Source organism: Pseudomonas cyclaminis, assembly GCF_015163715.1.
GTDB classification, from domain to species: Bacteria; Pseudomonadota; Gammaproteobacteria; order Pseudomonadales; family Pseudomonadaceae; genus Aquipseudomonas; species Aquipseudomonas cyclaminis.
The window spans coordinates 57,672-98,342 of record NZ_JADDUM010000027.1 but is presented as its reverse complement, the minus strand read 5'-3'; the positions used below and the strand labels follow the sequence as shown (position 1 = coordinate 98,342).

Here is a 40,671-nt window from a genome sequence, read left to right as displayed (position 1 = left end):
TTTTGCTATCAGCTGATTAACGCATCAATCAGTGCTGATGACCGCCTTCACCGTGAACGTGGCCGTGAGCCACTTCTTCCTGGGAAGCATCGCGGATGGCAACGATCTTCACTTGGAAGTTCAGGCGCTGGCCGGCCAGAGGGTGGTTGCCGTCGACGGTTACGTCGTCGCCGTCCAGATCACGGATGGTCACGATCTGCATTTGGCCGTCCGGCGCGGAAGCGTGGAACTGCATGCCCACTTCCAGCTCGTCAACGCCTTCGAACATGCTGCGGCTCAGAGTGCTGACCAGCTCAGCCGAGTATTCGCCGTAGGCATCTTCAGGTTCTACGGCAACGGTCAGTTCATCACCAACTGCTTTGCCTTCCAGCGCCTTTTCCAGGCCTGGGATGATGTTACCTGCGCCTTGCAGGTAGACCAGCGGCGCGCCGCCGGCGGAGCTGTCGATGACCTCACCAGCGTCGTTGGTCAGGGTATAGTCGATGGAGACAGCCTTGTTAGCGGCGATCGTCATGGGGCGAGACCTTTTGCATAAGAATGAAGAACGGACAAGTCTAAACAAGGATTTGCCCGAAAGCGAACAGAACCCGGACAGACGGGACCGATCAAGGGTCACGGTCGTCGGTTTTCATCGGGACGAAGAACGGTATTGGGTGGCCGAGCTGTCCTGCGGCCACACCCAGCATCTGCGCCACCAGCCGCCGTGGCAATCCCGCGCCTGGGTACTCGACCCCGCACAGCGTCTGGAAAAAATAGGCCAGCCCTTTGCCTGCGGCTGGTGTGCGCAAGCGCCGAATAACGATAACCTTGACGCCTGATTCCCGGTAGGCACTCAGCCATAGAGCGCCACCGAAGCCATGCACCTCCAGAGAATTCGCATGCAGACTTTTTTTATCGCGCCCACCGATTTTGGTGTGGGTCTGACCTCCATCAGCCTTGGGCTGGTGCGCACCCTTGAGCGGGCCGGGCTGAAAGTCGGCTTCTTCAAGCCGATTGCCCAGCCGCACCCCGGCGACACTGGCCCCGAACGCTCCACCGAACTGGTGGCGCGCACCCACGGCCTCAAGCCACCACAGCCTTTGGGCCTGGCCCACGTTGAGCGGATGCTCGGCGACGGCCAACTTGACGAACTGCTCGAAGAGATCATCACCCTCTATCAGCAGGCCGCCGTGGGCAAGGACGTACTGATCGTCGAAGGCATGGTGCCGACCCGCAACGCCAGCTATGCGGCACGGGTCAACCTGCACCTGGCCAAGAGCCTGGACGCGGAAGTGATCCTGGTCTCCGCCCCGGAAAACGAAGTGCTCACCGAACTCTCCGGCCGCGTGGAATTGCAGGCCCAACTGTTCGGCGGCCCGAAAGACCCGAAAGTACTCGGCGTGATCCTCAACAAGGTGCGCACCGACGAAAGCATGGAGGCGTTTTCAGCGCGCCTTAAGGAGCATTCGCCGTTACTGCGCAGCGGTGACTTCCGCCTGCTCGGCTGCATTCCGTATCAACCGGAACTCAACGCGCCGCGCACCCGCGACGTGGCCGACCTGATGGGCGCGCAGATCCTCAACGCCGGCGACTACGAAACTCGGCGCATGACCAAGATCATCATCTGCGCCCGCACCATGCGTAATACCGTCGAACTGCTCAAACCCGGCGTGCTGGTGGTAACCCCCGGCGACCGCGACGACATCATCCTGGCCGTCAGCCTGGCCGCGATCAACGGCGTGCCGCTGGCCGGCCTGCTGCTGACCAGCGACACACTGCCCGATCCGCGCATCATGGATCTGTGTCGCGGGGCGTTTCAGGCCGGGCTGCCAGTGCTGTCGGTGAGCACCGGCTCCTACGACACCGCCAACCTGCTCAACAGCCTGAACAAGGAAATCCCCATCGATGACCGCGAGCGCGCCGAGATCATCACCGATTTCGTCGCCAGCCACCTTGATGCGCGCTGGCTGCATCAGCGTTGCGGTACACCACGGGAGATGCGCCTGTCGCCAGCGGTGTTCCGCTACCAGTTGATCCAACGCGCCCAGGCCGCCAACAAACGCATCGTGCTGCCCGAAGGCAGCGAGCCGCTTACCGTCCAGGCCGCCGCCATCTGCCAGGCCCGAGGCATTGCCCGTTGCGTGTTGCTGGCCAAACCAGCGGATGTGGAAGCCGTCGCCCGCGCCCAAGGCATCGAATTGCCTGAAGGCCTGGAAATTCTTGACCCGGACCTGATCCGCCAACGCTACGTCGAACCGATGGTCGCGCTGCGCAAAAGCAAAAGCCTCAACGCGCCGATGGCCGAGCAACAGTTGGAAGACACTGTGGTGATCGCCACCATGATGCTCGCGCTGGATGAAGTGGATGGACTGGTTTCTGGCGTTATCCACTCCACCGCCAACACCATCCGCCCTGCCCTGCAACTGATCAAAACGGCGCCGGGCTGCACGCTGGTCTCATCGGTGTTCTTCATGCTGTTCCCCGAAGAGGTGCTGGTGTACGGCGACTGCGTGATGAACCCACACCCCAGCGCTGCGGAACTCGCGGAAATCGCCCTGCAAAGCGCCGACTCGGCGGCGGCGTTCGGCATTACCCCGCGCGTGGCGATGATCAGCTATTCCAGCGGTGATTCGGCCAGCGGCGAGGAAGTGGAAAAAGTTCGCGAAGCCACCCTGCTCGCCCATGAACAGCAAAGCTCGCTGTTGATCGACGGCCCCCTGCAATACGACGCCGCCGCCAACGAGGACGTAGCCCGGCAACTGGCGCCCAACAGCCAGGTCGCCGGCAAGGCCACCGTGTTCGTCTTCCCCGACCTGAACACCGGCAACACCACCCACAAGGCCGTGCAACGCAGCGCCGATTGCGTAAGCCTGGGCCCGATGCTCCAGGGCCTGCGCAAACCGGTCAACGACCTGCCCCGCGGCGCCCAGGTCGACGACATCGTGTACACCATCGCCCTGACCGCGATCCAAGCCGCCAACCGACCAATGGATATCTAAATGCTGGATTTTCTACCTGCCGCCGTGCGCGGGGTGATCGCTTCGCTGTTACTGGCGCTGAACACGATCCTGCTGTGTTCGTTCCTGTTCATCGTTGCGCTGTTCAAGGCGCTGCCGTTTGCCAAACGCTTCAGCGAATGGCTGATGAACCACACCCACGAAGCCTGGGTCACCAACAACAAGGGCTGGATGAACCTGGTACAGCGCACGCGCTGGCACCTTAAAGGCCTTGAAGGGCTGGATTATCAACACTCATATCTGGTGACCAGCAACCACCAGAGCTGGGTCGACATCATGGTCTTGCAATACGTGCTCAATCGACGGATTCGCCCGCTGAAGTTCTTCCTCAAGCAGGAATTGATCTGGGTGCCGGTGATTGGCCTGGCGTGGTGGGCACTGGGCTTTCCGTTCATGAAGCGCTACACCAAGGCTTATCTGGAGAAGCACCCGGAGAAGAAAGGCAAAGACCTGGAAACCACCCGCAAGACCTGTGCGAAGTTTCGCGACAACCCGGTCGGGATTTTCAACTTTGCCGAAGGTACGCGGTTCACACCTGGCAAACATGCGCAGCAGAAGTCGCCGTTTCGCTATTTGCTCAAACCCAAGGCGGGTGGAATCGCATTTGTACTGGACGCAATGGGCGAGCAGCTGAAATCACTGGTGAACGTGACCATTCACTACCCTGGCGGGCGTCCTGGGTATTGGGATTTGCTATGCGGGAATGTGAAGGACGTGGTGGTGCAGTTTGAAGAGGTGCAGATTCCGACCGAGTTTATCGGTAAGAATTATGAACAGGATGGGGAGTATCGGTTGGCATTCCAGGGCTGGATTAACCAACTGTGGGAAGCCAAGGATGCGTTGCTGGACACGCTGCATAAAGACTTCCCAGACAAACGATGACCAAAATGTGGGAGGGGGCTTGCCCCCTCCCACATTTGACTGCAGCGAGGTTTAGATCGCGCCGCGCTGACGCAACAGTTCCAGCACTTGCTTGACGCTGTCTTCCAGCGACAGCGCCTGGGTGTCGAGCACCAGGTCGGCATTCAACGGCACGTCGTACGGGAAGGACTCGCCAGGGATGTTATCCCCGCCGGCCGCGTACAGGCCTTGCGGATCGCGCTCGGCGCATACCAGCGGCGACGCCTGCACGTACACGGTCAGCAGACGATCAGCGCCAATCAGCGCCTTGGCCTGTTCACGGCCTTCAGCATCCGGGGCAACGAACGCGGCCAACGTCAGCAGGCCGGCTTCGTTGAACTGGCGCGCCACGTGAGCGGCACGACGCCAGTTCTCGGTACGCCCGGCACGATCCTGTGGCAGACCTTTGTTCAGGTCGTGACGCAGGTTCTGGCCATCCAGCACAAATACCGCACGGCCCATGTCGAACAGCTTGCGCTCGACCGCATAGGCCAAGGTGCTCTTGCCAGCGCCGGACAGGCCGCTGAACAGCACGGTGGCCGGTTGCTGGCCAAAGCGCTGGGCACGCTCTTCGGTGGCCACATGTGCCAACTTGCCATGCTGCGCCGCGCTGCCGTGGGTAACCGGCGGTGCGATGATCATGCCTGCGGCGACGGTGCCGTTGGTCAAGCGGTCGATAACAATGAACGCACCCGTGGTGCGGTTGCTGTCGTAACCATCCAACGCGATGGCGGCGTCGAGGCTGACCTTGACCCGGCCAATCTCGTTCAACTGCAGCGAACTCGCCGGGCCTTCGGCCAGGGTGTTCACGTCCACGCGGTGCACGATGCTGGTGATGGAACCCGGCACGTAGCTGGTGGCGCGCTTGATGTCGTATTTCTTGCCCGGCAGCATCGGCTCTTCGGCCATCCACACCAGCATGGCGTCGAAGGCGTCAGTTACTTGCGGCACGTTGTCGGCATGCACCAGCAGGTCGCCACGGGAGATGTCGATCTCGTCTTCCATGGTCAGGGTCACGGCCTGGCCTGGGCCGGCGTGTTCCAGTTCACCGTCGAAGGTGACGATGGACTTGACGCGACTGCTCTTGCCCGACGGCAGAACAACGATTTCGTCGCCCTTATGCACGATGCCGCTGGCCAGGGTGCCGGCGAAACCACGGAAGTTCAGGTTCGGACGGTTGACGTACTGCACCGGGAAACGCAGGTCGGTGTAGTTGCGGTCGTTGGCGATCTCGACGGTTTCGAGGATTTCCATCAGCGACTGGCCGGTGTACCAAGGCGAACGCTCGCTCTTGTTCACCACGTTGTCACCCTTGAGCGCCGACATCGGCACAAAGGCCATGGTGCTCGGCTTGAAGGCGATACCGTCGGCGAACTTCAGGTAATCGGCCTTGATCTGCTCGAAAACGCTCTGGTCGAAGCCATTGATGTCCATCTTGTTGACGGCGATCACGATGTGCTTGATGCCCAGCAACGAGGCGATGAAGCTGTGGCGACGGGTCTGGGTCTGCACGCCGTAGCGGGCGTCGATCAGGATGATCGCCAGGTCACAGGTGGAGGCACCGGTGGCCATGTTGCGGGTGTACTGCTCATGGCCGGGGGTGTCGGCAATGATGAATTTGCGCTTGGCGGTGGAGAAGTAGCGGTAGGCAACATCGATGGTGATGCCCTGCTCACGCTCGGCCTGCAGGCCGTCGACCAGCAAGGCCAGGTCGATGTCGTCACCGGTGGTGCCGGACTTCTTCGAATCGCGGGTGATGGCTTCCAGGTGATCTTCGTAGATCATCTTGGAGTCGTGCAGCAGGCGCCCGATCAGGGTGCTCTTGCCGTCATCGACGTTGCCGCAGGTCAGGAAGCGCAACATCTCTTTGCGCTCGTGCTGGCCCAGGTAGGCGAGGATGTCCTCGCTGATCAAATCAGATTGATGGCTCATTGGGTTCAAGCTCCAAGCTGTAAGCTTCAAGCGGCAAGCTTGTCGGCGTACAGCTAGTCAGAAATTTTGTTGATCAGGCCGCAGAGCATTTTTGAAAGCTCGCGAGTTTCTGCAATCCAGTTATCAGCCAGCGGGTGGTCGATATAAGCAATGTCGCTGCCGATTAGAATCTGTGTCCGTAACTCTCCACAAGAAGCCTTAGCGATCCAGAGAAATCGTATCTTTTCTTTGGCGCTACGACGTTCCATTCCTTCAGCAATATTGGATGGCACCGAAAGCGCTGAGCGAGTGATCTGGTCCTTGAAACCAAGATCCCTGCATTGAGCAAACTCTCGATAGATTTCCACCGCCAAACACTTGCTTCGCTGCCAAACAACCAGCCTCTCGAAGTCCATTACGAGTCACTCGATCGCGGCTCGCAGCAACCGGCTGCGAGCACCAAACTGCAAAATTACGCATACCGCCCTTAACTTGCAGCTTGCCGCTTGTAACTCGAAGCTTAGAAGTACCCCTGCCGTTTTTTATCTTCCATTGAGCCGGCGCCATCATGGTCGATGACACGGCCCTGGCGCTCGGAAGTTCGCGTCAGGAGCATTTCCTGAATGATGTCCGTCAGCGTCTCGGCTTCGGACTCCACCGCGCCCGTCAACGGGTAGCAGCCAAGGGTACGGAAACGTACTTTCTTTTTGACGATACGGGCTTTGTCTTCGTCGGACAGGTGCTCGAGGATGCGGTCGTCGTCGATCATGATCAACGTGCCGTTCTTCTCGATCACGTCGCGTTCGGCGGCGAAGTACAGCGGCACGATCGGGATGCCTTCCAGGTAGATGTACTGCCAGATGTCCAGCTCGGTCCAGTTGGACAGCGGGAACACACGGATCGACTCACCCTTGTTGACGTTGCCGTTGTACACGTTCCACAGCTCGGGACGCTGGTTCTTCGGGTCCCAGCGGTGCTTGCTGTCGCGGAACGAGTACACGCGCTCTTTGGCGCGGGATTTCTCTTCATCACGACGGGCACCGCCGAAGGCTGCGTCGAAACCATGCTTGTCCAAGGCCTGCTTGAGGCCTTCGGTCTTCATGATGTCGGTGTGCTTGGCGCTGCCGTGGGTGAACGGGTTGATGCCCTGCGCAACGCCATCGGGGTTGACGTGGGTGATCAGGTCCAGGCCCAGTTCCTCGACCATCTTGTCGCGGAACGCGTACATCTCCTGGAATTTCCAGCGGGTGTCGACGTGCATCACCGGGAACGGCAGTTTGCCTGGGAAGAAGGCCTTGCGTGCCAGATGCAGCATCACGGCGGAGTCTTTACCGATCGAGTAGAGCATCACCGGGTTGTCGAACTCGGCGGCGACCTCGCGGATGATGTGGATGCTTTCCGCCTCCAGCTGTTTCAGATGCGTCAGTTTGTCGACCATGGTTACTCACGGAAAAACGATCTTATGGACGGCCTGCGGGCCGTGTTCGAGCGAGGCATGCTAGCACAGCACCTTCTTCTATTCAGGGAGCTGGCTAGATCGAAACGGTATATGAATATGCCCCCAGGTTTGGCCTGCGATACTGCCAAGCCCCCTCCCACATTTAGATTGGGTTGGGGCAGTCGATGAATAGATGTTCGAGAGCAAAACGCCGCGCCAGGTAATCACCCAATGCCTGTACGCCATAGCGCTCGGTGGCGTGATGGCCGGCGGCGATGAAGCTGATGTCGTTTTCCCGCGCGCTGTGGAAGGTTTGCTCGGAGGCTTCGCCGCTCAGGAAAAGGTCGACGCCGGCAGCAATCCCATGGTCGATGTAGCCTTGGCCACCGCCGGTGCACCAGCCGACGCGGCGGATCATCTCACTGCCTTCGATCAGCAGCGGTTCGCGACCCATGACGTCCTGCACACGGCGGGCAAAGTCGCGGGGCGACAGGGGTTCGGCGAGGGAGCCGACCAGACCGACGATCTTGGGGTTGCTCGGGTCGAGCGGGCCTTCGACGGTGATGTCCAACTGCCTGGCAAGCTGCACGTTGTTGCCGACGTCGGGGTGCAGGTCCAGCGGCAGGTGATAGGCCAGCAAACTGATGTCGTGCTTGAGCAGGGTTTTGAGGCGGCGCTGCTTCATGCCGGTGATGCAGGGGTTCTCGCCTTTCCAGAAATAGCCGTGGTGCACCAGGATCAAATCGGCCTGGGCTTCAACGGCCGCGTCCAGCAGGGCTTGGCTTGCGGTAACGCCGCTGACGATGCGCATCACCTGCGGGCGACCTTCAACTTGCAGGCCATTGGGGCAGTAGTCGGCGATTTTTGCACTGCCGAGGTAGCGGTCTGCTTCCTCGACGAGGGTGGTAAGGGGGACGGCCATAAAAGACTCCTAAATATCCCGTTCCGAGGCGCTCGCAGCCTCGTATAATGCGCGACATTATGGGCGCTCTCCCGCCCCCTGCAACCTGTCAGGACTTACTTGATGCTCAAGGCACTGCGTTTTTTTGGATGGCCATTGCTGGCTGGCGTGCTGATCGCGATGCTGATTATTCAGCGTTATCCCCAGTTGGTGGGCTTACCCAGCCTTGATGTCAACCTGCAACAGGCGCCGCAGACCAGCGCGGTGGTGCAAGGCCCGGTGACGTACGCCGACGCAGTGGTCATTGCCGCTCCGGCGGTGGTCAACCTGTACACCACCAAGGTCATCAACAAGCCGGCGCATCCATTGTTTGAGGACCCGCAGTTCCGCCGCTATTTCGGTGACAACGGGCCCAAGCAGCGGCGCATGGAATCCAGCCTGGGTTCCGGGGTGATCATGAGCCCCGAAGGCTACATCCTCACCAACAACCACGTGACCACTGGCGCCGACCAGATTGTGGTGGCGCTGCGTGATGGCCGCGAAACCCTGGCCCGTGTGGTGGGCAGCGACCCGGAAACGGACCTGGCGGTGTTGAAGATCGATTTGAAAAACCTGCCCTCCATCACCCTCGGCCGTTCCGACGGCCTGCGGGTGGGTGATGTGGCGCTGGCCATCGGCAACCCGTTCGGGGTGGGCCAGACGGTGACCATGGGCATCATCAGCGCCACCGGCCGTAACCAGTTGGGCCTCAACAGCTACGAAGACTTCATCCAGACCGACGCGGCGATCAACCCTGGCAACTCCGGCGGCGCGCTGGTGGATGCCAATGGCAACCTGACCGGTATCAACACCGCGATTTTCTCCAAGTCCGGCGGTTCCCAAGGCATCGGTTTTGCGATCCCGGTGAAGCTGGCGATGGAAGTGATGAAGTCGATCATCGAGCACGGCCAGGTTATTCGCGGCTGGCTGGGGATCGAAGTACAACCGCTGACCAAGGAACTGGCCGAGTCGTTTGGCCTGACCGGGCGCCCTGGCATCGTGGTCGCGGGGATCTTCCGCGACGGCCCGGCGCAGAAAGCCGGCCTGCAGTTGGGTGACGTGATCCTGAACATCAATGGCGAACCGGCAGGTGATGGCCGTAAGTCGATGAACCAGGTGGCGCGGATCAAGCCGACCGACAAGGTGGCGATCCTGGTGATGCGCAACGGTAAAGAGATCAAGTTGTCGGCGGAAATCGGCCTGCGCCCGCCGCCGGCTCCGGTAAAAGAAGAGGAATAAGCCGCCTCGTCCAGGTGCCCTTTCGCGGGCACCTGTAAGTTAATGTTTCACAGCAATTCACTCTCATTAGTCATGTTATATTGTTTCAATATCGCTATTGGAACGCTCTATCATGCCGTCTCGAAGAATTGCCCCCTTGGCTGGCCTGGCCTTGGGTTTGCTGCTCGACCCCGCCTTTGCCGAAGAAACCACCGTCGAACTCGATACCATCAGCGTCACTACCGACGCCTATGAATCCGCCACCGGCCCGGTGAAGGGCTACCGCGCCACTCGTTCGGCCAGCGCGACTAAAACCGACACGGCCCTGCGCGATATCCCACAATCCATCAGCGTGATTCCCGCCACGGTGCTCAAGGACCTGGGTAGCACCAATGTGGAACGCGCCCTGGAATTTGCGGGCGGCGTGTCCAAGCAAAACAACTTCGGCGGCCTGACCCTCTACGAATACAGCGTGCGCGGGTTCACCACCTCGGAGTTCTACCAGGACGGTTTCAGCGCCAACCGTGGTTACCCGAGCACACCGGATGCGGCCAATATCGAACGCATCGAAGTGCTCAAGGGCCCGGCAGCCAGTCTGTATGGGCGCGGCGATCCCGGTGGCACCGTGAACATCGTCACCAAGAAACCCCAGCCTGAGGCCTTCACCACCCTGCAAACCAGCGCAGGCAGCTGGGACCGTTACCGCACTGCCATCGACGTCAACACGCCGCTGGACGGCGAAGGCCACGTGCTGTCACGGGTCAACCTGGCGGTAGAAGACAACCACAGCTTCCGCGATCACGTGCAGAGCAAACGCGTATTCGTCGCACCCTCGTTCAGTTGGCAGTTGGACCCGGACACCAGCCTGCTGGTGGAAAGTGAATTCGTGCGCCACAGCTCCACGTTCGACCGTGGCATCGTCGACGCCCCCGGTCTGTCGCGCTCCACCTTCCTCGGCGAGCCCAACGACGGCGATATCGACAACCACAACAACCGCATCCAGGCGACCCTTGAACATCACCTCAACGACGCCTGGAAACTGCGCCTTGCCAGCCATTACAAACAAGGCAGCCTGTGGGGTGACGCCTCGGAAAACCGGCCACTCAGCGCCGACGGCCATACCCTCAACCGCCGCTACCGCGAACGCTCCATGGGCTGGCACGACAGCATCACCCAATTGGAACTGCGCGGTCTGTTCGACATCGGCAGCTGGCAGCATGAACTGCTGGTGGGCACCGAATACGAGGACTACCGCAAGAAGGAACGCGTGACCGCCATCGCCGGCAGCCCGGGTAGCTCATACGCTATCGACATCTACAACCCGGTCTACGGCCAAACCAAACCCAATGGCATACGCTCCGGCACTGACTTTTTCGAGCAGACCAAAAGCCACGCCCTGAACCTGCAAGACCAGATCGTCTTTACCGACCGCCTGCGCGGCATGCTCGGCGCACGCTTCGAGCATTTCGAGCAAACCGTCGATGACTTCACCCGCAACGCCCCGCCGAGCCGGCAAACCCACGACGCCCTCACTCAGCGTGCCGGCCTGCTTTATCAACTCACCCCTGAAGTCGGCGTATTCGCCAACGCTTCGACCTCGTTCAAGCCCAACAGCGGCCTGGACGCCGCGGGCAACACCTTCAAGCCCGAAGAAGGCGTGGGTTATGAAGTGGGGATCAAGAGCGAGCTGTTCGACGACCGCCTCAGCACCACCGTCGCCGCGTTCCATATCGAAAAGGAAAACGTACTGGCCCTGGACCCGGCCACCAACACCAACCGCGCCATGGGCAAGGCGCGCAGCCAGGGCGTTGACTTGCAACTGACCGGACAACTGACCGACGCGATACGGGTGATCGGCGCCTTCGCCTACATCGACGCCGAAGTGACCAAAGGTGACAAGGCCATTCCGGCAGGCAGCCGCATTCTCGGCGTGGCCAAGCGCAGTGGCAGTCTGTTGGGAGTGTATGAATTCCAGGATGGCGCGTTGCGCGGCTCGGACCTTGGCGCGGCATTCACCTATGTGGGCGACCGCTCGGGTGAAGCCGGCAGCCGTTTTGAACTGCCGGCCTACCACACCGTGGATCTGCTGGCGCATTACAAGGCGACCGAGAACGTGACGGTGGGCCTGAACCTGAACAACCTGTTTGACGAGAAGTACTACGAGCGGTCCTACAGCAACTACTGGGTCAACCCCGGCGAACCGCGCAACCTGACTGTCAGCCTGACCCTCAACCTGTAATACAAATCAAAAAATGTGGGAGAGCTTGCCCCTCCCACATTTGGACTACCGCATGACTTGACTACAGGGACAACGGCGCTCTTTCGCACAACGTATTGAGCGCCGCCGCCCACTGCGGATCATCATTCAAGCACGGTACCAATACCAATTCCTCGCCCCCCGCCTCGCGGAACTGCTCCAGGCCGCGATCGCCAATCTCTTCCAGGGTCTCGATGCAATCGGCGACAAACGCCGGGCACATCACCAGCAGCTTTTTCACGCCTTGTTGAGCCAGCGCCTCCAAACGCGCTTCGGTGTAGGGTTCGATCCACTTCGCACGGCCCAGGCGCGACTGGAACGCCACCGACCATTTGCCATCCGGCAAACCCAGGCGCTCGGCCACATCGCGGGCAACACTGAAACATTGTGCGCGATAGCAGGTGGCAAGCACTTGCGGCGAGGCGTTCTTGCAGCAGTCGGCATCCTTGAAGCAATGCTGGCCGGTCGGGTCGAGCTTTGTCAGATGGCGCTCGGGCAAACCATGAAAGCTCAGCAGCAAGTGGTCGTAATCCTGCTCGACATAACGCCGGGCGCTCGCCGCCAGGGCATCGAGGTATTCGGGCTGATCGTAGAACGGCTGCAGGATCGAGAACTGCACATTCAGTTTCTTGTCTCGCACCACGCGCCGGGCCTCTTCGATCACTGTGGTCACAGTGCTGTCGGCGAACTGCGGGTACAAAGGCGCCAGGGTGACCTTCTGAATGCCTTGGGCAGCCAGCCGGGTGAGGGTCGTTTCCAGGGACGGCTCGCCGTAACGCATGGCCAACTCTACGGGGCCTTGGGTCCACTGCGCGGTCATCTGCTGTTGCAGCCGGCGACTGAGCACCACCAGCGGCGAGCCGTCATCCCACCAGATCGACGCATAGGCATGGGCCGACTGCTCGGGGCGCTTGATCAGGATCAGCGACACCAGCAAGCGCCGCACCGGCCATGGCAGGTCGATCACATAAGGGTCCATCAAAAACTGGTTGAGGTAGCTGCGCACATCGGCCACCGAAGTGGACGCCGGTGAACCCAGGTTGACCAGTAACAACGCGTGATCCGTCATGCAACATCCTATCTCTAGAGGCGGCTGGACAAGTCATCCAGAGCCGCATGCAACTCAGTGAACTGGAAAATGAAACTGGCGGCCATCAAGCGTTCGGGTATCGCCTTCTGCCCGCCCAGCAACAGCCCCGACAACTCGCCCAAGCCGACTTTCAGCGCAAAGGCCGGCATCGGCATGAACGCCGGGCGGTGCAGCACCTGGCCCAGGGTCTTGGCGAACTCGCGGTTACGCACCGGGTGTGGCGCGCAGGCATTATACGGACCGCTGGCGTCATCCTTGTGCAGAAGAAAATCAATCAGGGCGATTTGATCCTTGATATGCACCCAGGGCATCCACTGCCGACCATTGCCGATCGGCCCGCCCAGCGCCAGTTTGAACGGCAGCAGCAGCCGCGACAAAAAGCCGCCCTCGGCCGCCAGCACCAATCCGGTCCTTACCAGCACCACACGGATGCCCAGGGCTTCGGCGCGCTGGGCGGTCTCTTCCCAGGCGATACACAACTGGCTGGGGAAGTCGTCCTGCACCGGGCCGCTGGCCTCGGTCAGTTCGCGCTCGCCGCCGTCGCCGTACCAGCCTACCGCCGAACCGGAAATCAACACCGCCGGCTTTTGCTCAAGGCCTTCGAGCCACGCCAGCAGGGTTTCGGTAAGGCCGATGCGGCTGCTCCACAACAGCGCCTTGCGTTTGTGGGTCCAGGGGCGGTCGGCGATGGCGGCGCCGGCGAGATTGACCACCGCGTCCACGGCGCCGATCACCTCTTCCAGGCGCGCAACGCCCAGCACCTGCGCGCCACACAGGGCGGCAACCTCTTCAGGATGGCGGCTCCACACGGTCAGGCGATGGCCTTGGGCGAGCCAGTGTTGGCAGAGCTGGCGGCCGATCAAGCCGGTACCGCCGGTCAGCAAAATATGCATGGGATCTTCCTCATGTAACGTTCGCCGCCGATCACTGGTCTATTTTATAAGCAGGGATCAATTTGTAATCGGGCGTGGCTGTTGTTTAAGCCTCAGCTTAACCATAGGTCACGCCAGACGTTCAGGTACGCCAAAACTTATACCAAAAAACAATATTGTACAGCTATTGGTGTCGGCGTAGTCTGTACCCAACGGTAAAACGAGGCCTCCCATGACTGTCCCCATCGCGATCATCGGTACCGGCATCGCCGGTCTCTCCGCCGCCCAAGCGTTACGAGACGCCGGGCACGCTGTAAAACTTTTCGATAAAAGCCGCGGCAGCGGTGGCCGCATGTCCAGCAAGCGCAGCGATGCCGGCGCGCTGGACATGGGCGCCCAGTACTTCACCGCCCGCGACCGACGCTTCGTCAACGAAGTGCAACGCTGGCAGAGCAACGGCTGGGCCGAGCAGTGGAAACCGCAGTTGTACAACTTCAAATCCGGCCAGCTCACGCCCTCCCCCGACGAGCAGATCCGCTGGGTCGGCTCACCGCGCATGAGCGCCATCACCCGCGCCCTGCTCGATGACTTGCCGGTGGAATTCGGTTGCCGCATTACCGAGGTGTTCCAAGGCACCCAGCACTGGAACCTGCTCGACGCAGACGGCGGCAGCCATGGCCCATTCAGTCATGTGATCATCGCCACGCCAGCGCCCCCAAGCCACTGCCCTGCTGGCCGCCGCGCCCAAGCTGGCCAGTGCCGCCGCCGGGGTGAAAATGGACCCCACCTGGGCCATCGCCCTGGCCTTCGACAAGCCCCTGGATACACCGATGGAAGGCTGTTTCGTACAAGACAGCCCCCTCGACTGGCTGGCGCGCAACCGCAGCAAACCCGGACGCGACACCACCCTCGATACCTGGGTGCTGCACGCCACCAGCGCGTGGAGCAAAGCCCATCTGGACTTGCCCAAGGAAGCCGTGATCGAACACCTGCACGGCGCCTTCGCCGAATTGCTGCACAGCGCCATGCCTGCGCCGTCCTTCAGCCTGGCGCACCGCTGGCTGTATGCGCGCCCGTCCAGCAGTCACGAATTCGGTGTGCTGGCAGATGCCGACCTGGGTCTGTACGTGTGTGGCGACTGGTGCCTGTCCGGTCGCGTCGAAGGCGCCTGGCTCAGTGGTCAGGAAGCTGCACGACGCCTGATCGAGCACCTGCAATGAACCGCCTCAACCCCGCCAAGTTGCTGCTGTCGAAGTGGACAGCAGCCCACCCCCGCAACAAGGAAAAACACTTTCTGGTCACCGAATTGTTCCGGGACGAAGAAGGTACCGTGCTGGAAATCGAGCTGCAGGCGATCATGACCAAACGGGCCGAACGCCTGCCGTGGCAGACTTTGCAGAATGCCGAGGCCTGGAAAATCGGCTGGAAATAATCCCCACGAAAAAACCTGTACAAATAATTTGACTTGCACAGCATCAAACCTATGATGAGATTTAGTTGTACAACGCCTAAAGCTTGTACAGGAATTTATCAGGGGTTTGCCGATGTCCAGCAGCGCAAAACCAAAGATCGCTATCAGCGCCTGCCTGTTGGGCGAGAACGTGCGCTTCAACGGCGGCCATAAACAATCCCTGCTCTGCAGCCAGACCCTCGCCGACTATTTCGACTTTGTGCCGCTGTGCCCCGAAGTCGCCATCGGCCTGGGTATCCCCCGCGAACCGATCCGCCTGGTCGGTGACCCTGCCCACCCGCAGGCCGTGGGCACGGTGCACCGCGAACTCAACGTGACCCAGCCGCTGGCCGATTACGGTCAGCAGATGGCACAGGAACATACCGACCTGTGCGGTTACATTTTTATGCAGAAGTCGCCGTCCTGTGGCCTGGAGCGGGTCAAGGTGTACCGCGAAAACGGCACCCCGGTCGACGGCGGCGGGCGCGGCATCTATGCCCAGGCGTTTTGCGCACGCCATCCCAACCTGCCGGTCGAAGAAGACGGCCGATTGAATGACCCGGTGCTGCGGGAAAACTTCCTGACCCGCGTGTTCGTCTACGCCAGTTGGCAGCAACTGCTGGCCGAAGGACTGAGCCGTCACGGCCTGCTGGCCTTCCACTCGCGCTACAAGTACCTGCTGATGGCCCACAGCCCCGCCCATTACAAAAGCCTGGGTCACCTGCTGGGCAGCATGGGCAAAGGCACCGACCTCAGTGAATTGGCCGCGTGTTACTTCAGCGACTTGATGACCGGCCTGACCAAGTGCGCCACCCGCGGTACCCACACCAATGTGCTGCAACACATCAGCGGCTACCTCAAACAGGTCATCAGCGCCGACGACAAGCAGGAAATGCAGACCGTCATCGGCCAATACCGCCACGGCATCGTGCCACTGGTGGTGCCGTTGACCCTGCTCAAACATCACTTTCGCCAACACCCGGACCGCTACATCGCGCAGCAGGCCTATCTGCAACCGCACCCGGAAAACCTCAGCCTGCGTAATGCGATCTAGACCATGAAAGTTGCCCTGCAAGACGAACCCGGCGAAGACATCGCCCAAGCGCTGGAAGACGGCTGGCTGCCGATCCGCGAAGTGGCGCGCCAGACCGGCGTCAACGCCGTGACCCTGCGCGCCTGGGAACGCCGCTATGGCCTGATCGTGCCCCAGCGCACGCCCAAGGGCCATCGGCTGTTCAGCGCCGACCATGTGCAACGCATCCACGCCATTCTCACCTGGCTCAATCGCGGCGTGCCAGTCAGCCAGGTCAAACACCTGCTTGACACTGCCCAGACCAGCCCCGACACGGTACAGAATGAATGGCACACCCTGCGCCAGACCCTGGTGCAGGCCATCAGCGAACTGACCGAGCGCCGGGTCGACGACGCCTTCAACCAGGCCATGGCGCTCTACCCGCCGCGCACCCTGTGCGAACAACTGCTGCTGCCACTGATCATCGAGTTGGAGCAGCGTTGGCAGGGCCAGTTCGGCGCGCAGATGGAGCGGGTGTTTTTCCTGTCCTGGCTGCGCAGCAAGTTCGGTGCGCGCATCTACCACAACAATCGCCAACTGCACGGTGCGCCACTGCTGCTGGTCAACCAGTCCGACCTGCCACTGGAGCCGCACCTGTGGCTCAGCGCCTGGCTGGCCAGCAGCGCCGATTGCCCGGTGGAAGTGTTCGACTGGCCGCTGCCCGCCGGCGAACTGGCCCTGGCGGTGGAGCATCTGCAACCGCGTGCGGTGCTGCTGTATTCGAGCAAGGCCCTGCACTTGCCGGCGCTGACCAAACTGCTGATGGGCGTCAGTTGCCCGACGCTGCTCGTCGGACCAACGGTGTGCATCCATCACGCTGAGTTAGCCGTATTAACCCGTGACACTCCTGAATTGTTCGTGGCCGAAGAGGTGTTGTCGGCTCACCAGTTACTGATCCAGCGTGGACTTATCTAAATGCATTTGATCTGGCTGCGCACCGACCTGCGCCTACACGACAACACCGCCCTGGCCGCCGCAAGCCAGCGTGGCCCGGTCGCCGCCGTGTACCTGATCACGCCTGAGCAATGGCTGGCTCACGATGATGCTCCGTGCAAAGTCGACTTCTGGCTGCGCAACCTGCAGCGCCTGAGCCAGGCCTTGGGTGAGCTGAACATCCCGCTGTTGATCCGTACGGCGGCCACTTGGGATCAGGCGCCCGCTGTGCTCAGCGAACTGTGCCGGGCGCTGTCGGTGCAATCGCTGCACGTCAACGAGGAGTACGGCATTCACGAAAGCCGCCGTGACGCCGCCGTCGCCCAGGCGCTGGAGGCCGAAGGCGTGACTTTCCACAGCTACCTTGACCAATTGTTCTTCCAACCGGGCAGTGTGCTGACCAAGACCGGCACCTACTTCCAGGTATTCAGTCAGTTCCGCAAGGTCTGCTACACACGGTTGCACAGCGCGCTGCCACGGTTGGTACACACGCCAAAGGCCCAGGCCAGACTCGACCTCAACAGCGATCCGGTCCCGGCCACCGTTGCCGGTTTCGAGCCGCCCAGCGACACCCTGCGCGCCCTCTGGCCCGCAGGTGAAGACGAAGCCCGGCGGCGCCTCGACGCCTTCGCCGACCAGCAGATCAGCTATTACAAAGACGAGCGCGACTTCCCCGCCAAGCCCGGCACCAGCCAGTTGTCGGCCTACCTCGCGGCAGGCGTGGTCTCGCCGCGCCAGTGCCTGCATGCCGCGTTGCAGACCAACCAGGGCGAATTCGAAAGTGGCGACATCGGCGCCATCACTTGGATCAACGAACTGCTCTGGCGTGAGTTCTACAAACACATCCTGGTGGGCTACCCACGGGTGTCGCGCCACCGTGCGTTTCGCCCCGAAACCGAAGCCGTGGCTTGGCGTGATGCGCCCAAGGATCTGGCGGCCTGGCAAGAAGCTCGCACTGGCCTGCCGATCATTGACGCCGCCATGCGCCAACTGCTGGAAACCGGCTGGATGCACAACCGGCTGCGCATGGTGGTAGCGATGTTCCTGACCAAGAACCTTCTGATTGACTGGCGTGAAGGCGAGCGCTTCTTTATGCGCCACCTGATCGACGGTGACCTGGCGGCCAACAACGGCGGCTGGCAGTGGAGTTCGTCCACCGGCACCGACTCGGCGCCGTACTTCCGGATCTTCAGCCCGCTGAGCCAGTCGGAAAAGTTCGACAGCGAAGGTGTATTCATCAAGCACTGGCTGCCGGAGCTGGCCGCCCTGAATAAAAAGGAAGTGCACAACCCCCAAGCCGTCGGTGGTCTGTTTGGCGTAGCGGATTATCCGCGCTCGATTGTCGACCTGAAAAAGTCCCGCGAGCGAGCCCTGGCCGCCTTCCGCAGCCTGCCTTCGCGCAGTCGGTGGTCGAACATGAGTGACTTCCTGCAACGCTTCGCCCAGACCTTCGCCACGCTGGACAAGCACAACCTGCATCTGCTCGACAGCCTATACAGCAAGGACATTGCCTTTACCGACCCGCTGCACGAGGTCCATGGCCTGACCGCGTTGCACCGCTATTTCGCCGAGCTGTACAGCAATGTCAGCCAGCTGCGCTTCGACTTCCACGGTTTCGACCAAGTAGCCGAAGGCGAAGGCTACCTGCGCTGGAAAATGAGTTTTTGCCACCCGCGCCTGGCCAACGGCCAAGTCATCCGGGTGGAGGGGTGCTCGCACCTGATGTGGCGGGACAAGGTGTACCGCCACCGCGATTACTTCGATGCGGGCGCCCTGCTCTACGAACACCTTCCCGTCCTGGGCAGAGTCGTCAGTTGGTTGAAAAGGAGAGTGGGATGAAAGCAGTGTCGCCACGTCGTTATTGGCTGACCGGTGCCAGCAGTGGGATTGGTGCCGCGTTGGCCGTGGAGTTGCTGGACAGCGGCGCCCATGTAGCCTTGAGTTCCCGCACCCAGGCGCCGCTGGACGCACTGGCCCAACGTTACCCCGGCCAAGTGCTGGTGGTGGCCGGTGACCTGACCAACAGCCAGACGGTACGCGAGATCGGGGAGCATATCGGTGCTGTCTGGGGTTCGCTCGACACCGTGATCCTCAACGCCGGCACCTGTGAGTATGTCGACGCCAAGCAGTTTGATTCATCGATCATCGAGCACGTGGTGCGCACCAACTTGCTGGCCAGCAGTTATTGCATCGAAGCGGCGCTGCCGTTGCTGCGTGCCGGGCGCACCCCGCACCTGGTGGGTGTCGCCAGCGCCGTGACCTACCTGCCGATGCCCCGCGCCGAAGCCTATGGCGCGTCCAAGGCCGGGCTGCGTTACCTGTTCGAATCCCTGCGCATCGGCCTGTCGCCGGAAAACATCGACGTCACCGTGATCAGCCCAGGCTTTGTCGACACGCCACTGACCGAGCGCAATGACTTCCCGATGCCCCTGAGCTGGCCGGCCGACAAGGCGGCTCGGCACATCTTCGCCAAGCTGGACAAGCGCCCACTGGAAATCGCCTTCCCGGCCTTGTTCATTGCGACCCTGTGGCCACTGTCGAAACTGCCTAACCGTGCGCAATTGATCATCGGCAAACGCATGCTGCGCAGCCCGCCACCGAAAAAGGACGACCAGTGAAGATCGCCATTATCGGCAGCGGCATTGCTGGCCTGACCAGCGCCTATCTGCTCAGCCGCCGTCACGAGGTCACCGTGTTTGAAGCGGGCAATCGCATCGGCGGGCATACCCATACAGTCGATGTCAGCGTCGATGGCAAAAGCTACGCGGTGGACACCGGCTTTATCGTGTTCAACGATTGGACGTATCCCAACTTCATCCGCTTGCTGGGGCAGATCGGCGTGACGTTCAAACCCACCGAGATGAGCTTCTCGGTGTGCGACGAAAGCACCCGGTTCGAATACAACGGCAACAACCTCAACAGCCTGTTCGCCCAGCGCCGCAATATCCTGTCGCCGGGCTTCTGGGGCATGTTGCGCGACATCCTGCGCTTCAACCGCCAGGCGCCGCTGGACCTGCAGGAGCAACGCATCAGCGCCGAGATGACCTTGGGCGATTACCTCGCGGCCGGGGGTTACGGCGAACGCTTTGTGCGGCACTACATCGTGCCGATGGGCGCGGCGATCTGGTCGATGTCCCTGGCAGACATGCTGGGCTTTCCGTTGCAGTTCTTTGTGCGCTTTTTCAAGAACCACGGCTTGCTGTCGGTGAACAACCGGCCGCAGTGGTGCGTGATCGAAGGCGGGTCCAGCCGCTACATCGAACCGTTGACGCGCCGCTTTCGCGAGCAGATTCGCCTCAATTGCCCTGTGCATAACGTCGAGCGCACCGGGGACGGCGTAGTTATCCACAGCCCTGCCGGCAGCGAGGCGTTTGACCGGGTGGTGTTCGCCTGCCATAGCGACCAGGCACTGGCATTGCTCGCCGACCCCAGCCAGGCCGAACAGGAGATTCTCGGTGCCCTGCCCTACGCCGACAACGACGTGGTCCTGCACACCGACACCCGCCTGCTGCCCGACCGCGAGCTCGCCTGGGCCAGTTGGAATTACCGGCTGAGCGGCAACGCCCAGACCCAGGCAGCCGTCACCTATGACATGAACATCCTGCAAGGCATCGAGAGCGCCACCACCTTTTGCGTCAGCCTCAACCAGACGCCGATGATCAACCCACTGAAGATCCTTGCGCGCTACACCTACGCCCATCCGCAATACAGCTTGGCGGCGGTGGCCGCGCAAAACCGCTGGGAAGAACTGGCCGGGGCGCGCAACACCTTTTATTGCGGCGCCTACTGGGCCAATGGCTTCCACGAAGACGGCGTGGTCAGCGCCCTGCGCGTGGCCCAGGCCTTTGGGGAAACCCTGTGAACAGCGCCCTGTACAGCGGCTGGATTGCCCATCGACGGTTTGCGCCCAAGGCCCATGCCTTTCGCTACCGCATCGGCCTGCTGTACCTGGACTTGAGCGAACAAGACGAAGTCCTCGGGCTGTCGCCGTTGGCGGGGCACAGTCGCCTGGCGCCCTTCGGTTTTCGTCAGCAGGATTACCTGCGTGAATTCACGCGCCACGGCATGAGCTTGAGCGATGCCGTGCGCCAGGAAGTCGGCAAGGCGCTGGGGCGTACGCCTCAGGGCGTTATCTGCCTACTGACCCAGGCCCGCAGTTGGGGCCTGGCCTTTAATCCCGTGAGTTTCTTCTACTGCTTCGAGGCCGATGGGCAACTGGCCGCGATCCTGTGTGAAGTGACCAACACCCCGTGGCGCGAGCGCTACCACTACGTGCTGCCGGCCCAGGCCCTGAACGCTGATGAGCACCAGCATTTCGCCGTGGCCAAGGTCTTCCATGTGTCGCCGTTCTTGCCCCGCGACCTGGAATACCGCATGAGCTTCAGCCCGCCCGCCGCCAGGCTCGGCGTGCACATGGCCGACTGGCAGGGCGAGCTGAAAGTGTTCGACGCCACCTTGAGCCTGCAAAAGGAAGCGCTGAACCGCGCCAGTCTGCATCGCTACTTGTGGCGATTTCCGTGGATGACCGCCAAGACGTGCCTGGCCATTTACTGGCAGGCGCTGCGCCTTTTTCTTAAGCGCACACCGATTTTTTCCCACCGGGCCGCCGATGGCGCCTCTCGTACAGCCGTCGGGTATACCAAGGATCGCCGCCATGAAATCCCCTAGCTTATCGGTCAAGACCAACCGCCTGAACGTCAACGGCGTGACCAGTGCGCTGCTGCGCAAGGGTGTGCTGCGCCAACTCAGCCAATTGCGCCACGGCCAACTGGTGGTGATCGAGGACGGCGAACGGCAAGTGTTCGGCGCACGGGAAGCGCACTTGCTGGGGGAAATCCAGATCCTCGACCCTGCGGTCTGGGGCTTGGTGGCGGCCAACGGCTCCATCGGCGCCGGCGAGGCGTTTATCCACGGGTATTGGAGCAGCCCGGACCTGACCGCCGTGGTACGCGTGATGGTCAGCAACCTGGACGTGCTCGACGCCATGGAAGGTGGCCTGGCGCGGCTGGCACGCCCGTTCACCCAAGGCCTGCACTGGCTCAACCGCAACACGCGCAAGGGCTCGCAGAAAAACATCGCCGCCCATTACGACCTGGGCAACGACCTGTTCGAAGAATTCCTCGACCCGACCATGATGTATTCGGCGGCGCAATTTCTGAGCCCCGACGACACCCTGGAACAGGCGCAACTGAACAAGCTGGAACGCATCTGCCAGAAGCTCGCACTCAAGCCCACCGACCACCTGCTGGAAATCGGCACCGGCTGGGGCAGCATGGCGCTGTATGCCGCGCAGCACTATGGCTGCAAGGTCACCACCACGACCTTGTCCAAGGAGCAGTTCGCCTACACCGAAAAACGCATCGAAACCCTCGGCCTGCACGACCAGGTCACATTGCTGCTGAGTGACTATCGCGACCTCACTGGCCAATACGACAAGCTGGTGTCCATCGAGATGATCGAAGCCGTGGGCCATCGCTTCCTGCCGACCTACTTCAAGCAATGCGCGCACTTGCTCAAGAGCGATGGGCTGATGCTGCTGCAGGCCATCACTATCCGCGAGCAACGGTTTGAGCAGGCCAAGAACAGCGTGGACTTTATCCAGCGCTACATCTTCCCGGGCGGCGCCTTGCCCAGTGTGCAGAACATGCTGCAGATCGTCAGCCGCGACACCGATATGAACCTGCTGCACATGGAAGACTTTGGCCTGCACTACGCGCGAACCCTGCGCCTGTGGCATGAGAATTTTCGTCGCGCTCACGGCCGCCTGACAGAAATGGGCTACGACGAATACTTCCTGCGGTTGTGGGAGTTTTACCTGTGTTACTGCGAAGGTGGCTTTATGGAGCGCACCATCGGCACCGCGCAATTGCTGCTGGCCAAACCGGCAGCGATCACCCCTCCGTTGCTCGGGCGCTTCAATGCTTAAAAACCTGGCCAATGCCGCGCTGTTCCAGTGCGGCTGGTTTGCGTGTGTACTGGGTGGCGACAGCGGGTGGTTACTCGTTGGGCTCGCTGCGCTGGCTGTTCATCTGCTGTGGATAAGTTCATGGGCCGAAGACGGCAGACTGATTCTCAGCGTGACGGTGCTGGGCACATTGCTGGATACGGCGTTACGCACGCTGGGCGTGTTTCAGTTCACCGAGCCGGGCCCGCTGATTCCGTTCTGGTTGATGCTGCTATGGGCGCTACTGGCGACGACACTGCGTCATTGTTTGGCCTGGAGCACCCGGCCTCGCTGGCGCGCAGCCCTATTGGGCGCCGTGGGCGGCCCCATGTCTTATTACGCAGGCAGCCAACTGGCCGGGGTGAGCTTCGGTTACGCGCTGTGGCCGAGCCTGTTCGGCTTGGCACTGCTGTGGGCTGCGCTCTTTGTACTGCTTGCTCGCGCCGCGACAAAATACTGAAGCCGGTCGGCTTTTTCTTGCAGCTTGCCGCTCAAAGCTTGAAGCTGCCGCCATGACCAACATCCCCCACACCCAAATCACTGAGTCCGCCGTCACCTGCTCGACGTGCGCGGCCTGTTGCTGCCAGCTGGAAGTCATGCTGATCACCGACACCGGCGTGCCGGAGCGCTATATCGACACTGACGATTGGGGCGGCGAAGTGATGCTGCGCCTGGACGACGGCTGGTGTGCGGCGCTGGATCGGGACACGATGATGTGCACGATCTATGAGCGTCGGCCGCTGATTTGCCGGGAATTCGAGATGGGCGCACCGGAGTGCATCGAAGAGCGCCAGGGGATTGCGACGGCGTATCGCTGACCCAAAGACCGATGAAGATTAAATGTGTGAGGGGGCTTGCCCCCTCACACAAGGGATTTGCGCAATTACAGCTGCAGGGTGTAGTGCAACGAGTAACTCTCTACCCCATCATTGTTGCTGCTGATCCCGGCATTGGAGTAGTGCGTGGCACGAATGCCCACTTCATGCCCACCGGTAAACCGCAGGCCGAACCCCAAACGGTCTTCGAACTGAAAGGCCTGGCCGATGTTGTTGTCTTCCAACTTCGTGCGGGAGAACACCGCCACCCCGATCCCCGCCTCGATGTAAGGCTTGACCGATTCCCCGGCAAACTCATACACGAACACCGGCGAGAACGACAGGCTGCTGGCACTGGCGCGCTTGTCGCCATCCCAGTAGGTATAAGCGCCGCTCCAGTAACCGGTCAGGCGACCCACATCGCTCTGCCACCAGCTTTTATCCCAGTCCGACGTGAGCCCCAATCGGTAGGTCATGGTCGAGTCGCTGGTGCTGCCTACGCCAAACTCCAGGCCAGCAGCCTGGGCCGAAACCGAGTGTCCCACCACTACGGCCGCAATCGCGGCCAAACAGAACAAGCGCTTCATAAGAAACAGTCCTTTGAGAACGAAGTTGTATGATTTTTTACAAGCCATCTCGCTATAGAAGCTGACTCAGAGCCAGAAGTTCAGCGACATTTCACGAAATTTTCACGAGCCGAAGCTTCGCACAACTGCGGAATGTTTCCATAGTGTGGGTAGGATATTTCTTAGATGACACACATCACCGCTGGTCCAGAACTGCGCAGGTTCAGGATCGCCGTGGGCCAGCAGGTCGCGCTCGCCCAACAAACGCTTGAGCTGGCGGGCCACGGCGGCGCCGGTGTCGATAAGGACGATGCTGGGGGGCAGCATCTGTGCCAGGAGGGGCTTCAGGAAGGGATAGTGGGTGCAACCGAGGATGATGGTGTCGCAACCGGCGTTGAGCAGCGGCTCGATGTAACCCTGCAGCAACTGGCGCAGGGCCGGGCTGTTCAGGTCGCCGGTTTCAATCAGTTCCACCAGGCCGGGGCACGGTTGGGTGATCACCCGTACATCGGTGGCGAAACGGTCGAGCAGCGCGGCGAACTTGGCACTTTGCAGGGTGCCGGTGGTGGCCAGCACGCCGACCACGCCACTGCGGGTGGCGGCAGCCGCTGGCTTGACGGCGGGCTCCATGCCCACCAACGGCCAGTCGGGGTAGTCCTGGCGTAAATCGGCAACGGCGGCGACGGTGGCGGTGTTGCAGGCAATCACGAAAGCCTTGGCACCCTGTTCGTGGAAAAACTCAGCGACCCGTCGCGAGCGCTCACGAATAAATTCGGGGGTTTTCTCGCCATAGGGGATATGCCCGCAATCGGCCACATACAACAGCGATTCGTGGGGCAATAGCTGCTGGATTTCATCCAGCACCGACAAACCGCCGACGCCGGAATCGAACACACCGATCGGCGCATCCTTAACCATGTTGCGTCCCGCAGACACTGCAACCGGGATCACGCTTGACGCGCAATTCTCGAAAACGTGTGGTCAAGGCGTCGATCAGTAGCAAGCGGCCCACCAGCGGCTCACCGAAACCGGCCAGCAACTTCAAGGCTTCCAAGGCTTGCAGGCTACCGACAAGCCCCACCAACGGCCCGACCACACCCGCTTCGCTGCAGGTGAGTTCGGTGTCGCTGCCGTGCCCGTATAAACAGTGATAACACGGACTGTCGGCGCGACGCGGGTCGAACACCGACAATTGGCCTTCCAGGCGAATCGCTGCCCCGCTGATCAACGGCTTGGCCGCGATAACGCAGGCGGCGTTGACCGCTTCACGCGTGGAGAAGTTGTCGCTGCAATCAAGCACCACGTCCACCGCCGCCACTGCCGCCGCCAGGGAGTCGGCGTCCAGCGCGGTGCGATGGGCGACCAACGTGATTTCAGGGTTGATGGCGGTCAGGCGGCGCAGGGCCGAGTCGACCTTGGTCTGCCCGACGCTGTCGGTGTCATGGATGATCTGGCGTTGCAGGTTGGTCAGGTCGACGGTGTCGAAGTCGGCCAAATGCAGTTCGCCCACGCCCGCAGCGGCCAGGTACAGCGCCACTGGCGCGCCCAGGCCACCGAGGCCGATGATCAGTGCACGGCTGTTTTTAAGGCGCAACTGGCCTTCGATGTCGACATGCTGCAACAGAATCTGTCGGCTATAGCGCAACAGCTCCTGATCGGTCAGCACGGGCGATGTCCCAAGGTGATGCGTTCGTGGCCGCCGAGGTCGATGCGACTGTGCACGCCCTCAAAGCCCTGGCCCAGCAGCAGATCACGCACGGCCAGGGCCTGGTCGTAGCCGTGTTCGAGCAGCAACCAACCACCGGCACTCAGGTAGGCCGGGGCCTCGTTGATGATCAACCGCAGGTCGTCCAAACCGTCATGGCCCGCCACCAGGGCGCTGGCCGGTTCAAAACGTACATCGCCCGCAACCAGATGCGGGTCATTGTCGGCGATATACGGCGGATTACTGATGATCAGGTCGTAACGGCGACCTTGCAACGCGCTGAACCAATGACTGCTCAGCACTGTGGCGTTATTGAGGTGCAGACGCTGGCGATTGCGCTCGGCCAGGGCCACGGCTTCCAGCACGCGGTCAACGGCCGTGACGTGCCAGGCCGGGCGCTCGCTGGCCAGGGCCAATGCGATAGCGCCGCTACCCGTGCCGAGGTCGAGGACCTGGGTAGGCGTGGCCGGCAACAATTCCAGGGCAGCCTCTACCAGCAACTCAGTGTCCGGACGCGGGATCAGCGTGTGGGGCGCGACCTCCAGGTCCAGCTTCCAGAAGCCCTGCTGGCCGAGAATATAGGCCACCGGCTCACCGGCGCGACGGCGCTGGAGGTAGTCGGCAAAGGTCAGCGCGTCTTCGCTGCTGACGATTTTTTCCGGCCAGGTGTGCAGGTAGCTGCGGGACTTGCCCAGGGCAGCGGCCAGCAGCAATTCCACGTCCAGGCGCGCGGTGGGCGAGTCTGGCAGGTCGGCGGCGCGCAGCAGGCTGGCGATGATGGTCATTTATTCACCTATCGCAGCCAATTGGTCGGCCTGGTACTCGGCGAGCAAAGGCTCGATCACCGCATCGACGCCGCCGGCGAGAATCTCGTCGAGGGAGTAAAGGGTCAGGTTGACCCGGTGGTCAGTGACCCGGCCCTGGGCAAAGTTGTAGGTACGGATGCGCTCGGAACGATCGCCCGAACCCACCAGCAACTTGCGCTCGCTGGCAATCGCGTTGGCGGCGGCGCTGGTCTGCTGGTCATTGAGCTTGGCCGACAACCAGGACATGGCCCGGGCCCGGTTCTTGTGCTGGGAACGTTCTTCCTGGCATTCAACCACGATGCCCGACGGCAAGTGGTGATACGGATTGCCGAGTCGGTCTTGTTGACGTGCTGACCACCGGCACCCGACGAGCGGTAAGTGTCGACCCGCAGGTCCGCCGGGTTGATCTCGATGGCTTCCTGCTCGTCCGGCTCAGGCAACACGGCCACGGTGCACGCGGAGGTGTGGATACGGCCCTGGGACTCAGTCGCCGGTACACGTTGTACGCGGTGCGCGCCGGATTCGAACTTCAGCTTGCCGTAGACATTTTCGCCTTCGACCCGCGCAATGACTTCTTTATAGCCGCCGTGCTCGCCCTCGTTCTCGGACAGGATCTCCACGCGCCAGCCACGTCGCTCGGCATAGCGTGAATACATGCGGAACAGGTCGCCGGAGAAAATCGCCGCTTCGTCGCCACCGGTGCCTGCGCGGATTTCGAGGAACACGTTGCGCCCGTCGTTGGGGTCCTTGGGCAGCAGCATGCGTTGCAGGTCGCCTTCCAGCGCGATCAACTTGTCCTTGGCTTCGCGGACTTCTTCCACGGCCATTTCGCGCATGTCCGGGTCGCTGTCCTTGAGCAGCGCCTGGGCGCCTTCAAGGTCGGCCTGGGTTTTCAACCATTGCGCATAGGTGGTGACGATCGGCTCAACTTCCGCGTACTCCTTGGAATAGGTGCGGAACTTGGTCTGATCGGAGATGACTTCGCCATCGCCGAGCAAGGCGGTCAGTTCTTCGAAGCGGTCCTGGAGCACGTCCAGTTTATTGAGCAGTGACGCTTTCATTGCGATTTTTTATCCGAAGAGCTATCTGACGCGCCCTCACCGAGGGCAAAGAGTTCCTGGGCCATGGCCAGCGCATCGAGGCGGCCTTCGGCAGTCAATTTTTTAAGCTGTACGCTGGGGGCGTGAAGTAGCTTGTTGGTCAGGCCACGGGCCAATTGCATCAGCACCTCTTCGGCGCTGCTGCCGTTGGCCAGCAAACGCTGGGCCTTGACCAGCTCCTCGTCGCGCAGGCGTTCGCCCTGCTGACGATACGCCTTGAGCACGTCCACCGCCGCCAGTTCACGCAGGCGCACCATAAAATCTTCGGCGCCGGTGCTGACCATTTCTTCAGCGGCCTGGGCTGCACCCTGGCGGCTCTTGAGGTTTTCGGCGACCACTTCGTGCAAATCGTCGACGCTATAGAGGTAAACGTCGTCCAACTCGCCGACTTCGGGCTCGATATCCCGGGGTACGGCGATATCCACCATGAAGATCGGTTTGTGCTTGCGTAGCTTCAGCGCGCTTTCCACCGCGCCCTTGCCGAGGATAGGCAGTTGGCTGGCGGTGGAACTGATGACGATATCGCTGCGCACCAGTTCGGCCGGGATATCCGCCAGCAGCACGGCGTGGGCACCGAATTGTTCGGCGAGGATGCTGGCGCGCTCCAGGGTGCGGTTGGCGACCACGATGCGCTTCACACCCAGGTCATGCAGGTGACGGGCGACCAGGGTGATGGTCTCGCCGGCGCCAATCAGCAAGGCCTGACTGCGCTGCAAGTCGCTGAAAATCTGCTTGGCCAGGCTGACGGCGGCAAATGCTACCGAGACCGGGTTTTCGCCGATGGCGGTGTCGGTGCGCACCTGCTTGGCAGAATTGAACGTGGCCTGGAACAGCCGGCCCAGCAACGGACCGACGGTGCCGGCCTCACGCGCCACGGCGTAGGCGGACTTCATCTGGCCCAGGATCTGCGGCTCGCCCAACACCAGCGAATCAAGACCGGCGGCGACGCGCATCATGTGACGAACTGCCGCATCCTCTTCGTGCACATACGCGCAGGCGCGCAGGTCGTCGAGGCTCAAATGGTGGTAATCGGCCAGCCACCGCAGGACGACATCCGCTGAAAGATGTTCCTGCTCTATATAAAGCTCGCTGCGATTGCAGGTTGAAAGGATCGCAGCTTCGCGGCTGTCGGTGAGCCGGCAGAGCTGCTGCAAGGCCTCAACCAACTGCTCTGGCGTAAACGCCACGCGCTCGCGCACGTCTACGGAGGCAGTCTTGTGGTTAATACCGAGTGCGAGGAAGGCCATTCAATATCGCTGATGATGTCGGGAAGCCGACAATTGTCCTACTTCGAAAGATTCAGAACAACCACCGTCGTCTATTGTCCTAATGCCTTGTGTCTATAAAGGCATCAACTGAGACTCGGTTATGTTTGGCCGAAGGCTTGTGTCATGATGATCCGACCGCAGGTTAGTCGTCCTCTTCCTATATGAATAGATCTTCCGCGTTGCTCCTTGCTTTTGTCTTCCTCAGCGGCTGCCAGACCTTGGCCCCCGTGTCGCCGGACGGTACGCCGCCGGTAGAAGACAGCACCCCCGCCCCTGAAAAGCCCAAGGTTTATTCCTCGTTCAGTGAAGAAACGGTGTTCAGCCTGCTGAGTGCGGAACTGGCCGGCCAACGCAATCGCTTCGATATTGCGCTGGACAACTATGTGACCCAGGCCATCAACACCCAGGATCCAGGCATCTCCGAGCGCGCGTTTCGCATTGCCGAGTACCTGGGCGCCGATCAGGCCGCCCTGGACACCTCGCTGATCTGGGCGAAAAATGCGCCGGACGATCTGGAAGCGCAACGGGCGGCGGCCATTCAACTGGCGCGGGCCGGGCGCTATGACGACTCCATGGTCTATATGGAGAAAGTCCTGCAAGGCAAGGGCGACACCCATTTCGACTTCCTCGCGCTGTCGGCTGCCGACACTGACCAGGACACGCGTAATGGTCTGATGAAGAGTTTCGACCGCCTGCTGCAAAAACATCCAAAGAACAGCCAACTGATTTTCGGCAAGGCGCTGCTGCTGCAACAGGACGACGAGGCCGACGCCGCGCTGAAGCTGCTGGAGCAGAACCCGCCGGACGAGGGCGAGATAGCGCCGATACTGCTGCGCGCACGCTTGCTGCAGAATCTCAATCGCGGCAAGGAAGCGATTCCGCTGCTGGAAAAAAGCATCAAGAAGTACCCGGACGACAAACGCCTGCGCCTGACTTACGCACGTATGCTGGTGGAGCAGGACCGTATGGAGGACGCCAAAGTGCAGTTCGCCAACCTGGTCCAGCAATACCCCGATGACGACGAACTGCGTTACTCCCTGGCGCTGGTGTGCCTGGAGGCCAAGGCCTGGGACGAGGCCAAGGGTTACCTGGAAGAACTGATCGAGCGTGAAAGCCATGTGGACTCGGCGCACCTGAACCTGGGCCGTATCGCGGAAGAACGCAACGACCCTCAGGCCGCCCTGCTCGAATACGCCCAGGTTGGCCCCGGCAACGACTATCTGCCGGCCCAGTTGCGCCAGGCCGATATCCTGATGAGCAACGGCCGTACCGACGAGGCCGAAAAACGCCTGGCTGCGGCCCGCGATGCCGAGCCGGACTACGCAATCCAGCTGTACCTGATCCAGGCCGAAACCTTGTCGGCCAACAATCAGGGCGAGCGCGCCTGGAAACTGCTGCAACAAGCCTTGCTGCAATTCCCCGACGATTTGAACCTGCTCTACACCCGCGCCATGCAGGCGGAAAAACGCAATGACCTGGCGCAGATGGAAAAAGACCTGCGCCTGATCATCAAGCGCGACCCTGACAACGCCATGGCCCTCAACGCCCTGGGCTACACCTTGTCCGACCGCACCACACGCTACGACGAAGCCAAGGTGCTGATCGAACAGGCACACCAGCTCAACCCGGAAGACCCGGCCGTACTCGACAGCCTCGGCTGGGTGAATTACCGCCTGGGCAACCTCGACGAAGCCGAACGCTTGCTGCGCCAGGCCCTGGAGCGCTTCCCCGACCAGGAAGTCGCAGCGCACCTGGGCGAAGTGCTGTGGGCCAATGGCAAGCAGCGCGAAGCCCGTCAAATCTGGGAAAAATTCCTCAAGGAACAACCCGAAAGCCCCATCCTGCGCGGCACCATCAAGCGCCTGACCGGATCCGAGACCCTTTAAGCTTATGTTCTTGCGCCACGTTGTAGTGTTCAGTCTTATTGCCCTGCTCGCCGGTTGCGCGGGCATCGGCAGCCGTGAATCCGTTGAAGGCCAGGGCAACCCGGCGCAATGGCAACAGCACAAGGATCAGCTCAGCAGCATTGATGGCTGGCAGATCGAAGGCAAAGTCGGGGTGCGCGCACCCAAGGACTCCGGCAGCGGCACGTTGTTCTGGCTGCAACGCCAGGACTACTACGACATTCGTTTGTCGGGCCCACTGGGCCGTGGTGCCGCTCGCCTGACAGGCCGACCGGGGCAAGTCAGCCTTGAAGTGGCCAACCAGGGCCGCTATGAGGCGACTTCGCCGGAAGCTCTGCTGGAAGAACAGATTGGCTGGAAGCTACCGGTGTCGCACCTGGTGTGGTGGGTGCGTGGCTTGCCCGCACCGGACAGCAAGAGTCGCCTGAGCCTCAATGGTGACAGCCGCCTCGCATCGCTGGAACAGGATGGCTGGCAGGTCGAGTACCTCAGCTATGTGGAACAGGGCGGTTATTGGCTGCCCGAGCGCATCAAGCTGCATGGCACTGACCTTGACGTCACACTGGTGATCAAGGATTGGCAACCGCGCAAGCTGGGGCAATAACGTGACTTCAGAACGCCTGACACTGCCCTCACCCGCCAAACTCAATCTGATGCTGCACATTCTCGGTCGTCGTGAAGACGGCTATCACGAGTTGCAGACGCTGTTTCAATTTCTCGACTACGGTGATGAACTCACTTTCGCCGTGCGCGACGATGGCGTGATCCACCTGCACACCGAATTCGAAGGCGTGCCCCACGACAGCAACCTGATCGTGAAGGCGGCAAAAAAACTTCAGGAACAATCCGGATGTGCGTTGGGCATCGATATCTGGATCGATAAAATCTTGCCCATGGGCGGCGGAATCGGCGGCGGCAGTTCAAATGCCGCGACGACGTTGCTGGGTCTGAATCGCTTGTGGCAACTGGGCTGGGACCACGATCGCCTGGCCGCACTGGGTCTGACGCTGGGCGCCGACGTCCCGGTTTTCGTGCATGGACACGCCGCTTTTGCTGAGGGCGTGGGGGAGAAACTCACCCCGGAATACCCCGGAGAGCCGTGGTATGTCGTGCTTGTCCCGCAAGTATCTGTAAGTACAGCAGAAATTTTTTCAGATCCGTTGTTGACACGTAACTCTTCTCCCATTAAAGTGCGCCCCGTTCCCAAGGGAAACAGTCGAAATGACTGCTTACCGGTTGTAGCAAGGCGTTATCCAGAGGTACGTAACGCTTTGAATTTGTTAGGTAAATTTACCGAAGCAAAATTAACCGGAACTGGAAGTTGTGTGTTTGGGGGCTTCCCAAACAAAGCTGAAGCTGATAAAGTCTCGGCCCTTCTTACAGAGACCCTTACAGGGTTTGTAGCAAAGGGAAGCAACGTTTCGATGTTGCATCGCAAGCTGCAAAGTCTGCTCTAAAAGGAATCGAGTACTGGGTACTCGTTGCAACAGATACAGGGGCGTCGCCAAGCGGTAAGGCAGCAGGTTTTGATCCTGCCATGCGTTGGTTCGAATCCAGCCGCCCCTGCCATTTTCTAATACTCATCCAGGTTACCCTCAGCCTCTAGGTACTGCGCGTGTCCAAGATGATGGTCTTTACGGGGAACGCCAACCCCGATCTGGCTCGACGTGTCGTACGTCAGCTGCATATCCCTCTCGGTGACATCTCTGTCGGTAAATTCTCCGACGGCGAAATTACAGCCGAGATCAATGAAAACGTCCGCGGTAAAGACGTCTTCATTATTCAGCCGACCTGCGCTCCGACCAACGATAACCTGATGGAACTCGTCGTGATGGCTGATGCCTTCCGCCGCTCCTCAGCGACTCGAATCACAGCTGTAATCCCTTACTTTGGTTATGCCCGTCAGGATCGCCGTCCGCGTTCCGCACGTGTGGCTATCAGCGCGAAAGTCGTTGCTGACATGCTGACCGTGGTAGGCATCGACCGTGTTCTCACGGTTGACCTGCACGCTGACCAAATCCAGGGGTTCTTCGATATTCCGGTAGATAACATCTACGGTTCGCCAGTACTGGTGGACGATATCGAAGACCAGCGCTTTGAAAACCTGATGATCGTGTCCCCGGACATTGGTGGCGTCGTGCGTGCACGGGCCGTTGCCAAATCCCTGGGCGTTGATCTCGGGATCATCGACAAACGCCGCGAGAAAGCCAATCACTCTGAAGTGATGCATATCATCGGTGATGTCGAAGGGCGTACCTGTATTCTGGTTGATGACATGGTCGACACCGCCGGCACCCTGTGCCATGCGGCGAAAGCCTTGAAAGAGCACGGTGCAGCAAAAGTCTTCGCCTACTGCACACACCCTGTGCTGTCGGGCCGAGCGATCGAGAACATCGAGAACTCTGTGCTGGACGAACTGGTGGTGACTAACACCATCCCGTTGTCCGCTGCTGCACAAGCCTGTGCGCGTATCCGTCAACTGGATATCGCACCGGTAGTTGCCGAAGCGGTTCGCCGCATCAGCAATGAAGAATCGATCAGCGCGATGTTCCGCTAAGGGTCAAACCTTCGGAACACCTCACTGACGAAAAGCGCCCCGCCCCAGCATTCTGTTGGGGCGGGGCTTTTTTGCCCATATCGCCTTTAGCGCTGGTCGCAAACGCTGGGGCGAATGTGGTTATTTTGGAGATACAACATGAACGATTTTACTCTGAATGCTGAAGTGCGTTCCGACCTGGGGAAAGGTGCGAGCCGCCGCCTGCGTCGTCTCGCAAGCCTGGTTCCAGCTGTAGTTTACGGTGGCGAAAAAGCCCCTGAATCCATCAGCATGCTGGCTAAAGAAGTTGCCAAACTGCTCGAAAACGATGCTGCCTACAGCCACGTTATCGAACTGAACGTTGGCGGCAAAAAGCAGAACGTAATCATCAAAGCCCTGCAACGTCACCCGTCCAAGGGCCACGTACTGCACGCTGACTTTGTACGCGTTGTAGCCGGTCAGAAACTGACCGCTATCGTGCCTGTGCACTTTGTTGGTGAAGAAGCTCCGGTCAAGAAAGGCGGCGAGATCTCTCACGTCCTGAACGAAATCGAAGTAACTTGCCTGCCGAAAGATCTGCCTGAGTTCATCGAAGTCGACCTGTCGGCTCTGGAAATCGGCGCAATCGTTCACCTGTCCGACCTCAAGGCCCCTAAAGGCGTTGAGTTCGTTGCACTGGCTCACGGTGATGACAAAGCTGTTGCAAACGTACACGCTCCACGCGTTGCTCCAGAAGCTGAAGAAGGCGCTGCAGAGTAATTCACTCTGTATTGCCGGAGCTTGAGGAAACATCGCGGACCGGAACGTAGCGAGAAAGCGGGCGACAACGCGAAGTTTATCTCTGGATAAGTGAGCTCCTGTCGTCCACTTTCGCCGCACTCAGGTCGCGGCGATGTTATCCACAACTCCAAAGGAAGGGCCCCTGTCGTGACTGCCATTAAACTGATCGTTGGCCTGGGAAATCCAGGCGCCGAATACGAACAGACCCGGCATAACGCGGGGGCCCTTTTTGTTGAGCGCATCGCCCATGCCCAAGGTGTAAACCTGGCGGCCGATCGCAAATATTTTGGCCTGACCGGGCGCTTCTCGCACCAGGGTCAGGATGTTCGTCTACTGATTCCCACCACCTACATGAACCGCAGCGGCCAGGCTGTCGCGGCGCTTGCGGGCTTCTTCCGGATCAAACCCGAAGAAATCCTGGTGGCCCATGACGAACTGGACCTGCCTCCCGGCGTTGCCAAGCTCAAGCTTGGCGGCGGGCATGGCGGGCATAACGGCCTGCGCGACATCATCGCGCAGTTGGGTAATCAGAATAATTTCTACCGTCTGCGGCTCGGCATTGGCCACCCAGGCGTTGCGAGTATGGTTTCAAATTTCGTCCTGGGTCGTGCGCCACGCGCCGAACAGGAAAAACTCGATGCCAGCATCGACTTTGCCCTCGGCGTGCTGCCGGATATCTTCGCCGGTGAATGGAACCGTGCGATGAAAAACCTGCACAGCCAGAAGGCCTGACTTTTTTCCGAGGGGAAACACCATGGGATTCAATTGCGGCATCGTCGGCCTGCCCAACGTCGGCAAATCCACCTTGTTCAACGCTTTGACCAAGTCCGGTATTGCGGCGGAGAACTTCCCCTTCTGCACCATCGAACCCAACAGCGGTATCGTGCCGATGCCGGATCCACGCCTGGACGCCCTGGCGGCCATCGTCAATCCCAAGCGCGTCCTGCCGACCACCATGGAGTTCGTCGACATCGCCGGCCTGGTAGCCGGCGCATCGAAAGGCGAAGGCCTGGGCAACAAGTTCCTGGCCAACATCCGTGAAACCGACGCCATCGCCCATGTAGTCCGCTGCTTTGAAGACGAGAACGTGATTCACGTCTCCAACAGCGTCGATCCGAAACGCGACATCGAGATCATCGACCTGGAACTGATCTTCGCCGACCTCGACAGCTGCGAGAAGCAACTGCAGAAAGTCGCACGTAACGCCAAGGGCGGCGACAAGGACGCAGTGGTCCAGAAAGGCCTGCTGGAGCAGTTGATCGCGCACTTCACCGAAGGCAAGCCGGCACGCAGCCTGATGAAGACCATGGGCGCTGACGAGAAGGCCGTGATCAAGGGCTTTCACCTGCTGACCACCAAGCCTGTGATGTACATCGCCAACGTCGCTGAAGACGGCTTCGAGAACAACCCGCTGCTCGACGTGGTCAAGGCCATTGCCGACGAAGAAGGCGCGATCGTGGTGCCGGTGTGCAACAAGATCGAAGCAGAAATCGCCGAGCTCGATGACGGCGAAGAGAAAGACATGTTCCTTGAGGCCCTGGGCCTGGAAGAACCTGGCCTGAACCGCGTGATCCGCGCCGGCTACGAAATGCTCAACCTGCAGACCTACTTCACCGCCGGTGTCGAAGAAGTCCGCGCCTGGACCGTAAAAGTCGGCGCCACTGCGCCACAGGCTGCCGGTGTGATCCACACCGACTTTGAAAAAGGCTTTATCCGCGCTGAAGTGATCGCCTACAACGACTTTATCCAGTTCAAGGGTGAGGCCGGTGCTAAGGAAGCCGGTAAATGGCGTTTGGAAGGTAAGGAATATATCGTCAAGGATGGCGACGTGATGCACTTCCGCTTTAACGTGTAAACGTCACTCTTAATACACCAATAAAAAAGCCGATGCATTGCATCGGCTTTTTTGTGGGCAAGTATTTAATTTTATATAGTCTTCATATCCGAATATTAAATACTTTCAGACTTATCCTATTTGACTTGCTTATTCCTCGCACCCACCAAGAACGATGCGACTTCATCGCTACAACATAAAGACACTTTCCTACAGCAATTGCCCGTCGCCCCCCTTTAAGAATGAATGACAGCCCCTATAATCTACGCCACTGGTCATCGCGAGCATAACGTCCTTTTAACAATGAATTAATAGCAGGAAGGGAACATCTTTCAATGTCGACAACCTTCAACATGGAAAATGAAACGGCATTTTCACTCATCGAAGGCCCAGATATTGAAAACACACTAAACAACACGGCTACCCTCAACATTGACATTTTGTTACTGGGGGAAACCGGTACAGGCAAAGATACGCTAGCACAACGGATTCATCTTCTATCGGGACGGCGAGGTAATTTTGTTCCCGTGAACTGTGCAGCCATCCCGGAAAGCCTCGCGGAAAGCCAATTGTTCGGCGTCAACAGCGGCGCCTATACCGGGGCGATGCAATCCAGGGCCGGCTTCGTAGAGGCTGCCCACCTGGGCACGCTTTACCTTGATGAGATCGACAGCATGCCATTGAACCTGCAGGCCAAGCTGCTACGCGTGCTGGAATCACGCGGCGTGGAGCGCCTGGGTTCGACCCGCTTCATCCCTGTGGACATGCGCGTCATTGCGTCTGCCCAGCACTCGCTGCACCAGATGGTCGAACACGGCACCTTCAGGCGTGACCTGTATTTTCGCCTGAATGTCGTGAATATTCAGCTCCCGGCACTGCGGGAGCGACGCGAGCGCATCATTCCGCTGTTCCTGGAAATGATCCGGCAAGAAGCAAACCGCTTCAAATGCACTGCCCCGCACCCTTCTGAGGGGCTACTGCAACAACTGCTATGCCACACCTGGCTCGGCAACGTGCGTGAACTACGGTCAACGGCCAAACGGTTCGTGTTGAATTTGCCACCGTTTTCTACTCCCATGAGCAGCGAACAAGAAGTTCAAGCAAGCCTCAAGGAGCGCTTGCAGCAAATTGAAAAAGCGCTAATTGAAGAGTCGTTGTTCCGGCACCAACACTGTGTAGACAATGTAGCGGTTGAGCTTAAGGTAACCAAGCGGACTTTATACTATAGGATGAAACAGCTAGCGATATCGCTGAGGTAATCAGGTTGGCTTGAAGGTGCATTTTCTCTAGAAACATTTGCCCCCCTGGCTACACCTCGAGAAATTCAGCAACTCCATGCCTTAACAAAAATATCATACCGACATTCATGCCAGTAACACATTTAGAAACATCTAATTTACTCATGATATGGAACGCCACCGACCTACAAGCCACATATCTAACGCCAAGATCATTTGTGAGAAAAAATGACCTTTTCCACATTTTTGATCGACAGCAAAAAACAAACTTGAAAATTAATGTTCTGGAGTTTTTCTCATGTCTATATCCGGTCTCCCCCCAACAAATCCATATACTCAACAGCAAAACTACGGCGCCTCATCGAGCTCGGAATCGGGATCTAACTCCGCCGCAGACGCTCTTGACGGCCTTGATAGAGGGAATAAACTTGAAACTGCCTTGAAGCAAATTGATAAGAAAAAATTTAACGACCTCCTTCAAGTTGCCAAAACTTAATAGTTTTTACCTCTCGGGCATATCAGCCCGAGAGGCCCCAAACCGTAGTCAGCGCTCACTATTTTTGTAAATTTTTCTGCGGCGCTTTATATAATAGGTATGTTATGCAAATAAGAGAATTTGTTGACTTAGAGAAAAAGCTAGATCTCGGCACTACTAACACCAAACGAGATCAGTCAACCTGCCATAGCGACTCTTGTTTCTTCACATCATTGCTCGAAGAGAATACAAAGATAAACGCATCTAATACCAGGCCTTCTCTAGCCCCCGGGATTGCTGAGGCTATCAATCCGTTATACACATCTAAAATGCGAATGGCAAAACTGCTTAAATCAACTAACAAGCAGCTGGACATGACTAAATTCCGGGAATTCCCTGGAGTGCTGGCGAATATACAAATAACCTCCCAACTGCTAGTAAAATGCCTTGCCAAGACGACACAAAGCATTGACAAAGTTTCTAACTTGCAATAATCAACATGAATAACTTATTGCCTTTCGTATTACTCTTGGCAACTATACTTATGCTGAACGGTTGCGGTGAGCGGGTCGAGCTCCATAGCAAGCTCTCTGAGCAAGAGGCCAATGAGGTCATAGCAGAACTTGCAGATAAACACATTCGCGCGAAAAAAGTCCCTAGCAAAGATGGTGTCATTGTGACGGTCAACGCAAACAACATCGGGCGCGCCGTACGTACCTTGGAAGCCGCGGGTCTGCCACGAGCGGCCAGGACGACACTGGGCGAAACATTTCGCAAGGAAGGCGTTATCTCCACGCCGCTCGAAGAGCGAGCGCGCTACATCTATGCCTTGTCCCAAGGACTTGAGGCCACGCTGTCCAACATTGACGGAGTCATCGTTGCCCGAGTCCACGTGGTACTGCCTGAACGCATCGCACCCGGTGAACCGGTCCAGCCCGCATCTGCTTCTGTGTTTATAAAACACGACCCACGCCTGGATCCCGACAACATCCGCGCACGTGTTCGCAGGATGGTGGCAGGCAGCATCCCAGGCATGGCCACGGCAATCGACAACCCTCAAAAACTCAGCGTGATATTCGTTCCAGCGACTGCTTATCAGGAGCAGCAACGCCTAGTGTATTTTGGCCCCTTCCTGGTGCCCGGCGAGGATCTAGGTTTTTGGCGTAGCACATTAATCACCGCTCTGCTTGGCGTGGTGGTAACTGTTGTTGCCACGCTATTTATGCACCGTCGGCGTCAGCGATTTCTGCACGCGTCGTCAGTAATGAACGATTCTGCCGGACCTGCGAATGATGCCTAAGATCGAATACCCACTGAGTGAGCACCTGGCATGGGTTCAGTGGTGGGCATGCCCTTGGCAAAACGCCCATGAAGACTGGAAGGAGGGTCAGCACGCTACGTTTAATACACTTTATCAGGGCAAACAGCCGGTATGGGGCGTATTCATGGGTGTGAAAGCCTGTTTACCCCCTGCGACAAACCCCACCGTGCTGCGCTTGGCCCTTGCGTCAAGTGAACAACTCGACCTGGCGCTGACACTGGCTCACGACACCGTTAATCCTCATGCGGCTCCAACGTTGAGTGAAAGTCATCAGCACTGGTGCAGACGCCTATCTAAGGCACTTCCTCCTGCAATGCTTTCCCCCGACGCAGATCCATTACAACTGCTACTTAGCTGGCTCGACCCTCCTATCTGGCAGCGCCTTAGATTGCGCTTTCCCCGTCAGAGAACGTATGAGGTTGAAAAAAAATCTATCTGCCTAGAGAACACAAGCAACCGATTAAGCACCCTCTGGCAGGCGGTCGTCTGGCGTGTAACCTCCTTGCCAAGCGACTCTATACCCCCTGGATCACATGGGTAAGGAGATCAGTGATGTTATACCGACATACCATTGATGTGCCCAAGGACAGGCACGAATTGCCTCGCAGTCTCATCCCACGGGAAGAACTTGCAAATTGGATACAGGCAGAACAGCTCTTGAGGCACGCCAACGATCAAGCCGATAAGTTGCTGAGTTTGGCGCAAAAAAGATGTGAGACGTTGAAGGAGGAAGCATCTCTGGAAATCTGGCGACGCGCTGATGCTCAGCTCAAACGTTGGGAGCACGATCGTCAAGCCATGTGCGACAAGCTCGAGCAACATGCGAGTTTCATCACCCGTGAGGCTATTCGATGCCTGCTTGATGAAACACCCCGTCCCATCAGGCTGGCGGCACTCCTGAGGCAATTGATGGCGAATCAAGTCCACGAAGTCTGCGCGGACCTATTCTGCCATCCGCATGATTTTGATGAGATAGAACGATGGTTTGCTCATCAAAAACCTACTATTTGGAAACTTAACGCGGATGAGGCGACCCCTCCTCAAACACTGATCCTGAAAACAGAGGAGGGAGACTTTTGTATCAGCTGGGAGACCATGCTCACCGCTTTTTTTCACACCTTATAAAGAATATCGGAGCAACATCTAATAATGCTCAGTTCATGCTGAAAACTGCGCTCTGCAACAAACCAAATCAGTAAAAAATACCAATAACAGAGTTTAAAGGAACCGCTATGTTCGCTACCAAGACACTCGCGCACCAAGCAACAAAAATGGCTGACTCTTCGTACAAACGGCTTCAAG

General features: G+C 59.5%; 39 protein-coding genes, 1 tRNA gene and 3 pseudogenes (1 of these 43 cut by a window edge). 29 read left to right on the top strand and 14 right to left on the bottom strand.

The features are described 5' to 3' along the window. Positions 1-28 precede the first annotated feature (28 nt). Complete coding sequence (locus tag IQK56_RS04045) at positions 29-514, bottom strand: FKBP-type peptidyl-prolyl cis-trans isomerase (protein ID WP_032886172.1); 486 nt, start codon at positions 512-514, stop codon at positions 29-31. Here IQK56_RS04045 and IQK56_RS04040 point away from each other — a divergent pair. From IQK56_RS04040 to IQK56_RS04030, 3 genes are read left to right on the top strand one after another with little or no spacing between them, the layout of a single operon-like run. After that, a complete protein-coding gene (locus tag IQK56_RS04040; protein WP_150760820.1) occupies positions 483-818 on the top strand; it encodes a DUF3565 domain-containing protein in 336 nt (111 codons plus the stop codon). The two genes, IQK56_RS04045 and IQK56_RS04040, sit on opposite strands and share 32 nt — an antisense overlap. 60 nt (positions 819-878) lie before the next feature. Further along, positions 879-2,978 carry a phosphate acetyltransferase gene (pta, locus tag IQK56_RS04035; RefSeq protein WP_122309169.1) on the top strand — a complete coding sequence of 700 codons (2,100 nt, stop codon included), beginning with the start codon at positions 879-881 and terminating at the stop codon, positions 2,976-2,978. Beyond that, a complete protein-coding gene (locus IQK56_RS04030) occupies positions 2,979-3,878 on the top strand; it encodes an acyltransferase (protein WP_193862123.1) in 900 nt (299 codons plus the stop codon). A gap of 51 nt (positions 3,879-3,929) precedes the next feature. Here the strand turns inward: IQK56_RS04030 and cysN are convergent, their stop codons facing one another. The 4 genes from cysN to IQK56_RS04010 form a co-directional block, all read right to left on the bottom strand. Continuing rightward, positions 3,930-5,828 carry a sulfate adenylyltransferase subunit CysN gene (gene cysN, locus IQK56_RS04025; protein WP_193862124.1) on the bottom strand — a complete coding sequence of 633 codons (1,899 nt, stop codon included), beginning with the start codon at positions 5,826-5,828 and terminating at the stop codon, positions 3,930-3,932. Between the two features lie 53 nt (positions 5,829-5,881). Then, the gene (locus IQK56_RS04020) at positions 5,882-6,223 is read right to left on the bottom strand and encodes a four helix bundle protein (RefSeq protein ID WP_122309165.1); all 342 of its coding nucleotides are present in this window, start codon (positions 6,221-6,223) and stop codon (positions 5,882-5,884) included. 104 nt (positions 6,224-6,327) lie between these two features. Then, a complete protein-coding gene (gene cysD, locus IQK56_RS04015; RefSeq protein WP_032886164.1) occupies positions 6,328-7,245 on the bottom strand; it encodes a sulfate adenylyltransferase subunit CysD in 918 nt (305 codons plus the stop codon). A gap of 163 nt (positions 7,246-7,408) precedes the next feature. Beyond that, the gene (locus tag IQK56_RS04010; RefSeq protein ID WP_122309163.1) at positions 7,409-8,167 is read right to left on the bottom strand and encodes a Nif3-like dinuclear metal center hexameric protein; all 759 of its coding nucleotides are present in this window, start codon (positions 8,165-8,167) and stop codon (positions 7,409-7,411) included. Between the two features lie 102 nt (positions 8,168-8,269). Between IQK56_RS04010 and algW the strand changes: the two genes are divergently transcribed. Both algW and IQK56_RS04000 read left to right on the top strand, forming a co-directional pair. Continuing rightward, entirely contained in the window at positions 8,270-9,424 is a 1,155-nt protein-coding gene (gene algW, locus IQK56_RS04005) for a Do family serine endopeptidase AlgW (RefSeq protein ID WP_122309161.1), read from the top strand. A gap of 112 nt (positions 9,425-9,536) precedes the next feature. Further along, positions 9,537-11,642, top strand: a complete 2,106-nt coding sequence (locus IQK56_RS04000; protein ID WP_150760822.1) for a TonB-dependent siderophore receptor — start codon at positions 9,537-9,539, stop codon at positions 11,640-11,642. A gap of 61 nt (positions 11,643-11,703) precedes the next feature. Here IQK56_RS04000 and hemH read toward each other — a convergent pair whose 3' ends face one another. Both hemH and IQK56_RS03990 read right to left on the bottom strand, forming a co-directional pair. Further along, positions 11,704-12,729, bottom strand: coding sequence for a ferrochelatase (gene hemH, locus IQK56_RS03995; protein ID WP_193901548.1), 1,026 nt, complete (start codon positions 12,727-12,729; stop codon positions 11,704-11,706). A 14-nt stretch (positions 12,730-12,743) separates the two neighbouring features. Continuing rightward, positions 12,744-13,643 carry a TIGR01777 family oxidoreductase gene (locus IQK56_RS03990; protein ID WP_193862125.1) on the bottom strand — a complete coding sequence of 300 codons (900 nt, stop codon included), beginning with the start codon at positions 13,641-13,643 and terminating at the stop codon, positions 12,744-12,746. Between the two features lie 211 nt (positions 13,644-13,854). Between IQK56_RS03990 and IQK56_RS03985 the strand changes: the two are divergent. The 12 genes and pseudogenes from IQK56_RS03985 (at position 13,855) to IQK56_RS03935 (ending at position 23,839) form a co-directional block, all read left to right on the top strand. Continuing rightward, positions 13,855-14,842: pseudogene (locus IQK56_RS03985) on the top strand (NAD(P)/FAD-dependent oxidoreductase). Then, the gene (locus IQK56_RS03980; RefSeq protein WP_122309151.1) at positions 14,839-15,054 is read left to right on the top strand and encodes a TIGR02450 family Trp-rich protein; all 216 of its coding nucleotides are present in this window, start codon (positions 14,839-14,841) and stop codon (positions 15,052-15,054) included. The pseudogene IQK56_RS03985 and the gene IQK56_RS03980 overlap by 4 nt, the downstream one beginning before the upstream one ends. A gap of 112 nt (positions 15,055-15,166) precedes the next feature. Continuing rightward, positions 15,167-16,126 carry a YbgA family protein gene (locus tag IQK56_RS03975; protein WP_122309149.1) on the top strand — a complete coding sequence of 320 codons (960 nt, stop codon included), beginning with the start codon at positions 15,167-15,169 and terminating at the stop codon, positions 16,124-16,126. A gap of 3 nt (positions 16,127-16,129) precedes the next feature. Further along, entirely contained in the window at positions 16,130-17,059 is a 930-nt protein-coding gene (locus tag IQK56_RS03970; RefSeq protein ID WP_193862126.1) for a MerR family transcriptional regulator, read from the top strand. Further along, positions 17,060-18,478, top strand: a pseudogene (gene phrB, locus IQK56_RS03965) (deoxyribodipyrimidine photo-lyase); the annotation flags it as partial. It lies immediately after the preceding gene. 15 nt (positions 18,479-18,493) lie between these two features. Next, entirely contained in the window at positions 18,494-18,916 is a 423-nt protein-coding gene (locus IQK56_RS31020) for a nuclear transport factor 2 family protein (RefSeq protein WP_122309143.1), read from the top strand. Beyond that, positions 18,913-19,695: an SDR family NAD(P)-dependent oxidoreductase gene (locus IQK56_RS03960; protein ID WP_193862127.1), complete on the top strand. Its 783-nt coding sequence runs from the start codon at positions 18,913-18,915 to the stop codon at positions 19,693-19,695. Before IQK56_RS31020 ends, IQK56_RS03960 begins: the two co-directional genes overlap by 4 nt. Then, positions 19,692-20,939 carry an FAD-dependent oxidoreductase gene (locus tag IQK56_RS03955; RefSeq protein WP_193862128.1) on the top strand — a complete coding sequence of 416 codons (1,248 nt, stop codon included), beginning with the start codon at positions 19,692-19,694 and terminating at the stop codon, positions 20,937-20,939. The genes IQK56_RS03960 and IQK56_RS03955 overlap by 4 nt, the downstream gene beginning before the upstream one ends. Beyond that, positions 20,936-21,745, top strand: coding sequence for a DUF1365 family protein (locus IQK56_RS03950; RefSeq protein ID WP_193862129.1), 810 nt, complete (start codon positions 20,936-20,938; stop codon positions 21,743-21,745). Before IQK56_RS03955 ends, IQK56_RS03950 begins: the two co-directional genes overlap by 4 nt. After that, a complete protein-coding gene (locus IQK56_RS03945) occupies positions 21,732-23,003 on the top strand; it encodes an SAM-dependent methyltransferase (protein ID WP_122309135.1) in 1,272 nt (423 codons plus the stop codon). Before IQK56_RS03950 ends, IQK56_RS03945 begins: the two co-directional genes overlap by 14 nt. Next, positions 22,996-23,481, top strand: a complete 486-nt coding sequence (locus tag IQK56_RS03940; protein WP_193862130.1) for a DUF2878 domain-containing protein — start codon at positions 22,996-22,998, stop codon at positions 23,479-23,481. The genes IQK56_RS03945 and IQK56_RS03940 overlap by 8 nt, the downstream gene beginning before the upstream one ends. A 52-nt stretch (positions 23,482-23,533) precedes the next feature. Beyond that, complete coding sequence (locus IQK56_RS03935) at positions 23,534-23,839, top strand: YkgJ family cysteine cluster protein (protein ID WP_122309131.1); 306 nt, start codon at positions 23,534-23,536, stop codon at positions 23,837-23,839. 65 nt (positions 23,840-23,904) lie between these two features. On the opposite strand, the gene IQK56_RS03930 is transcribed toward IQK56_RS03935, so the two are convergent. From IQK56_RS03930 to hemA, 6 genes and pseudogenes are all read right to left on the bottom strand, one after another. Beyond that, positions 23,905-24,423, bottom strand: coding sequence for an acyloxyacyl hydrolase (locus tag IQK56_RS03930; protein WP_122309129.1), 519 nt, complete (start codon positions 24,421-24,423; stop codon positions 23,905-23,907). A gap of 102 nt (positions 24,424-24,525) precedes the next feature. Beyond that, complete coding sequence (gene murI / locus IQK56_RS03925; RefSeq protein WP_193862131.1) at positions 24,526-25,320, bottom strand: glutamate racemase; 795 nt, start codon at positions 25,318-25,320, stop codon at positions 24,526-24,528. After that, positions 25,313-26,068, bottom strand: a complete 756-nt coding sequence (locus tag IQK56_RS03920) for a molybdopterin-synthase adenylyltransferase MoeB (RefSeq protein ID WP_150760829.1) — start codon at positions 26,066-26,068, stop codon at positions 25,313-25,315. The genes murI and IQK56_RS03920 overlap by 8 nt, the downstream gene beginning before the upstream one ends. Next, on the bottom strand, positions 26,062-26,892 hold the full coding sequence (prmC, locus tag IQK56_RS03915) for a peptide chain release factor N(5)-glutamine methyltransferase (RefSeq protein WP_150676015.1): 831 nt from the start codon (positions 26,890-26,892) through the stop codon (positions 26,062-26,064). The genes IQK56_RS03920 and prmC overlap by 7 nt, the downstream gene beginning before the upstream one ends. Next, positions 26,893-27,974, bottom strand: a pseudogene (gene prfA, locus IQK56_RS03910) (peptide chain release factor 1). It abuts the gene before it with no gap. Further along, positions 27,971-29,260 carry a glutamyl-tRNA reductase gene (hemA, locus tag IQK56_RS03905; RefSeq protein WP_122309119.1) on the bottom strand — a complete coding sequence of 430 codons (1,290 nt, stop codon included), beginning with the start codon at positions 29,258-29,260 and terminating at the stop codon, positions 27,971-27,973. Before hemA ends, prfA begins: the two are co-directional and overlap by 4 nt. A 182-nt stretch (positions 29,261-29,442) precedes the next feature. On the opposite strand from hemA, the gene IQK56_RS03900 reads away from it, so the two are divergent. The 9 genes from IQK56_RS03900 to IQK56_RS03860 all read left to right on the top strand — a co-directional run bounded on the left by IQK56_RS03900 (position 29,443) and on the right by IQK56_RS03860 (position 37,594). Next, a complete protein-coding gene (locus IQK56_RS03900) occupies positions 29,443-31,167 on the top strand; it encodes a tetratricopeptide repeat protein (protein ID WP_122309117.1) in 1,725 nt (574 codons plus the stop codon). 4 nt (positions 31,168-31,171) lie between these two features. After that, on the top strand, positions 31,172-31,789 hold the full coding sequence (lolB, locus tag IQK56_RS03895; RefSeq protein ID WP_150760830.1) for a lipoprotein insertase outer membrane protein LolB: 618 nt from the start codon (positions 31,172-31,174) through the stop codon (positions 31,787-31,789). Position 31,790: 1 nt separating this feature from the next. Continuing rightward, positions 31,791-32,642, top strand: coding sequence for a 4-(cytidine 5'-diphospho)-2-C-methyl-D-erythritol kinase (gene ispE, locus IQK56_RS03890; protein ID WP_193862132.1), 852 nt, complete (start codon positions 31,791-31,793; stop codon positions 32,640-32,642). A gap of 37 nt (positions 32,643-32,679) precedes the next feature. Beyond that, a tRNA-Gln gene (locus IQK56_RS03885) sits at positions 32,680-32,754 on the top strand. 46 nt (positions 32,755-32,800) lie between these two features. Then, positions 32,801-33,742, top strand: a complete 942-nt coding sequence (locus tag IQK56_RS03880; protein WP_003171603.1) for a ribose-phosphate pyrophosphokinase — start codon at positions 32,801-32,803, stop codon at positions 33,740-33,742. Between the two features lie 138 nt (positions 33,743-33,880). Continuing rightward, positions 33,881-34,480, top strand: a complete 600-nt coding sequence (locus tag IQK56_RS03875; protein ID WP_099583948.1) for a 50S ribosomal protein L25/general stress protein Ctc — start codon at positions 33,881-33,883, stop codon at positions 34,478-34,480. A gap of 168 nt (positions 34,481-34,648) precedes the next feature. After that, complete coding sequence (gene pth / locus IQK56_RS03870; RefSeq protein ID WP_003171596.1) at positions 34,649-35,233, top strand: aminoacyl-tRNA hydrolase; 585 nt, start codon at positions 34,649-34,651, stop codon at positions 35,231-35,233. A 22-nt stretch (positions 35,234-35,255) separates the two neighbouring features. After that, positions 35,256-36,356 carry a redox-regulated ATPase YchF gene (ychF, locus tag IQK56_RS03865; RefSeq protein ID WP_150760831.1) on the top strand — a complete coding sequence of 367 codons (1,101 nt, stop codon included), beginning with the start codon at positions 35,256-35,258 and terminating at the stop codon, positions 36,354-36,356. A gap of 314 nt (positions 36,357-36,670) precedes the next feature. Then, positions 36,671-37,594: a sigma 54-interacting transcriptional regulator gene (locus IQK56_RS03860; RefSeq protein ID WP_122309107.1), complete on the top strand. Its 924-nt coding sequence runs from the start codon at positions 36,671-36,673 to the stop codon at positions 37,592-37,594. Between the two features lie 647 nt (positions 37,595-38,241). Here the strand turns inward: IQK56_RS03860 and IQK56_RS03855 are convergent. Next, positions 38,242-38,424, bottom strand: a complete 183-nt coding sequence (locus IQK56_RS03855; RefSeq protein ID WP_193862133.1) for a hypothetical protein — start codon at positions 38,422-38,424, stop codon at positions 38,242-38,244. A 123-nt stretch (positions 38,425-38,547) separates the two neighbouring features. Between IQK56_RS03855 and sctJ the strand changes: the two genes are divergently transcribed. From sctJ to IQK56_RS03840, 3 genes are all read left to right on the top strand, one after another. Next, a complete protein-coding gene (gene sctJ / locus IQK56_RS03850; RefSeq protein ID WP_150760832.1) occupies positions 38,548-39,348 on the top strand; it encodes a type III secretion system inner membrane ring lipoprotein SctJ in 801 nt (266 codons plus the stop codon). Between the two features lie 573 nt (positions 39,349-39,921). Then, positions 39,922-40,494 carry a type III secretion system stator protein SctL gene (sctL, locus tag IQK56_RS03845; protein WP_150760833.1) on the top strand — a complete coding sequence of 191 codons (573 nt, stop codon included), beginning with the start codon at positions 39,922-39,924 and terminating at the stop codon, positions 40,492-40,494. 107 nt (positions 40,495-40,601) lie between these two features. Next, positions 40,602-40,671 carry the 5' portion of a hypothetical protein gene (locus IQK56_RS03840; protein ID WP_193862134.1) on the top strand. The gene runs 137 nt beyond the window's last position, so 70 of the gene's 207 nt are visible here — the first part of the coding sequence; its start codon is at positions 40,602-40,604; its stop codon lies off the right edge, out of view.

What these genes read in the sequence shown, in the direction of transcription:
- IQK56_RS03945 (WP_122309135.1), top strand. Translation starts at nt 21,732, where the DNA reads ATGAAATCCCCTAGCTTATCGGTCAAGACCAACCGCCTGAACGTCAAC.
- IQK56_RS03860 (WP_122309107.1), top strand. Translation starts at nt 36,671, where the DNA reads ATGTCGACAACCTTCAACATGGAAAATGAAACGGCATTTTCACTCATC.
- IQK56_RS03900 (WP_122309117.1), top strand. Translation starts at nt 29,443, where the DNA reads ATGAATAGATCTTCCGCGTTGCTCCTTGCTTTTGTCTTCCTCAGCGGC.
- ychF (WP_150760831.1), top strand. Translation starts at nt 35,256, where the DNA reads ATGGGATTCAATTGCGGCATCGTCGGCCTGCCCAACGTCGGCAAATCC.
- IQK56_RS03855 (WP_193862133.1), bottom strand. Translation starts at nt 38,424, where the DNA reads ATGTCCAGCTGCTTGTTAGTTGATTTAAGCAGTTTTGCCATTCGCATT.
- IQK56_RS04040 (WP_150760820.1), top strand. Translation starts at nt 483, where the DNA reads ATGGAGACAGCCTTGTTAGCGGCGATCGTCATGGGGCGAGACCTTTTG.
- pta (WP_122309169.1), top strand. Translation starts at nt 879, where the DNA reads ATGCAGACTTTTTTTATCGCGCCCACCGATTTTGGTGTGGGTCTGACC.
- IQK56_RS03970 (WP_193862126.1), top strand. Translation starts at nt 16,130, where the DNA reads ATGAAAGTTGCCCTGCAAGACGAACCCGGCGAAGACATCGCCCAAGCG.
- IQK56_RS31020 (WP_122309143.1), top strand. Translation starts at nt 18,494, where the DNA reads ATGAGTGACTTCCTGCAACGCTTCGCCCAGACCTTCGCCACGCTGGAC.
- IQK56_RS04010 (WP_122309163.1), bottom strand. Translation starts at nt 8,167, where the DNA reads ATGGCCGTCCCCCTTACCACCCTCGTCGAGGAAGCAGACCGCTACCTC.
- IQK56_RS04030 (WP_193862123.1), top strand. Translation starts at nt 2,979, where the DNA reads ATGCTGGATTTTCTACCTGCCGCCGTGCGCGGGGTGATCGCTTCGCTG.
- IQK56_RS03990 (WP_193862125.1), bottom strand. Translation starts at nt 13,643, where the DNA reads ATGCATATTTTGCTGACCGGCGGTACCGGCTTGATCGGCCGCCAGCTC.
- IQK56_RS03875 (WP_099583948.1), top strand. Translation starts at nt 33,881, where the DNA reads ATGAACGATTTTACTCTGAATGCTGAAGTGCGTTCCGACCTGGGGAAA.
- IQK56_RS03935 (WP_122309131.1), top strand. Translation starts at nt 23,534, where the DNA reads ATGACCAACATCCCCCACACCCAAATCACTGAGTCCGCCGTCACCTGC.
- cysN (WP_193862124.1), bottom strand. Translation starts at nt 5,828, where the DNA reads ATGAGCCATCAATCTGATTTGATCAGCGAGGACATCCTCGCCTACCTG.
- IQK56_RS03940 (WP_193862130.1), top strand. Translation starts at nt 22,996, where the DNA reads ATGCTTAAAAACCTGGCCAATGCCGCGCTGTTCCAGTGCGGCTGGTTT.
- lolB (WP_150760830.1), top strand. Translation starts at nt 31,172, where the DNA reads ATGTTCTTGCGCCACGTTGTAGTGTTCAGTCTTATTGCCCTGCTCGCC.
- prmC (WP_150676015.1), bottom strand. Translation starts at nt 26,892, where the DNA reads ATGACCATCATCGCCAGCCTGCTGCGCGCCGCCGACCTGCCAGACTCG.
- sctJ (WP_150760832.1), top strand. Translation starts at nt 38,548, where the DNA reads ATGAATAACTTATTGCCTTTCGTATTACTCTTGGCAACTATACTTATG.
- hemA (WP_122309119.1), bottom strand. Translation starts at nt 29,260, where the DNA reads ATGGCCTTCCTCGCACTCGGTATTAACCACAAGACTGCCTCCGTAGAC.
- algW (WP_122309161.1), top strand. Translation starts at nt 8,270, where the DNA reads ATGCTCAAGGCACTGCGTTTTTTTGGATGGCCATTGCTGGCTGGCGTG.
- IQK56_RS03975 (WP_122309149.1), top strand. Translation starts at nt 15,167, where the DNA reads ATGTCCAGCAGCGCAAAACCAAAGATCGCTATCAGCGCCTGCCTGTTG.
- IQK56_RS03930 (WP_122309129.1), bottom strand. Translation starts at nt 24,423, where the DNA reads ATGAAGCGCTTGTTCTGTTTGGCCGCGATTGCGGCCGTAGTGGTGGGA.
- cysD (WP_032886164.1), bottom strand. Translation starts at nt 7,245, where the DNA reads ATGGTCGACAAACTGACGCATCTGAAACAGCTGGAGGCGGAAAGCATC.
- murI (WP_193862131.1), bottom strand. Translation starts at nt 25,320, where the DNA reads ATGGTTAAGGATGCGCCGATCGGTGTGTTCGATTCCGGCGTCGGCGGT.
- sctL (WP_150760833.1), top strand. Translation starts at nt 39,922, where the DNA reads ATGTTATACCGACATACCATTGATGTGCCCAAGGACAGGCACGAATTG.
- IQK56_RS04020 (WP_122309165.1), bottom strand. Translation starts at nt 6,223, where the DNA reads ATGGACTTCGAGAGGCTGGTTGTTTGGCAGCGAAGCAAGTGTTTGGCG.
- IQK56_RS04000 (WP_150760822.1), top strand. Translation starts at nt 9,537, where the DNA reads ATGCCGTCTCGAAGAATTGCCCCCTTGGCTGGCCTGGCCTTGGGTTTG.
- IQK56_RS03980 (WP_122309151.1), top strand. Translation starts at nt 14,839, where the DNA reads ATGAACCGCCTCAACCCCGCCAAGTTGCTGCTGTCGAAGTGGACAGCA.
- IQK56_RS03960 (WP_193862127.1), top strand. Translation starts at nt 18,913, where the DNA reads ATGAAAGCAGTGTCGCCACGTCGTTATTGGCTGACCGGTGCCAGCAGT.
- hemH (WP_193901548.1), bottom strand. Translation starts at nt 12,729, where the DNA reads ATGACGGATCACGCGTTGTTACTGGTCAACCTGGGTTCACCGGCGTCC.
- IQK56_RS04045 (WP_032886172.1), bottom strand. Translation starts at nt 514, where the DNA reads ATGACGATCGCCGCTAACAAGGCTGTCTCCATCGACTATACCCTGACC.